This is a genomic window from Brevundimonas fontaquae (assembly GCF_017086445.1).
GTDB classification, from domain to species: Bacteria; Pseudomonadota; Alphaproteobacteria; order Caulobacterales; family Caulobacteraceae; genus Brevundimonas; species Brevundimonas fontaquae.
Genome location: NZ_CP070968.1, coordinates 677,584 through 733,636 on the forward strand (window position 1 = coordinate 677,584; position 56,053 = coordinate 733,636).

Below are 56,053 nucleotides of genomic sequence, written 5' to 3' on the forward strand. Positions count from 1 at the left end.
GTCGTCGAACTCAGCTTGAAGGGTTCTACCGCCGCTACTCGCCTTGGCTTGTGGCAAGACTTCGTCGTCGGTTTGGGGCGGACACCGAAGATCTCGTCCAGGAAATCTGGCTCCGGATGGAAGCCATCGAGGCGGATCTGGATATCCGCCATCCGCGGGCCTTCCTCCTGAAGATCGCCTTCAACATCGGTCTCAGCGGGGATCGCCAGACGCGGCGACGGCGGCAGATTCTAGACAGCGCCGTTCCATTGGGGGCCGTGACCTGTGAGCCGGCCCAGGACGCAGTCGTGCAGATCCAGGAGATCGTGCTCGCCTTGCCACAACCTCTTCGGGATGTCTTTGTGTTATCCAGATTTGGCGGTCTGACGACCAACCAGATCGCCGAACGACTGGGCATCAGCCCGAAGACCGTCGAGTGGCGCATGACCAAGGCCTTGGCTCAATGCGCCGCCGAGCTTCGGCGCTAGGAATGGGGCGCATCATGGCCAACCCGAAGGCACGGGTTGAAACGGCGGACCGGGAAGCGGCCGAGTGGCACGAGCGCCTCGGCGCGCGCAGTGTCACGACCGAGACAATCCGGGCATTTTTTGACTGGCGGGCATCTCCGGCCAATGCGGACGCCTATCGGCGGGTCGAGATGATCTGGACCGAATCCCGCAAGCTCTCGGGGCAGCCGGAAATTGCGGAGGCGCTCACCGACGCCATGTCACGTCGCCTGCGCAAGACACCCGAGGATCGAACGAGCAGACCCCTGATGGGACTGGTCGCCATCAGCGCGACTGCGGCCCTTGTGATCGGCGGATGGACCTGGTGGCAGGCGCGATCCACCTTCGCGACCGGCGTCGGCGAGCAGTGGGTCGTGCAACTGGCGGACGGGTCTTCGGTTCGCCTCGACACCGATTCCCGACTGAAGGTCCGGTTCAGCGACGGGCAACGCCTTGTCGATCTTGAACGTGGACAGGCAATGTTCACCGTAGCCCACGATGCTCGACGCCCGTTCGTCGTCACGGCTGGAGACGCCCGGGTCACAGCTGTCGGGACCGTGTTCGATGTCCAGCGGCAAGGCGCCGGCGTCAGCGTCACCCTTGTGAACGGTGCCGTGGATGTGACCCGGGCATCTGCAGCCGACAAGCCGTTGCGCCTGGCGGCAGGACAGGAGGCGCGGGTGACGGCGGCCGGGACCGTCCGCCGCCCTGTCGACGTGCCCACAGCGATCAGCTGGACGGAGGGACGGATCGTGTTCCGGGACACGCCGATGAGGGAAGCCGTGGCCGAGGTGAACCGCTATCTCACCGACAAGATCGTTCTGGAGGCGCCGAGATTGTCGACGGTGCCGGTCAACGGCGTGTTCAAGACGGGGGATCGCGACGCCTTCGTCTCTGCGGCCTCGGGCGCTTTCGGTCTGGAGGCGTCCGCAGGGCCCGGCGGCTCGATCCGATTGTCGGAACGCGGAAAATAAATCCTTCGAGGCTCCGGGGTCGCCCGGGGCCTCGATCACCTCCTCTTCGACGCCGCGTGGCGTGAGGGGAGCCTGAATATGAATCGCTTGAGTCTATTGTCCGGCAGCGCGATCGTCGCCTGCGCCGTCGCCATCAGCGCGACGGCCTGTGCTCAGGATGCGCGTGAGTTCAACATACCCGCAGGCTCGCTGCGCGATGCGTTAAACCTGTTCGCCACACAGTCCGACCAGCAGATCCTTTTCTCCGGCGATCTCGTGGCTGGCCGCACGACGCCGGGTCTGACGGGACGCTTTGCGCCTCGTGACGCTCTCGATCGACTCCTCGCTGGCTCTGGGATTTCCTGGTCGCAAGGTCGGCCGGGCGTCATATTCCTGCGGCGTTCGACCGAAACCCTGGCGAACACAGAGACCGTAACCGCGCTTGAGGACATCATCGTCACGGGCACGCTGTTGAAGCGCTCCGGCGACCTCGCTTCGCCGGTCGTCGTGTTCGACCGCGACGCCCTTGACCGCCGGGGATTCGGCACCGTGGCGGAGGTTTTGACCGACCTCCCGCAAAACTATGCGGGGTCCGGCACACCGATCGTGCAGATGACCGCTTCGGATCGCCAGGGATCGAATGCCGTCAATGCGACGGGCGTCAATCTCCGCGGCCTGGGACCGGCCTCCACCCTGACCCTCGTCAATGGCCGACGGGTGGCGGGGACGGGCTTCCGGGGCGAGTTCGGTGATGTATCCGCGCTTCCGTCCGCCGCCGTAGAGCGTGTCGACGTCCTGCTCGACGGCGCTTCCGCCCTCTACGGCGCGGACGCCGTCGCTGGGGTCGTGAACGTCGTCATGCGACAGGTTTTCGACGGCCAGGAAAGCCGGGCGAGAGTCAGCCTCGCCGAAGGCGGTGGCGAGGACGTCATTGTCTCGCACCTTGCGGGCCGGTCATGGTCCACCGGTTCGGCCTATCTGTCGTATGAATACCAGACCTCGAACCCGCTGAGCTCGCTGGATCGCAGCTATACGGCTACGGGAGACTTGCGGCCGTTCGGTGGAACGGACCATCGCGCGCTTTACAGTGCGCCAGGGAACATCCTGTCCTTCAATCCGGCGGCGGGCGCCTATGTGGCCCAATACGCCATCCGGCCGAACGCCTCGGGCACGGCGCAGACGGCCGCGGACTTTGTTGCCGGAGGGGCCAACCTCCAGGCGATCAGTCGCGGGGTCGATCTGACACCCAGCCTCGAACGCCACAGCGCTTACGGTCGAATTCACCAATCGGTCGGGGATCGCCTCGAGCTGACGGCCGATGTGCGTTATAACCGCCGGACCTACGAGTTCGCGGGCGCGGCCAGTATCGGGGTTTTCAACGTCACGCGTTCAAACCCCTATTTCGTCTCGCCGACAGGGGCGGCGTCCCACATCCTCGGCTATTCGTTCGCTGCCGATCTGGGCAATACGCGTCAGAGCGGCGCTTCGGAAAGCCTTGGCGCGCAGGTTGGCAGAGCCCTGCTCGAGCCAGTCCTGAGCCGGATCGGTACCACGCAGCGCCTCCGCCAGGTCTTCGAACATCCGGACGATGGCGGTGATGAGGGTCCGGCTGTCGAGGCGGCGGATATTCTCGCCCAGAAGGTGATCGAACTGCTCCAGCCCGATGGTGTAGATGGAGCCCATCTGGTTCTCTGCGCACCGCCTCGCGTGCTCGGGCGATCCGATCGCCACCGCCATCAGAATCGCCTGAGCATCGCTTCGCGTCGCGGCCGCGAAGCGATGGATGTAGTCCAGGTTGAGCCGGGTTTCTCCGGCTTCAAAACGGGCGTATGTCCGGATGGCGATCCGCATGGCTCCGGCCGTTTCCGCCTTGGTCATCCTGCGGTAGCGGCGAACCGACTTCAGGGTCGCCGACAACAGCGCGCCATCATTGCGAAGTTCTGGCTCGTCTCGACTCATCCGCGCTGGCCCCTCCGTGATCAGACGTAGAATCAGTCCGTCGGCTGATCAACGATCAGGTTTGTAGGCGTGTAAGAAAACAGGAGAATCGGCCATAAACCGACCTGTCTGACGGCAGCTTCCGACCGACGGGCGGACGATTTTCGTCACAGACGGATCACCGGCTCCTTCAACCCATTGGCGAGGCGTGAACAGCCGCCATAGTGGGCGTCGTCACTGGAGGCCGCCTTGATCCGCAAGCACGACCCATTCACGCTCGCCCTCGACAGCCTTCGCGCCCGGGCCGAGGAGGGAGCCTTCACGCCGGGGGCTCCCGTCGTGATCATCGACGAAGCGAGACGTCTGAATTTGTCCACGACCCCCGTTCGCGAAGCCTTGGGCTGGCTCTGCGGTTTCGGTCTGATCGAACGGGCACCCCTGGGAGGATTTCTGGCCCCTCGGGTGGACGCCGCCTTCGTGCGTGATCGACTCGCTTTCCGGCTGTTGTGCCTGACGACCAGCCTGAAGCGTGGAGAACGGAATCCGTCCTCGGCTGCAGGCGGCGGCGGGCTTCAGAAATCGTGCCGTAGCCTGTCCGACCACATGCTCAGGACTGTGAAGAAGACCGGCAGTGCGGCTCTGGTGGACGCCTATGAACGGGTGAACAGCCCTCTGCTCCAGCTGGCCAAGGCGGAGCGCCGGGTATTCGACGACATCGAACCAGAGTGCCAGAACTTGGTGAGGCTGTTCAAGCAGCCGTCGGGGGCCGACTTGGTCGATGCCCTGACAACCTACCATCATCGTCGCATGGATGCGGCGCCCTTGCTGATCCTGGAATCCGAGGCTGGCCGCGACATCCAGCCTCCGGAGTTCTGACGTGTGGGCGCGGCTGACAGGATTGGCGCTCGGTCTCCTCGTGGGTGCCCAGGTGGCCACGGAGATCTTCGCCTGGACCTACCAATGGGACCATGTTCTTGGGCCGGCCCTCCGACTGGGTGACGATTTTGCGCTCTATCCTCCCTGGGCCATCTTGAGATGGCGCGCCGCGTTTGGAGCAGAAGCCCAGGCGGCGATTTCCCGCAGCGCACCTTTGATTCTGCTCGGCGGCGTCGCGGGACTGGGGCTGGGGGCGATGATAGGCGACAAACCTCATCGACGTGTCCGGGGCTGGGGCGGTTTCAAGGACGCCAGGGCCGCCGGTCTGACGGCGGCTGGAGGCTGCATTCTCGGCATTCTCGGGCGAAAGGTTCTCGCCACAACCGACCTCCGGCCAAGCCTGGTGACCGGCGGCACCCGGTCGGGCAAGGGGCGTGGCCATGTCATGCCGACGCTGCTTTCCTGGAACGCGAGCGTCCTGGTCCATGATCCCAAGCGCGAGCTCTGGCGGTTGAGCAGCGGCTGGCGTGCCCGGTTCAGCCATGCGCTGTATTTCGATCCCCGTGATCCGGCATCGGCTTGCTGGAACCCCCTCGCCGAGATTCTGCCGGGGCCCGGAGAGCTCGCCCATATCCAGCGCCTGGTCTCGATCCTGTCCGACCCCGGCGGCGCCCGCGACGACGAGGCGATCTGGGACAAGGCGGCGTCGGAGATCCTCGAGGCGTTGATCCTGCACGTTCTCTACACGGCCGAAGATGACGACAAGACCCTGCTCAAGGTCCGTGAGATGCTCGCCGATCTCGACGCTGCCGCCGAGGTCATGGCACGGGCGCTGCACCGGCTCGGGCCCAGCGGAGAGCCGGAGACCCACCCGTTCATCGCCACGGCGGTCAAGGGCTATGCGGCGATGCACGACCGCTTCCGCACCTCGGTTCAGGGGACGGCGCGCTCCTACCTCAAATGGCTCGCGGGCGAAGACATCGAGCGCTCCCTGTCCCGTTCGGATTTCTGCATGGGGGACCTGATGTGCGCCGAGGCGCCCCTGTCCCTCTACGTCCAGGTGGCGCCTGCCGATAGCGCCGCGCTGCGGCCCCTGGTGCGTCTCTTCTTCTACGCGGCCGCACAGTCCCTGACGATCCGCGAGACCGAGGCGGCCGATGGGCGGCCCAAGCGCCATAACCTGCTCATGCTGATGGACGAGTTCCCGCTGCTCGGTCGGGTCAGTTTCTTCGAGAAATCCCTGCGCCTCCTCAGCGGTTACGGCGTCAAGGTGATGTTCGTGGCCCAGTCGCTCAACGACATCGTCGAGACCTATGGCGTCAACAATACGATCCTCGACAACTTGCATGTCTACACGGCCTTCAGCGCGCTCGACCCCCTGACCCAGGACAAGGTCTCGAAGCTGACCGGGTCGGTGCTTGAGACCCGGACCAGCCGCAGTTCTCCGGCAGGTCTGGCGGCCGGCCGGAGCTCGGTGTCCCGCTCGCAGATCGAGCGACCGCTGCTGGAGCCTGGCGAGGTCCGGGCCCTGCCGGACGACATACAGTTGGTCTTCGCAGCCGGCGCTCGACCGCTGAGGACCACCAAGCTCCTCTATGATGTGCGCGAACCCTTTCGCACCCGGGCGCGCGACGTCGCGCCCGATCAGGTCGCCCGTCTGGATGCGCCGCCCGGAGCGCCAAACCCGTGGACGGGTCGCCGCAGTCTGGGCGAGAACGCCGAGGCCTCGCTTCCTCTGTTCAAGGAGGTGGCTGCGGCCATGGACGACAAGAAGGTCGCGGCGCGTGTGGCCGATATCTACGGGCGTGTGGCGCAGGAAATGGCCGCACAGGATGCCGCGCTGGATCATTTGCGAGGACTGACCAATGGCTAGGAAAGAAGCGGCGCGCGCGCGTGTGCAGGTCTATCTGACCGATCCCAAGGTCGTGTCCGGTCTCAATCGCGAAGCGCGCAGCGGCAGGATGCCCCTAAGCCAGGCGGCGGGCCGGGCCATCGCACGCGGTCTGCAGAAAAGCCCCCAGGCCGATCCCGAGGACCGTCTCCTGCAGCTTGAACGGTCCCTTCGCGACCATATGAGGTCCACCGCGCGCGACATGCAGATCGTCCAGGAACTGCTGATCGAGGTGGCCAGAGCCTTCTTCATCCGGCTGCCGGATGCGGTCGTCGATGAGGATCCTACGGTCCAGGCCGCCGTCGATCGGCGGATCGAACGCCTTCTCGACGCCACGGCGGCCCGCATCGTCGCCGGACGGACTGAACGTTCGGTTTCTGATGGAGACCGGTCGATCGGCCAGGCCAACTGATGGCGGGCCATCCGATCATCGCCGAACGCAAGCTCGAGGCCCTGCGTCATGCGCTGGGCGACACCATTCTGGCGGCTCTGGTCGAGCCGGCGGTGGTCGAAATTCTCGCCAATCCGGATGGTCGCCTGGTTCTCGACCGGAGCGGCGAGGGACGACGGGATACCGGAGCGACCCTGTCGGCCGAGTCGCGGGAACGGGTCATTCGGCTGATCGCAGACTATGTCGGCGAGGCTGTCACGCGCGACGACCCCCGGCTGGCGGGGGTTCTGCCCGGGACCGGCGAACGGTTCCAGGGGATGCTGCCGCCGGTAACGCGTGCACCAACATTCTCAATCCGCAAAAGACCCTCGATGATTTGGCGTCTGGACGACTATGTCCGAGACGGCGCCATGACCGAGCCACAGGCCACGGTGCTGCGCGGGGCAGCAAAGGACCGGCTCAACATTTTGATCTCGGGCGGCACCGGATCTGGGAAGACCACCCTGGCCAATGCCGTCCTCGCTGAGCCGGCTTTCGCGCAGGACCGTGTCTTCCTGGTCGAGGATACGCCCGAGCTCCAGTGTTCGGCATGGGACACGGTTTCGGTGCTGACGCGCCGTCAGCCGATCCCGATCGGCGTGGTCGATCTGGTCAGGGACGCGCTTCGAATGCGACCGGACCGCATCGTCGTCGGCGAAATGAGGGACGGGGCGGCGGCTCTCGAGACGCTCAAAAGCTGGAATACGGGCCACCCCGGCGGCCTTTCGACAATCCACGCCAACTCGGCCGACGATGTCCTGCGTCGCGTCGAGGACCTGATCGCCGAGGTTTCGTCGCGCACGCCCCGGCGGGCGATCGCCCAGGCAATCGATCGGATTGTTCATATCCGTCGCACCGCCACCGGGCGACAGGTTCAAGCTGTCCTCGGTGTCGCGCCCTTGGGCGAAGACGGATACGCGATTGCTTCGCTCGCCTGACGTTAGCCGAACCAGAGAACACCGCGTCTGACTCATCTCGGCGGTTGGCAATGTCTGCTTCGTGGCGGCTCGAGCCCGCACTATCCCGGGGTCGGCAGCCTCCCGGCGCGCATCGCGGCGACCACGCCGCCGTCGATCACCGGAAGGTCTCTATCAGTGTTTTGCGCATGGCGAGACCTGAGCGCGCGTCACTTCCGTCCGCATCACACGTGATCCTTTGCAAGGCTAGACTCGGCCATCTCGAGCGGGTTTTCCTTGAGGTCTATCTCGACCAGTTCGACGATTTGGAGCAGTGCGGCTCGCATTACGCTTCGATCAGCGACCGCTCTTGCGTGAGGGTTCTGACTTTGGCGGCCACGCCCCTAAATCCACGCCTGACGGCGAACACGCCTACAGCGGTTAACGGTTTTTGACGTCCGCGACGTTTCCAGATATGACGTCATAGAAATACTATGACCAAATCTCCCGAACCTCTTTCCCCCGAGCAGATCAAGGCCGCCAGGGCGCTCCTGGCTTGGTCCCAGCAGGATCTCGCCACGGCCGCCAAGGTGGCGACCTCGACCTTGGCGGATTTCGAACGTGGCTTTCGCACGCCGGTTGCCAACAACGCCCAGGCGATCCGCGAGGCGCTGGAGGCGCAGGGTCTGTCCTTCATCGCCGGCGGCGTGGTGTCGAAATCCATGCTGCCCGCGCCGCCACCGGGGCCGCACGCAGGCGCGCTGGTGCGCTGGATCAACGCCACCGACCTGTCGCAATGGGGCGAACGGCGCGACGGCCAGGCGAGCATGCCCGAACTGCTGGGCCGGCTGATCTATGCGACGGTCGGCCCAGCCGCCCAGATCCGCTTCCCCTCGGACGACAGCGTGCATCATCCGGGCTGGGACGGCGTCTGCCTCACCGCCGAAGGCACCGGCCCCTTCGTGCCTCAGGGGGCCTCGGTCTGGGAAATCGGCTCCCAACGTAGCGGTGTGCGCGGCAAGGCCGACAAGGATTTCGTCAAGCGATCCGCTCAATCGCTCGGGCGTGATGCGGCCGAGACCGTCTTCGTCTTCGTCACCCCGCAACGCTTCCAGGGCAAGGACGCCTGGGTCGCCGAGAAGCGGGCGCTCGGCCTCTGGCGCGACGTCGTCGCCATCGATGCGGACGACCTGGTCCACTGGCTGGAGACCGCGCCTGCCGTGGCTCAGTGGTTGGCGGTCAGGATCGGCCGACGGCCGGCCGGGCTGCGCAATATGGAGGATGTGTGGGCCGAATGGGTCCGAGCCACCGAGACGCCTCTGACGCCCGATGTCCTGCTTGCCGGCCGGGACGACGAGCAGAAGGCCGTCTTCGCCTGGTTGAACGCGGGACCCGAGGTCTTCGCCCTGCAGGCGGAGGCGCCCGACGAGGCGATGGCCTTCCTCTACGCGGCCGTCGCGGCCTATCCGCCCGCCTACCGGCTGGCCTACTGGAGCCGTTGCGTCGTCGCCGACAGCGCCGAGGTCGCCCGTCAACTGGTCGGCCTGGGGACGCCCCTCATCATCGTCCTGGCCGAGCCCGACCCCGGTCTGGCCCGCAGGCTGGTCGAGGACGGCCATCATGTCTTTGGGGTCTATGGACCGAATGCGACCGCCTTCGGCGATCTTCGCAGCCTGCCGCGCCCGTGGCGCTACGACCTCGAACGCGCGCTGACCCACGCGGGCCTGAGCGAGGAGGAAGCGCACCGGCTCGCCCATCTTTCCGGGCGCAGCATCACCGTCCTGCGGCGCATCATGCCGGCAGCCCCACAGTACCGCGCCGCCTGGGCCACCCGCGCCTCGCCGGAGCTGATCGCAGCCCTGTTCGCGGGTGCCTGGGTGGACCACAACCCACTCGACCGCCAGATCCTCGGCGACCTCGCCGGACAACCCTATGAGGCTGTGGCGGCCAGCCTGGCGCCCCTGGCGGAGCTGGGTGGACCGCTCGTACGCGCCGGTTCGGTCTGGAAGGTGGTCTCACCGCTCGACCTGTGGACCCAGATCGCTGGCCAGATCGCGCCTGACCAGTTCGACCGTCACGAAGCCGCCTTCCAGCGGGTGCTTGGCGCGGTGAACCGCCGCTACGACCGGCGGCCCAAAAGTCCCTATTTCGAGGAGGACGGGGAGTTCGGCCCCGAACCGTCCAACGCCCTGCGCAAGGGCCTGACCGAGGTTCTGCTCGCCATGGCCGTCTATGCTGACCGCGCCAGCGCCTCCGCCGGCGTCGCCGCACGCCCGGCCCAGGCGATCCGCGCCCTGCTCAAGGCGGCCCCCGCAGAGCTGTGGTGGTCCCTTTCGCGCGATTTCCACAACCTCGCAGAGGCCGCGCCGGACGTCTTCCTCGACGCCCTAGAGGACGGGCTGCACGGCACGGCCCCCGCCGTCCTGTCGCTTTTCCGCAGCGACGAGGGGCTGATGCACCCCACCGAATATCTGTCCAACCTACTCTGGGCGCTGGAGATGCTGGCGCGCAGTCCGGACTATTTGACGCGCGTCGCCCTGCTGCTGGCGCGGCTGGACGCACTCGATCCGGGCGAAAGCAAATGGGGGAACCGACCGGGCGCTTCGCTCCGGCGCATTTTCGTGATCTGGTCGCCCCAGACCTACGCCACCCCCGAGCAGCGCCTCAAGGTGATCGACCGGGTCCTTCGCGAGGTGCCGGCGACGGGCTGGAAGCTCCTGCTGAACCTGGCCCCGCGGACGCATGACAGTTCCGAGCCGTCGTCCAAACCGAATTGGCGCGATTTCACGCCGGACGAACCCGAGGTCGTCACCTGGCAGTCGGTCGGCCGCGCGGCCGAAGAGATCGGCGCACGCTTGCTCGACGCGGTTCAGGACGATCCCGACCGCTGGGTCACCCTGATCGATCGCTGGGCCAGTTTCGGCCCGGACTGGCGCGCCCGCGCCGCCCGGCAAGTTCAGGCCCTCGCCGCCGGTCCGCTCGATCCGGCCGGGGCGGAGGCGCTGCGCGACAAGATCCGCGACTTCGTCCAGAGGCACCGGGGCTTCAGCGACGCAGAATGGGCGCTGGCCGAGGCCGATCTCGCGCCCCTCGATGCGGCCCTTGAAGCCCTGGCCCCGGTCAGCGTCCAGGACCGCGTGCGCTGGTTGTTCAAGCCGGGCGCGCGGGCGCGACGTCCGGGCATCGGCTGGCGCGAACAGGAAGACGTCCTCGAGGCCGATCAGACCGAGGCGGCCCAGTCCCTCGTCGAGGCGCTCGATCTGGACGCCCTGATCGTCTTCGCCTCGACCGTGACCCTGCATCGCGCCCTGGGCGTCGCCATCAGCCGGACCTCGGCGCCGGCGGCCTTCAAGGCCGCCCTGCTCAAGAGAGGCCTGCGGAGCCTCGATCCGGTCGAGGCGGACCTCGGTTTCGGCCTTCTCTACGGTCTGCGCCATGACGCAGGGGCGGGGGCCGACGCTTGGGCAGAGACGCTCTGGCGCCAAGCGATCGCAGAAGACTGGGGGGAGACGGCCGAGGCCCGGATCGTCGGTTCCCTGCCGACCACGCCCGCGACTTGGGCGGCGATCGACGCCCGTTCGCCGAGCCTCGCCCTGGCTTACTGGAAGACCGTCTCGACCTACCGGCTGCCCGATGACGTCGATCCGGCGCAGGTCGTCGATCGGCTGAGCGCCGCGGGGCGCAACCGCGACGCGGTCGCCTGGCTGGGCAACATCATCGAGCGCAAGCCGGACAGCGCCCTGCTGATCCGCGCCCTGCACGCGGCCGCGGGGGCCGAGGAGCCCCTGGAAGACAATGACGCCACCATGTTCAGCTACTACGTCGGGCTGATCTTCGGTCGGCTCGACCAGGATCCTGACGTCAGCGAGGCGGCCATCGTCAGCCTGGAATGGACCTATTTTCAAGCCCTGCGCCATTCCGAACGGCCGCCCCGGACCATCCATCGCGCCATGGCCCGGGACCCGGAGCTGTTCTGCTTCTTCATCACCCTGATCTATCTGCCGGCCAAGGACAGCGACGTCGAGGAGCCGGACCCTGAAGATGCAGAGAAGGCCGCGGCGCTCGCGAGCCAGGCCTATTCCGTCCTGCACGAATGGGCCCATGTGCCGGGCGCCGACGATGAGGGCCGCATCGACGGCGTCGCCCTGGAGGCCTGGGTCAAGGCGGTGCGCAAGCAACTCAAGGCGGCGGGCCGGGGCGACATCGGCGACAGCAAGATCGGCGAGATCCTGTCCGCCGCCCGACGGGACCCCGATCAGCCTTGGCCGCCGGAGCCGGTACGCGAGGTGATCGAGACCGCGCGCAGCCGCGTGCTGGAATCCGGTTTCGAAATCGGCGTCTTCAATCGCCGGGGCGTGACCACGCGCATGCCGCAGGACGGTGGCGAGCAGGAGCGAGCGCTGGCGAACCGCTACCGGGCGGATGCCGAAGCCCTGCGGTTCGACTGGCCCCGCACGAGTGCCAGCCTGGAGCGAATCGCCGCCGGGTACGACCACGACGCCAAGCGAGAAGACGACAGTGCCCAGCAGAGGGACTGGCTATGAGGCCTCGTCTTGAAGTGAAGGCCGCTTCATACTATCCTCACAGGATAGGATAACATGGAGACGCCCGCCGAGCACGAGCTCGCCTTCCTTCTGGCCTTCAACGGCGCCCGATATTTCTTCAACGAAGGCTATTGGGTGAAGATCGAGGTCAAGCGTACCGCGCCGACGCCGCAGCGACCGCACGGTCTCTCCTACAGCTTCACCCTCCACGATCCGGGAGGCGCGCGGCTGATGGGATTCGACAACGCCCACGCGGTTCCGCCGAAGGGCGGGCGGTACAAGGCCAAGCCGGTCACGCATGATCACTGGCATCGGACAGGAAAAGACAAGGGCCGGCCGTATGAGTTTCGGTCGGCGTATCAACTGGTTCAGGACTTCCTGGACGAGGTTGAGCGAATCTTGAAGGTGCGCGGCGTGTCGGCGGTGATGATCGATCAAGAGGATCAGGCCGATGACGACAACGAAGCCCCGGATACAGAGCTGGGCGGGGTTCAAGAATGACCTACTCGCCGCCGCCAAGGGCGGAACCGCACCCGCAAACGCGGGGGGGCTCGCCGTGGAAAGCGTAGAAGCCCTGATGCGCCTGTTGACGCCCGAAAACCGGGAACTGCTGCGCGTTATTCGCGATGATCGCCCGGACTCGGTGGCGGCGTTGGCGCGCATCACGCATCGCGCCGGTCCGAACCTGACCCGGACCCTTGGAAAATTGGAAGCAGCGGGCCTCGTGACTTTCCAGCAGAACGGCAAGCGTCGCGTCCCGGTGTCGCTCGCGCGAACCTTCTCGGTCCATGTCGATCCGTTCAGTTCCAATGACCGGATCGAAGTCGCCTAGCCGCGCGCCGCGGGCATGACCGGCGAGGAGCGGGTCTTCAACGTCCTGGTCTATTTCGACGACGGGCTCGCGCGCGACTACGGCATTCGTCACCATCGGTGCAGCGGGGATGACGCGGCCAAACGGACCCTGCTGGCCGCCTCGGTCGATGCCGATCATCCGTTGGCCAAGCGCTTTCCGTTGGGACGCAGCTTCACGCCCGGCGAATGGCTTGCGCTTCAGAGGCTCGGCATGGACACCGGCCTGTTCGAGGCGGGGTTTGCCTTCTACCGAGCCGGGCCGACGCCCCTCTATTGTCTGACGAGCATCGTCGACGGCATCGTGCGCGCCGATTTTCATGGCGAGCTGGCGCCTTTCCAGGGCCACCAGGTCGGACAAGGGCTTCCGGGAACCATGACCGATTGGCTGCAGGCCTATACCGAAGGCGATACGATCCGGATCGATAAGCTGATCAATGACGACTACTTCGTCGCCATCCGCTTGCTTTTCAACGCCCGGCATATCGCCTCGGCGTCCAAGCTCCTGATGTCCTGCATCGATACCCTCGCCTTCATCGAATACGGCGATGCGGACCGGAATTTCATCCGCTGGCTCGACGCCTATGTCGATCTGGATCCGGTGGGCGTCACCGCCCCGGAACTCTGGGAATTCCGCAACTCCATCGTGCACATGACGAATCTGTCGTCTCGCGCCGTCCTGGCCGGACGGGTCTCGCCCCTCGCGCCCTATATCGGATCCGACGACCTGATCCGGACCGCGCCGCCGTCGGAACTCAAGCCGTTCAATCTCCACGGGCTGATCCTGGCGATCGCCGGCGGCATCAAGCGATGGGGCGAGAGCTACAATGTCGACCGCGCGAAATTCGCGAAATTCGTTGAGAGTTACGACACGGTCGTGTCCGACAGCCGGATCGCCACCTTCGGCCTGGCCGAGTAAGCTCACGCTTTGGTGGTCTGTAGGCATCCGTGAATAGGGCGCGAGCGTCGGGCCCTGGTCGTTTCTCAAGAATAGGGCCCGCCAAACCAAGCCAACGTCCGTGCGATGGCGAGTGGGTCGCCGACCCCGGCGCCAGCTGTTCGGCGACGCTGGTTCTGGTCGAGGAATCGCTGCCGACAATCAGTTTCCGCAGAGGTTAGGACCACTCCAGGAGCCAACCGCGACCCCGTTCGGAAGTGAGCAAGGAGAGCAGGATCTGCACGACGCTCTCGTCAGCGTTTCGATCAAACACGCCGTCAGCCAGCAGCAACTCCCCGCCATCCACCAGGATCGGTCCGAACATGGCGCATCTCCCCAGTTACGCCCCACCTACTTTGCCAGGCCGGACGCGGATAATCGCTTGTCGTCGATGACCTACTTAAGCGGCAGGAACAGCTCCGCCGCCGTGCCGCCGGCGGGTTCGTCGAGGAAGAACCGCTGGCAGTAGATGGGGAAGTCGCGCATCTCCTCGCCGCTGGTCGGGAGCCAGTCGCGGTAGAGGTAGAGCGCGGCGGGCTCCAGATTGTGGGTGTCGCCGCTGACGCTCAGCACGGCGACGCGGCCGCCGGGGATCTCGCCTTCCCGGACCGCCGTGTCCGTTGGATCAATTGGCTGGTCGGGGCGGATGCCGACGCACAGGTCCATGCGGTAGTCGGCCGGGTTCGCGGGCCGCCGCTCCGTGTACCAGATGTTGAAGATCGGACTGGTCTTCGGCGTTAGTCCGGCGGCTTTGCGCCAGGCGATGAAGCGCTGGATGGTGACGTCGAGCGTGGCGGGGTCGCCCTGGTGCTCGAACATCGCCACGCGGATTGGGCCGGTATCGCGAAGGGTGACCTGATCGGGGGTGAAGTGGGTCGGCATGAGCTTGCTCCTAGCTGAGTTGAGCGGCCCGAAGGCCTGGAGCCATGGCTCCCATTCGGGAGATTTCCTGAAACTTGACGGCGACTGCCGGAACCTCTGGCGGAAGGCGCGGGCAAAGGCGTCGGGGGTCTCGTAGCCGGCATCCAAGGCGATGTCGGTCACGCTCTCGCCCTGCGCGTCGGCCAGCTGTTTCGAGGCGCGCCTGAGGCGGGCCAGCTGGACGTAGCGATGTAGGGACAGACCGAAGGTCGCCTTGAACTGCCGGTGGAAATGGAATTTGGAAAACGCCGCGACGCCGCTGACCGTCTCCAAGTCCAGATCGCCTTCGAGATGCGCGTCGATATGATCGAGCACCCTCAGCATCCGGACGTTGTAGTGGTCGAGCGCCGTCGTCATCATCCTCATCCGTTGTGGCGATCCTAACGTGGAGAACGGAGGTGGCGCGCGCTCGCCCGATCTTGCGGTTTGGAGGCTCGGTAAGTTGAAGCCGGTCGCCGGTGCTTTTCGCATTGGTTGGGAAGAGGGTTAGTGGTTGGCAGACTCAATGTCTCGTCGCGGGCGTCGAGCCCTTTGATGACGATGGCTACGCGATCAGCGTTCTCGCGTGAGGCTGGATTGTCCTCGACGTTGGGATTGAAGCGGTCTCCCGGTCCGAGATACGCTTCGTAGACACGACTACGCCGTCCGCAGTCCAACAGGCTTTCTGTCTGTTCGAACTTCGGCCCTGTGGTCTGGGAACGATCCTAAATCCCATAAATCCGCATAAAAGACAGCTTAAGTCACAAAAATCCTGTAAAAGGCCTTCGGAGGCCTTCCCCATGCCCAAAAATCCGTTGGCGGATCTGCCAGAAGTCTTCCTTTCGACAACGGCGCTTTCGGACGCCGTAGCCCGAGGCCGCGCTCAGGGACTGGTGCGCCAGCTTGGACCCCGGCTCTATACGCGTAACCTCGTCGATCCGCCGGAAGCCATCATTCGTCGACACCTGTGGCAGGTGGTCGCCGCCTATATGCCGGGGGCGCTGATCGCCGACCGGACGGCGATAGAGAACGCCCCGGCGGCCGACGGATCGGTCTTTGTCGTCTCCGCCCGAAAGCGTGACGTCATTTTGCCGGGACTGACGATACGGCCGCGTCAAGGGCCGTCGCCGCTCGACAGCGACCGACCGTATATCGGCGGCCTCCACCTGTCGTCGCTGGCGCGGGCCTACCTCGACAATATCGCTCCATCCAGACGCCGCACCGGTGAGGTTAGTCGCACCCTGTCGCGGGCCGAGTTGGAAAACCGGCTCGACGACATCGTGCGCCGGACTGGCAAGGCAGCCTTGAACAGCCTGCGCGACGAGGCTCGCCGCATCGCGCCGGCCTTGAACCGTGACGCGGAGATGATCGAACTGGATCGCCTGATCGGAGCCCTGCTCGGCACCCGTGATGCGCCGCTTGAGACCGATCGTGCAAAGGCGCGTGGAGCCGGCGCGCCCTTTGACCCGGACCGGGTCAAACTCTTCGAGGCGCTCTATTCCGAACTGCGGGCTACCGCACCGGTCATGCGCCAGGCACGGGAGCGCTCGGGTGATGGAAGAGCGACTCTGGCCTTCTTCGAGGCCTATTTCTCCAACTTCATCGAAGGCACCGAGTTCGCCGTCAGCGAAGCGGCCGATATCGTGTTCAACAATGTCATCCCCTCCGAACGGCCGGCCGACGCCCACGATGTTCTCGGCACCTGGCGCATCGTCTCCGATCCCGTCGAGATGACGCGCTGTCCCCGCACCCCCGAGGACCTGACGGCCCTGCTGAAATCGCGGCACGCCACCCTGATGAGCGCTCGTCCCGACAAGGGGCCGGGCCAGTTCAAGCGCGAAGCCAATCGCGCCGGGCAGACCTTCTTTGTCCTGCCCGATCAGGTCGAGGGCACATTGGCGCAAGGCTTCGACCTCTACCGTGGCCTGGAGACGCCCTTCGCCCGCGCCGTCTATATGATGTTCCTCATCTCCGAGGTGCATCCGTTCGCCGACGGCAACGGCCGCATCGCCCGCATCATGATGAACGCGGAACTGGTCGCCGAGACCGAAGAGCGACTGGTCATTCCCACGATCTTTCGCAGCAACTATTTGAGCGCCCTCAAGGCGCTGTCGAACGTCGGCAATCCGCGCCCTCTGGTCAGGACGCTCGACTTCGCCCAGCGCTGGGTCGCCGCCCTTCCCTGGACGACGCTTGCCGAAACAGAAAGCGCGCTTCGCGAAACCAACGCCTTCATGGATCCGGGTGTGGCTGACGACGCCGGGATCCGCCTGCAAATCTACGACGGACTGGCCTAGCCTTGGTCGCGATCTGGACGGCGTTCGTCGCTTCATCGGGGATTTGAGCGCAGAGGTTTCGTGCTGCACGCCGCGTTGAGCGATCGCCCCGGCGGTCGATCGGGCTGTCCACATCCTCACAATGCCGCTGGACGGCAGGCTCCGGTCGTCCTCGGCGTCATGCCCTCGACTGACGGCGGTGACGCGACGAGCGCCCTGGCCCTGGGCCAGTTTACCACCCGGAATTAAGACAGCCTCCTTCAGCAAAGAGCGCTGCCGGGCCCAGAACGCAAGTCTCCGCAAGTTGCCATCAAAGTTGAATCGACTAAGGGGTGCGAAGTCATCTCAAGTCATATTATGAGTCATGAAGAGTTGTTATGAAGTCGTAAGCAAGTCGCGCAAAATAATCGATACACAGAGTTGACAACCTGTGGATATATTTGCTTGCAATGTGATGCATCGCGCAGAGACGCGCTGAACACAGGAAGCAAGATATGCGAGGAAGACTTGGGCGCCGCCTGTTCGGCGCGATGATGATGTGCGGCCTGATGACGGCTGGGCCGGCGTTGGCCGGAGGGTCGGGAATGCCCTGGGAAGGGCCGCTCCAGCAGGTGGTCCAGTCCATCACGGGACCCGTGGTTCAGGCCGCTGCGGTCGTTGCGGTCGTCATCTTCGGGGCCGGGATCGCGATGAGCGAGAACGGATCCTCGATGCGACGCGGCCTGGGCATCATGTTCGGCCTCTGCATCGCCTTCGCCGCCTCGACCTTTTTCCTCGACTTCTTCGGCTTCGCCGGCGGGGCGGAGATCGGATGATGGCCGGCTCCCTTCAGGACGGCCGTCCGGAGGGCTGGGACCTTCCGGTCGCCCAGGCCCTGACCGAGCCTGTTCTCATGGCCGGCATGCCCCGGGACTACGCCATCGCCATGGGGACCATCGCGGTGGTGCTCGGCCTGGCCTTGCGGATCTGGTGGCTCGGCCTCCTGTGGTGGGCCGCGGCCCATGCGATCGGCCTGTGGGCGGCCAGAGCGGACCGTCGGTTCTTCGATGTGCTGCGGCGCCACCTCGCCCTGCCTGGCCACCTGGACGCGTGAGGTATCCATGCGTTTTCTCGAAGAACATCGCAGACGGCCGGCAGCCCTGGCCGACCATCTGCCCTGGGCCGCTCTCGTCGCGCCGGGCGTGGTCCTCAACAAGGATGGCTCCTTCACCACGGGCTTCCGGTTCCGGGGACCGGACCTGGAATCCTCGACCGAGGATGAACTGATGGCGGTGCGGGCGCGCCTCAACAACGCGCTCAAGCGGCTCGGGACGGGCTGGTGCCTGCATATGGAGGCGCGTCGGCGCGAGGCCACCCCCTATCCGGAAAGCGCGTTCGACATCGACGTCGCTTGGCTTCTCGATGAGGAGCGCCGGAGCCGGTTCGAGGCGGGCGACCCCGCTTTCGAGACCGATTTTCGCCTGGCCCTGACCTGGCTCCCGCCGGCCGACGACACGCGGCGCATGGAGCGCTGGCTGTTCGATGGCCTGGCCAAGGGCGGCGCGGATTGGCGCCAGGCCCTGGCGCTCTTCACCCGGGAGGCAGCGACCACGCTCGACCTGCTGTCCGACGCGCTTCCCGAGATCGAACCGCTCGACGACACGAATCTGCTGACCTGGTTTCACGATTGTGTCTCGCCGAGGAACTTCCTGGTCGCCGTCCCGGAGTCTCCGATGTATCTGGACGCATGGCTGGCGGACGCCGACCTCTCGGGCGGGATCGCCCCGCGTCTCGGAGATCGCTGGCTCAAGGTCGTCTCCGTGCGCGGTTTGCCTTCGGTGACCCGGCCCGGCTTGCTCGATGCGCTCGGCGCCCTTCCGTTTCCCTATCGCTGGACGGCCCGCTGGATCGGTCTCGACAAACCCGAAGCTGAGCGCGAGATCGTCAAGCTGAGGAAGCGCTGGTTCGCCAAGCGCAAGGGCGTGGGCGTTCTCCTGCGCGAGGCCATCACCAAGGAGGAGGTGCCGCTCCTCGACACCGATGCGGCCTCCAAGACCGAGGAGTGCGACGGGGCGCTGGCAACCCTCGGCGCGGAGGCCTGCGCCTTCGGCTATCTGACCCTCACCGTCACCGTGCTCGATGCGACGGAAGAGGGCGCTGCTGCCAAGGCGCGAGCCGTCGAGGCGGTCCTGAACGCTCAGGGCCTTGTGGCCCGGATCGAGGACCTCAATGCGGTGGAGGCCTGGCTCGGCTCCCTGCCGGGCGAGCCCTATGCCGACGTTCGCCGACCGCTCGTCTCGACCCTGAATCTGGCCGATCTGCTGCCGGTGTCCGCCGTCTGGGCTGGTCCGTCCATGGACCTGAACCTTAACGGCCCGCCCTTGGCGACGGCCCGCACGACAGGGTCCACCCCGTTCCGTCTGGTGCTCCATGTCGGCGATGTCGGCCATGCCATGGTCGTGGGACCGACCGGCTCGGGCAAGAGCGCCCTTCTTTCCTTCCTGTCCCTGCAGTGGTTCCGCTACCCGGAGGCCCGCGTGGTGTTCTTCGACAAGGGCCGATCGGCGCGGGCCGCGACGCTCGCCGCCGGCGGCTGCTGGCGCGCGTTGGAACCGGGCGCGCGGTTCTCGCTGCAGCCTCTGGCGGGCATCGACCAGGAGATCGAACGGGCCTGGGCGTCGGAATGGATCGCAGAGACCGTCCGGCTCGCGGGCCTGGAGCCTGTGCCAAGGATCCGCGAAGAAATTTGGGCGGCGCTCGCAGCCTTGGCCGACGCCCCCGTGGCGCAGCGCACTCTGACAGTCTTCAGCGCCCTGGTGCAGGACAAGGCCGTCGCCGCGGCTCTTGAGCCTCTGACCCTCAAGGGTCCGCACGGCGCCCTGCTGGACGGCGAGGGCGAGGCAATGGTTCCGAGTCGGTTCGACACCTTCGAACTCGAAAGCCTGATGGCCACGCCCTCGGCCGTGGCCCCGGTGCTGTCGGCGCTTTTTCATCATCTGGAGCGCAGCTTCGACGGTCGGCCCACACTGCTCGTCCTCGACGAGGCCTGGCTGTTTCTTGGCGAGACCGCCTTTGCGGCTAAGATCCGGGAATGGCTCAAGACGCTCCGAAAGAAGCGGGTCGCCGTCGTGTTCGCGACCCAGAGCCTGGATGACGTCGCCGCCTCGCCGATCGCGACCAGTCTGATCGAGAGCTGCCCGACCCAGGTGTTCCTTCCGAACCCCCGCGCGTTGGAGCCGTCTTCGGCGCGCCTCTACCAGGGGTTCGGCCTGAACCGACGCCAGCTGGAACTGATCGCCTTCGCCACGCCCAAGCGGGCCTACTATTGGCGCCAGCCCCGCGGCCGACGCCTGTTCGACCTGCGCCTGACCGGCGTGGCTCTCGCCCTGTGCGGCGCCAGCGCGCCGGAAGACCAGACCCTCATCGACGACATTCTCGCCACCTCCGGAGAGGCCGGATTCGCGCGGGAATTCCTAACAGCCAAGGGAGTGCACCATGTTGACGCCGTTTTCGACGCCTTCGCCCGACCGCTCGCGGCCGAATAGGCCGGTCCAGATCCTGGTCGCCGGCCTCGTCGCCGTCAGCCTGCTGGCGACTGCGACTCCCGTCCCCGCGCAACAGGTCGTCTTCGATCCACGCAACCATATTGAAAACGCGCTTCAGGCCGCGCGACAGTTGGAGAGCCTGGCCAATGAGGCCAGAAGCCTCGCGGCCTCGCCCTATAGCCATCTGACCGGCAACAGCCAGTCGTTGCGCGACATGGCGGAACTGGCCCGCACCGCGCGAGGAATCGCTAGCTCGGTCAGCGGCCTGGAGCAGCAGTTCCAGAGCCTGTATCCCGAAGATCTGTCCGGTTCTGACATGCTGCGGCTCCTGGAGCAGGGTCAGGCCCGGACTGCCAACGCCCGGCGCACGGCCGAAGACGTCGCACGCACCGCCGCCGAGCTCGAACGTCTCGGACAGGGACGCAATCAGCGACTGAGCGGAGCCTTGTCGGCCAGCGAGGCCGCTGCAGGCCAGACCGCCGCGATCCAGTCCTCCAATCAGATGCTGGCCGTTCTGGCCGAAGATCTCGCGGCGCTGCGAACCATCATGCTGGCCCAGTCCCGCCTTCTGGCCGAGGCGACGGCGCGCGACGCCGCGACCCAGGCCTCGGGGGACGAGGCCCGTCGCCGCCGCTGGGCGGGCTCGGCCGGCACGCCCGCCGCACCGACCTTCGATCCCCTGTCGCACGCGCGGGACTGAGGAGCGGCAGCATGTCGGTCGGAGTGGAAACCCCCAATGAGCTGATGGTGGTGTTCTCGAACACCGTCTCGGCCGGGTTCGACGCCCTGCAGGGCGCGGTCAACGGCGTCTTCGGGCTCCTGATCGTCCTGGTCGTCGCCCTGACCGGGATCCAGTGGGCGATGTCTTCCAATCGCGAAGTCCTGGCCTCCGGCTTTGGAAAGGTGCTGCTGATCGGCGCCTTCGCCTGGTTGATCAACGACTGGCAACAGCTGTCCGAGACCATCTACGCCGGCTTCATCGAACTGGGTCTGACGGCCGGCGGCGGATCGCTCAGCCGCGCCGACTTCCTCAATCCTGGCGCCATCCTGGCCCAGGGCTGGGAGATCGTGAAAGCGCTCGGCGAAACCCCGGCGCCTGTCGACAACCCGCTCGACGTGGTCGGCAACATCGCGGACGCCCTGATCCTGGGCCTGGCCATGATCGGCATCATGCTGGCCTTCGCCGTGCTCGCCCTGCAGATCATCGTGGCGCTGCTGGAGTTCAAGATCGTCACCCTGGGCGGCTTCATCCTCCTGCCCTTCGGCATCTGGAACAAGTCCGCCTTCCTAGCCGAGCGGCCCTTGGGATACGTCGTGTCGTCGGGCCTCAAGGTGCTGGCCCTGGCCATCGTCATCTCCGGGGCCCGGACGGTTTTCGACCAGCTCCAGCCCTCGGCCAATCCCGACATCTACGAGGCGTTGAGCATCCTCGTCGCCTCGATCCTTCTGGCCATGCTGGCCATGTTCATCCCCAATCTGGCCTCGGCCCTGGTGACGGGCGGGCCGGCCCTCGGCGCCGGCGCCGCCATCACGGCCGGCATCGCCGTCGGCGGCAGCGCCGCGCTGGCCGGTGCTGGAGTCGCGGGAGCCGGCACGGCGGCTGGGGGCAGCGCGGCGAGGATGTCTGGCCCGGCCCGGGCGGCGGCCGGCGCGGGTGGCGGCCGGTCTCCGACCCCGCCGATGTCGCCTCCGCCCTCCACGCCGCCCGGACCCGCCAACGACAATCCGTCGCCCTCCGGTCCGCGTCGGCCGTCGGGCGGGGCGAGGTCGGGCGCGCCGTCGTCCCCCTCGGGGGGGATGTCCGAGCCGGCAGTGGCGTGGCGGCCTCGCCAAACGTCGGGATCGGCCTCGGGTGAAGCGTCGGGATCCGGTGGCGCGGCCAACGACGGCGCGGGCGACGGGGCGCGCCCCGGTCGAGCGGCTGAAAAGATCGCGGCGGAGGCCCGGTCCGCCCGGTCCGATTTCCATCGAGCCGCTGCGCAGTCGACCGCGTCCGGCGGGGCGAGAGCGCCCGCGCGCGCGCGGGCCCTGCAAGCCTTCTTCGTCGCCAACGCCGGGCGCGGGCTCATGCCTGCCGGTGAGACCAGCGGCGTCCTGTCTCCCAACCTGAGAACCGAGGAGTCCTGACCATGCACCCCTTCTTTCGTCCCAAACGCGCCCTGGCCTCGGCACCCGAGATGACCCCATACCAGCGCGCGGGCCAGATCTGGGACGACCGTATGGGCCTGTCTCTGGCGCATGCCCGGAACTGGCGACGCATCGCCGTGGCCAATCTCGTCCTCGCCGGCTTCCTCGGCGCAGGCTGGTGGGTCCAGGCCGACCGGGCCGTCGTCAAGCCCTTCGTGGTCGAGGTCTCCGACTGGGGCGAGACCCAGCGGATCACCGCAATCGGCGGGCGCTACGAACCGAGCGAAGCCCAGATCGGCCATGCCCTCGCCGGCTGGGTGCGCGATGTTCGCTCAAAGTCCATCGACCCGATCGTCATCCGCCAGAACTGGCTTCGTGCCTACGACCTGATGACCCCCAAGGCGGCGAGCTTCCTCAATGCCTGGGCCCAGACTCACGACCCTTTCGCCGAGGTCGGGCGCGAAGCCGTCAACGTCGAGGTGCTCAACGTCGTGCGGCGCACCGAGCGAACCTACGACCTGCAATGGCGCGAGACCCGTTTCGTCAACGGCCAGCAGGCCGGCGTCGAGCGCTGGCGCGCCCTGATCACCACAACGACCCAGCCGCCCCGCACCGAGGCCGAGCTGATGAAAAACCCCCTTGGATTGAAAATCGAGGATGTATCATGGACCCCCGACGCTTCCTGATCCTGGCCGGCCTGGGCCTCAGCCTGTCCGGCTGCGCCGTGCTCAGTCGAACGGCCACGCCGCCGACGGCGGCGCCACGACCTCTCGTCGCGGCCGAGGCTGCAGCCATCATCGGGGATCAGCCTTTGCCCCAGGTGACAGTGCCGGTCGTGGAGCCGGCCTCCGATCCGACACCGTTGGCTACCGATACCGTCGGCGTTGCGTACGAGGCGCAGCCGGAGCCCGCGGCGACTGCGACGGCGTTGACCGGCCGACGCGCGATCGTCGCCGCCAACCTGGACGCCCGGGCCCCTTCCCGTTCGGATGCCTTCGTCGGTGGGGTCCAGGTGTTCGCCTGGTCTCCGGGTCGGGTGTTCGAGGTCTGGACGGCGCCTCTGCGGGTCACCACCTTGACCCTGGGGGCCGGCGAGACCCTGGTCTCCAAGGCGGCCGGCGACACCGTCCGCTGGCAGATCGGCGAGACCAGCTCAGGCGACGGCGCTGGTCAGCGAACCCACGTCCTCCTCAAGCCGCTGCAACGAGGGTTGGAGACCAACCTGGTCCTGACCACCAACCGACGGGTCTATTTCATCGACCTGAGGAGCGGTGATGCCTCGGGGTTCAATGCCGCGATCGCCTGGGATGCGGGGGCAATGGATCCCCCGGCCATGGAGCCGATCGCCGAGGCCGCAGAGATGCGCGTGTCGGACCCTGTGGCGATGCCGGAGGGGCCGATCGACGCGCGCTACCGGATCGAGCCCCAGGGTCGCCGGGCGCGCTGGACACCGGCCTCGGTCTTCAATGACGGGCAGCGCACCTTCATCGCCTTCGATCCCGATCTGCAGATCGACGAGGCCCCGGCCCTCTTTGTGATCGCCGCTGACGGCGAGACCCAGATGGTCAACTACCGCCAGGCCGGGGGTCTGTTCATCGTCGATCGGGTCTTCGACCGCGCCGAGCTACGGCTCGGCGATCGTCGCCCCCAGATCGTCCGCATCCGCCGCCTCCAGGGAGCCGCCCGATGACCGCGTTCAAGGATAGTCCCCACGATCCCGACGACGTTTCTCCATCGACGGAGCCTGACTCTGGACCGGAGGTCGGCCCCGACCTGGCCGGCGCGGCCAAGGTGCCGCCCCCGGGCCTGTCGATGCGGGCGCCGCGTCCGCCGGTGACCCGGCTGCGCAAGTCTGTCGTCCAGACCCTCGTCATCGGCGGCGTGATCCTCGTCTCCGGCTCCCTGGCCTGGGCCTTTGTCGTCCAGCCGGAACTGCGTGACAGCGCCAGGCTCCGCGCCGTCGAGGGCCGGGAGGACCAGGCGCGGGGCTCCGTTCGGCCCTCCGAAGCGGTCACCGATCAGCCTGCGACCTATGACCGGCTGCCCGAGCCCCGCAATGGGGGCGAGCCCGAGACGGCTGTGCCCGATGCTCTGACGCCGCCGCCCGCGCCGGTCCGGTACGGGGCCGGGTATGCGCCATCGCGGACGACCCGGGCGACCGGGCCAAGTCCGGGCGAACAGGCGGCGCGATCGGGGCTGTTCTTCGAGGGACAGTCATCCGGGAGCGGTCAAGACGCGCGTGCCGTGGCGCGTCCAGTCAACACCGACGCTCGTCCGGACGCTTCGGATGTCGGCGCCACCTACAACGGCCACACGCTGACGGCGCCCCTGTCACCCTATGAGCTGAAGGCCGGTGCGATCATCCCCGCAGTCCTTTTGACTGGAGTGGACACCTCCCGCGCCGGTCCGGTCGTGGCGACGGTCTCGCAGAATGTCTATGACACGGTCAGCGGACGCCATCTCGTCCTGCCGCAGGGGACCCGCCTCATCGGCCGCCATGAGGGCGAAAGCGCCTACGGCGACCGGCGCGCCTTCCTGACCTGGGACCGGCTGATCCTCCCTAATGGCAAGAGCCTGGTCCTGACCGGTGAGCCCGGCGTGGATGCACAAGGCGCGGTCGGGCTGCGCGGCGAGGTCGATCGGCGGCTGTTCCCGCTGCTGGTCGGGACCCTGTTCGCCGGCGCCATCACCACACTGGGCCAGATTGCCCGGGATGGAGACGGCGACGGATCGGGCGGTCTGCTGGGTGACGCCGGGGACGCCGCCGCCATCGAGGGCTCCCAGGTCGGGGGCCGGCTGGTGGACCGCGAGCTGGAGGTCCGGCCGTCGATCCGTCTGCGCGCCGGGGCCCCAGTCCGCGTGATGATCACCCGCGACCTGATCCTGGAGCCGTACCGCCCATGACCTCGCCCTTGGACAATGGAAACCGCTGGGCCGTGCTGGGGGTCACCCTCTTCTTCCTCACCCTGGGCGCCCTGATCGTCGACCGGACGCCGGCCCTGGCCCTGGTCAACGAGAGCCCCAGCGTGCCGCGCGGCCTGTATCTGCGACGGCCCGGCGCGCCGCCGGAGAGGGGGGCGATGGTCGCTCTGCCCCAGCCCCCGCTCGCCCGCCGCTATCTGGGCACGCTCGGGATGCCTGAGGATGTCCTGCTGATCAAAAGGGTGGTGGCCGTCGGCGGCGACCCTGTTTGCCGGCAAGGGCAGGCGATCCGCACGCCGGGCCGGGTGGTCCCGGTTCTCGACCGTGATGGACGCGGCGCGGCTCTGCCCGCTTGGACCGGATGCCGTCGGCTGGCGCCCGACGAGCTCTTCCTGCTCGGCGACACGCCGGGAAGTTTCGACAGTCGCTATTTTGGCCCCGTCCGGACCCGGGATCTGGAGGGGGTGTTTCGGGAGACTCTGACATGGTGAGACCCTTTTTGGCCGCTCTGGCCCTGGCGCTTGCGACCTGCGACGCCTCCGCTCAATCGGTCGATTGGCGCATTGCCGGCGGCGATCTGTTTGGACGTCCCGCCTCGCAGCCGGTGTCGGACCTGGCCGGCGTCGAAGACGCCACGCCCCGACTGCCGCCCCTGTCCCAGCCGTTCATGGACGCCATCGCCGCAGCGGCTGAGCGCCACGGGTTGGATCCGAAGATGCTCCACGCCCTGGTGATTGTGGAATCCGCATACCGGGTCGATGCCGTGTCTCCGGTCGGGGCCGGCGGCCTGACGCAGTTGATGCCGGGAACGGCGGCAGATCTCGGCGTTCGGGACCGGTTTGATCCGATCGAGAACCTCAATGGCGGGGCAGACTATCTGGCCCGGCAGTTGCTCCGCTTCGGGGACGTTAAGCTTGCATTCGCGGCGTATAATTCGGGACCGGATCGTGTCGCCCGGCTCGGGCGCATTCCGAACATAGCGGAGACGCAGGCCTACGTCGCCGCCGCGATTGACTGCTACCTCGCGCTCTCGGCCGGGAGGGGCGCCCGCAATTCCCGGGAGTGCCAGGCGCGGGAGCCCGGTCGATGATCCCCGCGACAGAACCGGTGGCGGCTGTGGCTGGCGACGCCGACGAAGATCTGCTGACCCGCAAGGAAGCGTCCGCCTTCCTGATCCAGTTTGGCATCCGCATGAAGCCCGAGACCCTTGCGCGACTGTGGTCCACCGGCGGCAATGGCCCCCCTTGTCTCCACGTTCGGCACAGGCCCTACTATCCGCGTGGCGTGCTTCGCGCCTGGGCTATGAATCAGGTCAGCGACCTTCGCGCGTCTGCGCCGCCCGCGGCTAGGGGTCGGCGTCATGGGTGAGGCGGGATTGGATGGCTTCAGAACCGAGTGGTCGCCCACCGTGGCGGACCTGTTGATCGACCCGGCGGTCAGCTTCGCCCTGAAGGATATTCTTCGCACCTGGGAAATCCGCGATCCGGTCGATGCGGCGCGAGACGCCCGGTTGTTGGCTGAGGTGCTGGAGCGCCGGGCGGACGAGGCGGTGTCATGGATACGGTAAAGGAGCCGTCGCCGTTCGACGATCTGGAGGACCGGATCCTGCCCTGGTCGCAGGTGAAGGTGATCTGCGGTCTGAGCCGGACGACGGTCTGGCGTATGCAGAAGACTGGAGATTTCCCGGCCTGTGTTCAAGTCTCGCAGAACAGGGTCGGATGGTGGCAGAGCGAACTGCTGGCCTGGCGACGGGCGAGGACGCCGCGGCGTCTGCCGGAGCCCCGGGTGATGGTGGCGGCGGCGAAGCCGGTCGAATCGCCGACGGTCGGGCGAAAAATGGCAGAGCCGCAGCGAGCCTTGCGGCCAGAGAGACCTCGCCAGAAACGGAAATCCGGTGTTCCGGAGAACCAGACAGCGTTCGACTTCGGAGGCTAGGCGTTCGAACCTGGAGATCGAACTCGCTTGAAACGCACGCGGTCGGCGCCGGCGATCAGGAAGGCGTCGAAGCCGGCGTCGCCCCAGGCCTTGCGTTGAACATGGGTCGTCGCCGGGTCGGTCGTGTTAGCCCACCACTGCGGCAGGCCTGCACTCTTGGGCAGCATATAGCCGATCTTGCGCTCCATCTCGACGAAGGAGAGCTCGAGTTCATCGGTCTTCTGTTTGCGGAGATAGTCTCGAAGCGGATCGTATTTGGCCATAGACCTACAAAGCCGGACAGCGACGTCATTGCCAAGGGACAGGCGCGAATGAAAACCTACGCGGAGGCCCTGGAGCCCGACTCCCGATATCGGATCGTGATGACGGACGACCCGATCGACGGCCTGCGCCCGTCGAGCTTCCGCGACCACTACGACATGGTTGCGGATCTGGAGTTGCCTGCGGGTGTGCCTGAGGTCGTGGTCCGGATTTACGCGCGCGCCCTGAACGCCTTGATCTACGGCTGGCTCGACTATGAACTGATGGTGGTCGCCGCCGGTCAGGCCTTGGCCAGTCTCGAGTTCGCCCTGAAGACCCGACTGGGCGCTGACGCCAATAAGATGCCCGGCCTCGCAAGGCGCCTGGGCTATGCGGTTGAACGGAACATTCTGTCGGCCCCGCAGACAAGTCAGTGGGGCGACGATCATGCGTTGCTGGTCCACATTCGCAACGAGATCGCCCACGGGAGCGAGCACATCTATCCGCCGAACCTCGCGGCAATCATATTCGATCGCTGTCGGGCTCTGATTTGCGAACTCAACGCCCTTCCGGCGCCGAGCCTTCGACAACGATGACAGCGTCGCCCTTCCGCGCCTGGCGAGACTGATATGAACAAGTTCGAGCTTTGAGAACCATCTGCAAAATCGCGCTCTCGCGGCCAGAAGAAAGCGGGCCGGTCGCCGTCCCCTGGGCCGACCAGTCTCGGCTCCTCTCGCCGGAGGCGCAGTATTTCGCTCCGTGGAGCGATGTCGCCTATGCCTCGGCATCAGAATTCGCTGCAGATGACGCGATTCAGGATCCCGTCCGCCTCACGCGCTGGAAGCGGGTCTAGCTAGAAGCTGGGTGCCCGGCTTCTCTGACGATCAACTCAGGCAACGGCTCGACTGGCTGCTCCTGGAGGGGCGTCGGCTCAGGGCGTGAAGGCCTCGAACGCGATTTGGACCTTCTTCCAATCGAAGCCCGAGCCTGACGTTGGCGGATTGCAAACGCGGGTCGGTGACTAGGAGGCGCGCCGCCGCGACATCGATAATAACATTAGATTGAATGGTAACATTGTCAGTGTTATCGTCCAATCCAATGTTACCGAACGCGACATCTTTTGGGAGTCTGGGTCGTCTGTTCGACGATGCGGCGGCCTACGTCGCCCAGCTGTTCGACATCCGATTGACGTTCGAGACCGCCGACGTCGGTCTCTTGCCGTTCTTCCTGACGGATCGCTATCGTCTCGCTGAAACGAGCCTGTTCGGGCGAAAGCTGCTCATTCTCGCCACGCCCGGCCAGGACGTGGAAACGCCGGCGACGATCGCCAAACACATCGAGACCGCCCGCTCGACATCGGACGCGTTCGTGGTTGTCTTCCTGACCGACGCCCTGAGCTCGGCCAATCGCCAGCGTCTTATCCAGCAGGGTGTCAACTTCATCGTCCCCGGTAATCAGCTGTTCCTGCCCGAGCTCGGCGCCGATCTACGCGAGTATTTCCGGTCAGAGGTCCGACCGGCCGTGGAACAGTTGACGCCGGCCGCCCAGGTCGTGGTCCTGGCTTCGTTGCTTCGCGAGGACCTCGACGGTCAGACGCCCAAATCACTCGCCGAGCGGTTTCAGTATTCCGCCATGAGCACCGGGCGGGTGGTTGATGAACTGCAGCGGCACGGCATTCTCAGCATCGATGTTCGCGGCCGGGAGCGTCGCATCGCTTTCAAGCAGGAAGGCGAAGACCTCTGGCGGGCTGTCCGTGATTTGCTCCAGTCGCCGGTCCGCGCCCGCCGCCGGGTCAGGCCGTTTCCCGAGGTCCGGGCGCTGCCGCTGGCCGGGGAATCCGCTTTGGCGGATTACACCCTCCTCGGTCCTCCCGTTCATGAAACCCGGGCGGTCTCGGCCCGTCAGTGGAAGGGGCTGGTCTACCAACACGACCTTCGACCGGCCGACGATCATGACCCGGAGGCCATCCGCATCGAAACGTGGTCGTACGATCCCCGTCTGCTCTGCCATCACGGCCCGGTCGTGGATCGCCTCTCCCTGTATCTGAGCCTGGAGGATCGTCATGACGAACGCCTCGATCAGGCTGTCGACACTCTCATGGAGCCCTTTGGATGGTCGTAGGCATTGATGTGTTCAAGGCGGCCTTCGCGGGCTTCGAGGACCAGTACACCCTGATCGGCGGGGCGGCGGCAGAGATTCACATGACCGGGGCCGGATTGCCGTTCCGGGCTACGAAGGATCTCGACCTGGTCCTCTGTCTCGAAGCTCTAAAGCCGGAGTTCGTCCAAGCCTTCTGGGCTTTCATCGATGCCGGCGGCTATCAGACCCGTGAACGCAGCGACGGCGAGAGGGATTTCTTCCGGTTCACCCATCCCTCCGACAAGACCTATCCGGCGATGATCGAGCTGTTCTCGCGCCTGCCCGATGTCATCACCGTGCCGGAGGGCGCGCGCCTCACGCCCATACCGGTGGAGGGAACGGTCGAGAGCCTGTCGGCCATGTTGCTCGACGATGCCTATTACGCCTTGCTCAAGGACGGAACGACGGAGGTGGATGGCGTCCCTGTCATCGACGTCCAGACTCTCATTCCGTTCAAGGCGTTCGCCTACAACAACCTGGCGCGCGACCGGGCCGACGGCCAGCAGGTCGATAGCCGCAATGTCACCAAGCATCGCAACGATGTGTTCAAGCTGCTCCAGCTGTTGGGGCCCGCGGCGACCATGGCACTGCCGGAGGGCATCGCCGCCGATCTGCGGACCTTTGTCGATGCGGTCGAGGCGGACAAAACCTTCGATCCCAAGGCGTTGAAACTCATGCCGGCCGACACGGGGCAACTCGTCGCGCGGCTCAAGGCCGTCTACAACCTCTAGCGAGATCGCGGTGGCGGCGCGGGCGGGGATCAACAGACAGCGCGGTGGAACGAAACAGGAAGACTCTCTGAAATCGCGCTATGGTTCCTGGGTGATTCCATCATCCGTGACCTCGCCAGCGTCTCAACCGCCAGCAGGACCAGGCCGTCGCCTCGTCTTCATCAGCCATGCCAACCCGGAGGAGAACGACTTCGTAAAATGGCTCGGTGTTCAACTCGCCAGCGCCGGCTATGAAGTCTGGTCGGATGTCACCAAGCTGATCGGCGGAGAGCTGTTCTGGGATGACATCGAAGACGCCATTCGCCATCACACGGCGAAATTCATCCTCGTCGTTTCCGCCGCAGCCCTGAACAAGGAGGGTGTGAAAGACGAAATCCACCTCGCCGTCACCGTGGAGCGCGGCGACAAGATCGCCAATTTCCTGTTGCCGGTCCGGGTCGACGATGTGCCCTTTTCGGACTTCAAAGCCAATATAGCCCGCAAGAACGTCATCGACTTCAAAACCGGGTGGGCGCCCGCCCTGGCAAGGGTCTTTCAGGTTCTGGAGCGGGACGGTGTCCCGAAGGGCTCGGTCGCCCCGGCGGATGTCGCAGCCTGGTGCCTCCGACAGTCCGACGCCGATCAGATGCCCCGGATTGAGCCCGAGCAGCTCTATTCGAACTGGCTCCCAATCGTCTCCCTGCCTCCTGAAGTGTCCCTCTTCTCGCTCGGCGTCGCCGAAACGGCGGTCCCGAGCGTCATGGCCGGGACCCGTCTGCCCTGGTTCAAATACTTCAGGCTGGTGGGGACATTCGGCACGGAGGTGGATCTGAAGCTGGCGCTGCCAGAACAGGTCATCGAGCGTCGCTACACCTTGCCTCTGGAAGACCTGTTGGCCGGGATGCCGGCGGCGATGCCCGGCGTCAAACGCGCGGACGCCCGGCGCATGGTCGTCAATCTCCTGCGGCAATCCTGGAACAACGCTATGGCGGCCAAGGGCTTGTCCGCATTCGAGATGGCCGACAACTCGGTCGCATGGTTCTTCACCAAGGACCTGATCGAGAAGGACACTGCGTATTTTGTCGATCACACCGGCAAACGCAGGCGCAAGGCTATGGTGGGCCGGAGCGAGAAACGGGGTGTCTATTGGCACCTCGGCTTCATCGCCAAGCCCGTCATGACGGGCACGCCCCATTTCGTCATGAAGGCGGCCATCATCTTCTCGCACGACGGCAAGACGCCGCTCGACAGCGTGGAGAAGATGCACAAGCTCCGGCGCGGCTTCTGCCGGAACTGGTGGAACGGGCAGTGGCGCGACCTGATGCTGGCCTACGTCGCGTGGATCGGTGACGAGGACGGCCGTCTGAAGCTGCCGATGGGGGATTTCGCGGAGGTCGTCGTGGATGCGCGGCCGGTGATGTTTGAATCGCCCGTCTCCTGCGCCGACCCTGCCGTGAAATCCCGGGCCGTGGTCCTGGACGATGAGGACGAAACGCCTCCCGAAGCGCCGGTGGAACCGGACGAGGCGCTCGAGATCGCGGACCTGGCGGAGCCCGCAGATGACTGATCTGATCCTGGGCCTGCAGATCCTGACGGAGCCGCTACTCCAGTTCGGACACGGCCAGATGCTGCCCGACCCAAAGGATGGTCTGTTCCTTTTCGGCCCCATGATCGACCAGGCCACACCCGCTGAAATGAGGGTCGGCGTCATCGGCACGGACGAAGGGATCGCACGCTACAAGACGTGGGTGTCCCAGATCACGGGATATATCCCGGCCGCCAAGGCGGAGCAGCACCACCTGGCCTATCCGGGCTTCGAGGCAGCCTTCAAGACCAAATGGCCCGCCAACCCCGTCGCGACCATCACGATTTCAGCGGCGGCCTTGTCGAGCACGGTCCGGATTCCGGACGGCCACGAGCGCGTGTACAAGACCGTCGATCTCTTCGACCAGGCCATCCGTAAATTCCTCCGTGAGGAGGATAGTGTTCCGGCGGTCTGGTTTGTCGTTATTCCGGACGACGTACACCGGTTCTGTCGGCCCAAGTCGATCGTCCCCTTGCCCGAACGGACCAGGACCAGCCAGCGGTTCTCCGCCCGAACGGCGCGGAACTTCGTACAGGCGCCGTCGATGTTCGCGGAGGACAACGCCGCCGCCGAACCCTACCGGTACGACGTCGATTTCCATAACCAGCTCAAGGCTCGGCTGCTCGATCAGAAGGTGGTTCTTCAGATCGTCCGGGAATCAACGATCGATCCGGAGGGCGTCAATGCGCTGGGCGGAAAGCCGCGACTGCTCCAGGATCCCGCCAACATCGCCTGGAATCTGTCGACGACCGCCTTCTTCAAGGCCGGGGGGCGTCCCTGGGCGTTGGCGGGTGTCAGAGAGGACGTCTGCTACATCGGTCTCGTCTTCAAGAAGACCGATACCGCCGGATCGCCAGGCAACGCCTGCTGCGGCGCCCAGATGTTTCTCGGATCCGGAGACGGCGTCGTATTCAAGGGCGCTGTGGGTCCCTGGTATTCGCTGACGACGTCCGAGTTCCACCTCGATGAGGCAAAGGCCAAGGAGATCGCCGGCCTGGTGGTCGAGGCCTACATCGCCAAGCACGGTCGGCCGCCCAAGGAACTTTTCATCCACGCCAAGCAGCATTTCAACGAGGCGGAATGGCGAGGCTTCTCCAGCGCCGTGGGACCTGACACACGGCTCGTCGGGGTGCGGATCCAGACGACGCGCGAGATCAAACTCTTCCGCCAGGGCCGTAGCCCTGTCCTGCGCGGAACGGCCCTGACCATCAGCCCGCGTAAGGGCTACCTGTGGACGGTCGGATTCGTGCCCGATCTCCAGACCTATCCGGGGCGCGAAGCGCCCAACCCGCTGTCCATCGAGGTGACCAAGGGTGACGCAGATCTGACCCAGGTCATGCAGGACGTCCTGGGTCTCACCAAGTTGAACTTCAATGCCTGCATCTACGGAGATGGCACGCCGGTGACCTTGAGGTTTGCAGACGACGTCGGCGAAATCCTGACCGCCGCGCCAATCGCCAACCTGCCGCCCTTGCCCTTCAAGCACTACATCTGAACGCCAAGGACAGGCGCGGCTCCGGCCTCACACCGAGTGCTTGAGCAAGGCCTTGACGAAACACCCACTTCGTGGAAGTTAAACTTCCAGAGAGTGAGAGTTTCGAATGGGCCGGCCGTCAAGATCGACACAGGATGTCCTGACCTCGCGCGAAGTCGCGCTGGCCGCAGACATCTCCCCTCGAAATTTCGCGCTGCTCCACGATCACGGGCTTGCTCCAAAGGCCCGCGACGGCGTTTCGGGTAAGGCGGGTCACCGGGTTTACGATGGCGCCGCACTCGCGCATGCCGCGCTGATTGGAGCGCTCCACCTCAGCGGTCTCGAGCTCCTGGTCGCCGGCCGGCTGGCCGCCGCGTTCGCGGACCAGTTCGACGCGAGCTACGGGAAACTGCCGTCGAACCTCGGGGCCTATATCCACGCGCCGCTCAATCCGCGATCCGGCTACAGGCCGTGGAACGATGAGCCGGGCGAAATGCCGATCGATATGGACCAGGACTACTGGCTCCATCAACGCCTCAGGAACCGGTCGGGCCTGTATCAGCCCGCGACGGCGCTGACCGGCGACTTCATCATCGACATCGCGGACCACAGTTTCGTCACCACGGAGAACAAGGGGCGCGAATCGATCAAGGTCTTCTCGCCCGTCTCGGGCGGACTGCCTGCGAGCCCCGACTTCCGCATCGTTGGTCGGGGCTCGACCGCGCGGGTGGTGGCTGTTCATGAGGAACTCAATAGTCTCGACGTCTTCAGCGATGCGCGGGCCGCCGACCAGTTACGCCGCCTTGAACGAGACTATCTTGACGGCCGCGACAATGCGGTGACGCGCCTGCGCATCAATCTCTCCCTGGCGATCCGCAACGCGTTCGATCGCCTCCAGGATCAGCGGGCTGGCGTCGCGGGGTGACCGCGTCAGACACCTGAATGCCTTTCGCTAACACCAACGGACCTTGCATCACGGCATTCGGCCGTCTGGGGGAGACCGGGAGCTTCTCTAAGAATCACCAGCTTGGCGCAGTTGCGTACGGGCGTCATGCAGGGCGTGACCCATGACCTGCCAGCGCGCCTTGGGGCCACGCAGGTGAATGCCGTCCTTGCCGAGGTCGAGCATGATCCCGATCGAGAGCAACATCTCCCTTCGCCCTGTTGTGGTTTCGAAGGTGAGCATCGTTTGTGCTCGAGCGCTGCTGGGGGTCGTGTCCTCGAACCGTTGGATACGAAAATCCGCCAGCTTAAGTCCGCGCGCGTCGCGACGGGCTTCGTAGGCGAGCTTTCCGGCGCTCTTGCCGACGAGGTTGATCGATCGGCTCCCCATCAGCATGAAGTTGCCGCTGCACCAGCCGACCAGGTAGTCGTGAAGCGCTTCCTCCGGCGAGCCGGGTTCCAGGCTATCGGGCAGGCCGGGGAGGTTTCGGGGCGCCCAGGCATCGAGCGCCCTTCTCTCCCCGTCTCGACGCGCCGCGCTGGTGACGGCCTCGTCGATGATATCGCCAAAAGACTGTGAGGCCTTCTGCTTCTGGACCGCGATCCGTTCAGGTTCTTCGGCCTTCTCCTGCGCCCAGTCGACCAGGGCCTGGAACAGGTGCCAGGCCTTGGCGCAGGCGATCCTGTTCCCGTAGCCGCTATCGCGACCATGCAGGATGCCGTGCCGGTAGGGGATCGAGATCGGATCCCCCGTCGTTCTGGTACGCGGCGCCCTGATGAGACCGATCAGGGCGGGCAGGCCGGTCGTGTGGCCGACGATGGAATCGAATGCGGTGAGATCGGCGTGCTCGGAAAAGACGCTGAAGCCGCCGACATCGTAGGCCAGTCCGTCCGAGGCCATGAGCACGAGAGGCGTGGCGGCGAGATAGCGGCCCTCAAGGAACAGCGCCTTGGCCTCTTCAAGCTGGGGCTTGCGCTCGTACACCTTGTGGAAGCGATGGGACCGCATGATCAGGAACCTCAGCGTGGGCTCGTCGAAGATGTCGGCCAACAACCGCTCCGCATCGTCCGCCTTGCCTGCGGTCTTCAGAGCGATCGCGGATTCCATCGCCTCGGTAGGCATGCTCCCGCAAGTGACCCAACCCAGGCCTGAGAAGGCGGTGTTGAAACGGTCGGGGAGGGTCAGGACGCCGGCCTTGTCGACGACGTCCGCCAGGGCCTTTGCGGCGTCGGCCAAAGGGCCGTCCGGCGGAACGATCCCAAGGCTCGCGATGAGACGCGCCGCCTCAGCCGCCTGCATCATCTCGGCCGCTGTCGGGTTGTCTGAGATCTTCTTGCCCATAACGGATCGTAGCAGCCGATTCGCTTCTACACCGTCGTTTCAGGAAGCCGAGCGGCCGTTAGCGGTCCTGAGACTTGGTCTCGGCGTCGGCGTTTCCGAGATCAGCGAGCCTTGTCCGAAACCCCGAAATGATGTCGCTCGCGTCGCTCGCCTTCACCAGCGCTGCAAAATACCGCGTCGTGCGCGCCATGGCGTCGATCGCGAAAAAGAGCGCCTTGGGAATCTCGGTTTCAAACGGCCCCAGTATCGGCCGCACGCCCTTGTCTCCCGTCTGTAGCTTCAGGGCGTCGAGACTATTGTGCGAGAGATGCCCGTAGAAGCCGCTTGCGAGACGATACTGAAGGTAGCCGGGGTCTCCGGGCAGGCTGGCCGCCAGCGCCTTCATGGAGATCGGCCGACGTTTGCCCAGCAGCGCGGCATGCGCGGCTTCTCGTTCCACCGATGCGGAATGCAGTTCCTCGTTTCCTGGGTAGGCCGCCCGGAGGAGCTGTTCCCGATCGACCGCGTGCTTGTGGTGATCGATATCCAGTTCCTCGAGCGCCTTCTCCGGATTGGTCGCCAGAAGACTGAGCCAGAACCCCGCTTCATGGATGGGGCGCACCGCTCCCACGGCCTCGATCGTCATGGCGCGCTCGGCAAGCATGATGCTCGCCGTGTAGGCGTTAAGTGCGCGACCGAAGATGCGGACTGCAGTCGGCGCCGCTGCATTTGCAGGCCCGCCTTCGCCGGCGTCCTGATGATCCTGGAATAGGCTGACAGCGTACCGGTTCAGCTCGCGCGAGAGCTTGAACCAGTCACGGTAGTTGTCGACGTAGATCTGCCTCCACGTCTCGATCTCTGGCGACAGCAGGCCCTCATCGGCCAGTGCCTCGCGAGGATCTGCATCTTTCCGCTCGATCATGATTGCAGCCTGTTCTTTCCAGCTTCGCGAACCGAACCCAAGGCCCCGGCGATCCGCACAGACAGCACGACCGCGATCCTGCGGCAGGCGCTTTTCGAGATGGCCGAGGACTGCCCAACGGCGCTGACACTATGGATCGGCGGCGGTAATCGCCGCGTGGCCCAGGTGAGCGGCCAGGAAGTCCGTGAACGGGCCGATGTCGCCAAAGGTGCTCGCGGCTTCCAGAGCGGCCATGTAGTCGGCCCTCGATTGTTTCGGAATGACCGTCCAGGGGTAGCCCCCAGCCGCCATCATCACATTCATCAGGAAGCGACCGGTCCGGCCATTACCGTCGAAATACGGGTGGATGTAGACATAGATGAAATGGCCCAGGACGATGCGCACTGCCGGGTCCGGCTCTTCCGTCAACAGGGTGAAGAATGCTGGCATGGCGTCACGCACCGCGTCAGCGTTCAGGGGGACGTGTCGAGAGCCCTTGAGATAGACGGGTCCGTTTCGATAACCGGCCAGATTCTCGGGCCGCAATAATCCCGCGACGATCTTCGGGGCGAACATTTCCCGGTACCAGCGTTGATGGTCCCTGTCCGCGACAGCCCCGGGATTGGCGCCGCCAACGACCTCGCGCACGCTTTCGCGGACCGCTTGGAACGCTTGCCAATACCCTCGGGCCGCCAGGGCATCCTCCATCCGGCGGTCGTCCGGATCGGCCTGCGGCGTCCACTGACCCGAGCGTACCCGTTCGATAAGTTCCGGGCTGACGGTGTAGCCCTCGATCGAAAGCGAGTGATAGGCGTCCGTCACATAGAGACCGTCGACCTCGGCGAGATACGCGTCGATGTCATTGACCTGCGAGGCCGGCTGCGGAAACCGTCCGATGACGGCTTCGCGCATCTGGGCCCACATCGTGCGAATACGATGCACATAGGGCGACCGGTCCCGTTGATAGGGGATGCGGGCGCGCTCCCGGAAAGGATCCGTCTCGCGGACCTCATAGCCGGCGGTTCGCATCGTCTCCAGAATGTCCTGCGCCTCGCGATCGCGGCCGATGTTGCGAAAGGCCCCGGCCAGGCGTCCGGCGACGACGCTGTGGCCTCCCGCCAGGAGTCGGGTCAGAAGTTCAGAGGCGTCGCCCAGAGTGGAAAGAACGGTGCGTGCTTCAAGGGGATTCTGCTCGAAGAAGACGGCTTGAGCGAGGATCAGGGCGGCCGCGGGTCGGTATATTCGGAGACCTTGCCATTCGACCATGTCGGCGGCGTCGGGGAGAACGGCCTTGGTCTCGAACAGGGACGTCCCGTGCAGGAAGGTGGTGGGTTGATTGTTCGCAGCAGGCGATCGCACCAGGAGTTGGGTCGGAGCCACGGTATCGCCGGCCTGGAGCCTGAGGGATTGCTCCGCGCTGAGGATCCAGTCCGAACCGAAGCGGCCCTCGAGATAGTCCCGGCAGAAACCCCAGAAGGCGGCGTACCAGCTCGTGGTGTCGCCCGGACGTTCGCCGGGATGGCTCGCGACGTACCAGCCCTTGATGACGGGTTGCAGGAACTGGTTCTTCAGCAGTACCTCCCGTGTCGATCGCGTCAGGTCTGCGGACGGAATAGCGACCTGACCGCGCTCCTGTAGCGTTCTCAGGGTTTCTAGGGCCGCGGCCAGCTTTTCGTTCGGCGTCATACAGGACTCTTTTCAGCCGCTTGGATCTCGTCCTGCGCTGTACGTGAGCGAGTTTATCGGGACGTACTTACGCTAGTTTATCGTGACGAACGTATCATAGTTTTTCGTGCCGTGCGTTATTTAGTATTTTGCGCCAATCGGATATCAATCTCGTATGGCGGTCGTTGTATGCATTACAAAAACCAACTCAACCTGCCGTCACATCCCAGGTACTTCGCATGACGACTCTGACAGGCCTCGAGACGAAGATGGCGCTCGAACTGTTCGAGTCCGGCGGGCACGTACTCGACTTCACCAACGCCACATACGCCGCGTTCTTCCGCTCGGAAGTCGGGATCGACATCTACGACGACGCTTATGCGATCTATGGAACATCGAAGGGGAAGCGCCTGAGAGCCTTCCTGGAAAAGGCCCAGCCTGAAGGCATACGGAAGATACTGGTGTCGCTGTGGGGCTATCGACAGATGACGTTGCGGATCAGCGGTGAGGCTGATCCGTTGATGGATTTTGGGACGGACCTGTCGGCCTTGATCGTGCGGCTCGGCGGTGAGCCGTTGACCCTGTCCCCAGTGCCGACACGCTCGGCATCGGAGGCAGAGGATGCCGTTGATCATGCCGCGCTGATGACGAGCCTCCGTGAGATAATGACTTTGGCCCCCCATCCCCGTGGCTTCGCTATCGAAAAATTCCTGAAAGGCATGTTCAACGCCTGGCGGCTCGATGCGCGCAAGGCGTTCAAGATCGTCGGTGAACAGATCGACGGCAGCTTTCAACTTGGCGACGCCACCGTGCTGCTCGAAGCCAAATGGCAGAACCACCCTGTCGAACTAATCAGTCTGCAAGGCTTTCAGGGCCGGTTGGAGGACCGACCCATATGGACGCGGGGCCTTTTCATCAGCTACGGCGGGTTTTCCGTCGAGGCGCTTCAGCGTTTCCAGACTAGGCGAGTCGTCCTGATGGACGGCCTCGACCTTCATGACCTTCTCGACAGGAAGCTTTCGCTGAAGGACGTGATCACCGCCAAGAGCCGCCGGGCGTCCGAGACGGGCCAGGGTTATGTCCCGGTTCGAGACCTGTTCCCAGGCTGAGCGGGCAGGTCGGCGATCTGCCTCAGCCCGAGTGATAACTGCCGAGGACCAGTTGGTTTGGTATTTAGCGTATTGGAACACCCTGGGTGCCCTAAAAGCACCCTCGATCAAACTGGCTCAGCTTCACTTTGGACTGATGTCGCAGTCAGGTGGTCGTCCCCGACATCAAATTTTGGGACTGAATCGCTCCCCGATCCGCTCCGCCAGCGCCCGAACCGGATCGTCGCTCAGATGGGCATACCGTTCCGTGGCGCGACTGTTGGCGTGTCCCAGCGCCTTGCCGATCATCGGGAGACTGGCCCCGTCTGCCAAGGCGAAGCTTGCGAAACTGTGGCGTAGGTCGTGGATGCGGACGCCCTCGAGTCCCGCCTTTGGCAGCACCTTGTCGCGCCAGATCTTCGGCTCCGACGTCGCATAGCCACTGTCGCCTTTCGATGCAGGGAAGACGAATTGGCTTCGATCGCGATTCCTGTGCAGGCGTTCGAGAATGCGAAACGCCACATCATTGAGTGAGATGCGGCGGTCGCCCGTACGGCCTCCAGCTTTCGTCCGACTGGGCGGCAGGACGAGGCGGCGGCGGTCGAAATCCACCTCCGTCCACCGCAGTCCGGCGATCTCGTTGCGCCTGGCTCCGGTGAGCAAGAGGAGCCGAAACACGGCGCCTTGCCGTTCGGAGAGGGTCTTTTCCGCCTCTAGAGCATCGAGCGCGGTGATCAGGGCCTGGGCCTGGGACTCAGAGAGAAAGCGCTCGACGGCAGGCCGTATCTCGCGCTTGACCTTGGCGCACGGATTTGGACCCGCGAAATGACCCTTGTCGATCGCCCAGTTGAAGGTCGCTCGCAGGGTAGAATAGGTCCGGTCGGCGATCCCGGCTCCACCCTTGACGATGGATCGACCCCGGCGGACCGTCCTGACGTCGCGGGCAGTCTTTCCGGCTGTGATCGACCGGATCATGCCGGTGATGTGGTCCCGCGTGACGGTCTCGAGCACCATCTTTCCCAGAAGGGGAACGACGTGGCGCTCGAGATTGGTGCGATCTACCGCCCAGGTCGCCTCGCGCTTGGTCGGCTTATCGTTCGGCCCCTTCTCGAGATAGAGCTCAACCATGCCTTTGACCGTGAGGCCAACGATCCTGCGGCGCGCTTCGCCGGGGTCGATGCCGCGGCGCGCATCGACAACGACGGACGCTGCCTCCCTGCGCGCACGTTCGGCAGTCAGTTTGTCCGGCCCATCACCGAACTCGCCAAGTGTCAGCCAGCGCTGGATGCCGCGAACTCGATATTTGATGGCGAAGATTCTGCGGACGGCCCGAGCGGCATGTCCCTGCTTGGTCTCGGTGCCGGGATAGATTCGAACACAGAACCCTGCGATCTCGCTATCCCAAATTCGACCTTCACCCGTCTCTGGAACGGGCGCGCTCTCAACCACGCGTTTGGTGAGTTTTTGCTTTGTCATGGCGATGGAAATCTACCCCGATTTCCGAGCCACCGCTACCACTCCGCTACCAACTCAAACGAAACCGGACGAAACCCTCCGTAACCGGACGAACAATAAAACCTATAACAATCAAACGCTAAACCGATTTCTGAAACTTCCTGAAAAGCCCGGAAATACGGTTTTAGGACCTTGCCAAGGTTGGGGTCGAGAGTTCGAATCTCTTCGCCCGCTCCAAGTCGAGACGACGAAAATCAGGGGCCTGTCGGTTGCGACAGGCCCCGATTTTTTGCCCGCTGCCTGAGAAGTTTTCAGATCAGTCCGGCGGCGAGCGTCAGCACGCCCAGACCGATCGACAGCGGCGCCCGCAGCGCCAGCCAGCCCTCGGGCGTCAGACCCGCCGCCTTCAGCTTCAGATCGACCAGAACGCTGGCGGCGATGAAGACGCCCAGCAAAATCAGAGACGCGGCCGGGTCGGAACCCGCCGCCCAAACGACGCTGGTCGCCAGCGCGAGAAGCGAGGGCGCCACAGACGCGATCCAGACCCATTTGGGCGCCTTCAGGCCCGTCGCGGCCGCCAGTCCCCACCACACGCCGCCCAGGAAGCTGAAGATCAGCGCGGCGTAGGCATAGGCCAGGCCGAGGGCGGCGGTCTGCTGGTCCGCGTCGCCTGCAAGAAGGACGACGACCGCCGCCGCCTGGGGCAGCAGGCCGGCGAAACCCAGAACGCGGGCGAGCGGCGGCAAGCGATGTCGGCCGGTGGGTTCAATCGTCATCGGACACCTGTCGAGGCGGGTTGCGATCCAGACTGTAGAGGACGCCCGTATAGGATGGCGAGCCCGTTCGCCGTCGCCGAGAGCCTTCGACCGTCATGACCCCCTTGCTTGTCTGGTACGATGGCGGCTGTCCCCTGTGCCGACGCGAGATCGCCCTGATGCGGCGGCTGGATCGGCGCGGCGCGATCCGATTCGTCGATGTGTCGGACGGTCAAGCAAGCTGCCCGCTGGATCGCGAGACTCTGCTGGCGCGATTTCACGCGACGGAAAACGGAAGGCTGCTGTCGGGCGCGGCGGCTTTTGCGGCGATGTGGCGGGCCATACCGCTGTTGCGCCCGCTGGGCCTGGCCGCACGCATCCCTTGGGTTCTTGCGGCGTTGGAGAGAGCGTACCGGGTGTTTCTGCGCCTGCGTCCCGACTTCAGTCTCTCGCTCGCAAATGGGCCCGGTGATGGGAATAACGCATGTCCGTGCTTAGGCTGGTGCTGGGCGATCAGCTGTCGGACGACCTGTCGGCGCTGAAGGATCTGAACCCGGACGTCGATACGGTTCTGATGGCCGAGGTTCGCGACGAGGCGACCTATGTTCGGCATCACCAGCAGAAGCTGGCCCTGGTCTTCGCCGCCATGCGCAATCATGCCGAGCGGCTGAAGGGGCGGGGCGTCAATGTGCGCTATGTGCGGATCGACGATGCGGACAACAGCGGCTCGATCACCGGCGAACTGGCCCGGGCGCTGGACGACGGCGCCCATGAGGCGGTGGTGATGACCGAATGCGGCGAATGGCGGCTGGCCGAGCATCTGGCCGCCTTTGCGGAAGGGGCGGGGCTGCCGGTCGAGATTCGCGAGGATCGCCGCTTCATCAGCAGCCACGACCGTTTCCGTCGCTGGGCCTCGGGCAAGTCGCAGCTGCGCATGGAGTTCTTCTATCGCGAGATGCGCCGCGAGACCGGCATCCTGATGGACGGCGATCAGCCGGAGGGCGGGCGCTGGAACTATGACGCCGAGAACCGCAAGAAGCTGGCCAAGGGCGTGACCCCGCCCGATCGCCTGCTCATCCCGCCCAACGCCGTGGCGCGCGAGGCGATGGGGGATGTGGAGCGGCTGTTCGGCGACCATTTCGGATCGCTGGACGGGTTCGGCTGGGCCACGACGGCGGAGGAGGCGGAAGCTTCGCTGAAGCACTTCCTGAAGGATGTCCTGCCCTCATTCGGGGACTGGCAGGATGCGATGGCGGAGGGTCAGCCGTGGATGTGGCACGGGCTGATCTCGACCTCCATCAACCTGGGCCTGCTGGACCCGCTGGATGTCTGCAAGCGCGCCGAGGCGGTCTATCGGGCGGGCAAGGCGCCGCTGAATGCGGTCGAAGGCTTCATCCGGCAAATTCTGGGATGGCGCGAGTTCGTGCGCGGCATCTACTGGTTGAAGGCGCCGGAGTATCGGGCGCGCAACTTCCTGGATGCGGACCGCAAGCTGCCCTGGTTCTACTGGTCCGGCGAGACCGACATGGCCTGTGTCGCCGACGTGGTGAAGACCACGCGCGACAACGCTTACGCTCACCATATCCAGCGGCTGATGGTGACCGGCAATCTGGCCTTGCTGCTGGGCGTACACCCCGATCAGGTCGATGACTGGTACATGTGCGTCTATGCCGACGCCTATGAATGGGTGGAGATGCCCAATACGCGGGGCATGGCCCTGTTTGCCGACGGGGGCATCGTGGGGTCCAAACCCTATGCGGCCTCGGGGGCCTACATCGACCGGATGAGCGACTATTGCGGGGCGTGTCGCTATGACGTGAAGAGCAAGAGCGGCGACGCGGCCTGCCCGTTCAACCGCCTGTACTGGGGCTTTCTGGAGCGCAATCGCGGCCGGCTGCGGGACAATGTGCGGCTGGCCATGCCCTACCGCACGCTGGAGAAGTTCGGAGAGGCCAAGCGCAAAGCCCTGGCGGCCGAGGCGGAGGCCTGCCGCACCCTTCTTGGGGCAGCGCCTATGGAGTGACTGTGGAACCTTGGCCGACCATCTGGATTTGATGGCCAATCTGTTTCACCATTCATGAGGTCCGCCGTGAGTCTTCGCCACCGTTCCGCCCTTCTTCTCGCCGCCGCCGCCGCTGCGGCCTCCACGCTGTCCGCCTGCGCCTACAACGAGGCCCTGGGTCGCAATCAGCTGTTGCTGGTTGACAACGCCGCCCTGTCCCAGCAGTCCGCAGCCGCCTGGCGCGAGGCGGTGGCGAAGCCCGGCGTCAAGACGACCGGCGCACAGGTGGACCGCATTCGCCGCGTCGGCGATCGGCTGGTGCAGGCGGCGGGCCTGGGTAATCGAACATGGGATTATGCGGTCTTCCCCGCGACCAGCCCCAACGCCTTCGTCCTGCCGTCGGGGCAGATCGGCGTGACCGACAGCCTGTTGGCCCTGGTCCAGAATGACGATCAGCTGGCCTCGGTGATCGGTCACGAAATCGCGCACGTCGTCGCCAACCACGCCGCCGAGCGCGCGTCGAGCAAGGCGGCGGCCGGTCTGGGCTTGGCGGCCGTCGGCGGCGCGGCCGGGCGCTATGGGGACGCGGTCAACGCCTACGGCGGTCTGGCGGCCCAGTACGGGCTGCTGCTGCCCTATTCGCGTCGTGACGAGCTGGAGGCCGACCGTCTGGGCGTCGATTATATGGCGCGCGCCGGCTTCAAGCCGTCGGAGGCCGTGGCGCTATGGCGACTGATGGCGTCGCAACGTCAGGGCAACATCCCGCAGTTCGCCTCGACACACCCTTCCGATGCGGCGCGGATCGAAGCGCTGCAGCAGTACATCGCCAGCCGCGGCTGGAACTGATCAGACCCGGATGTCGAGGTAGGAGCCGGGCCGCAGGATACGCGGCTCCTCCCTCTGTGGCGGAGCCGCCGGCGCCTCGACGGGGCGGGCCGGGTTGGCGGTGCGGATCGTGGACATGACGGCGGCGGCCGGGACCGGCGGCTTCGGCGCCGCCGTCTGATCCATGGCTGCGCGGAAGAAGGCGGCCTGAGCGCTGCGGGCGCTCGGCAGATCAAGGCCCTGGGCGGGCGTGTTCAGCGGCAGGCCGGGACGAATCGCGCTCATACCGACATGGTTAACGGAAACCCTCGAAAAAGGGTTAACGCGGCCTCACCGCTTGGTCGGTGCGGGACGAGGCGGGGCCTGCATGGAGGCGACCAGTCGGTCGATGTCGGCGTCGTCCAGCAGGGGGCCGGACTGTTTGGCGGTGATGCGGCCCATGGCGTCGACGGCGAAGGTCTCGGGCACGCCGGAGATGCCGAGGTCGAGGCCCGCACGACCTTCGCGGTCCACCAGCACCATGGAATAGGGATCGCCCAGTTCGTCGAGGAAGGCGCGAGTGGCGACCGGTTCATCCTTGTAGGCGATGCCGACCACGGCGATGCCGCGCGCCTTCAGCGCCAGCAGCTTGGGGTGTTCGATCCGGCACGGCGCGCACCAGGAGGCGAACACATTGACCAGCATGGGCCGACCGACGCCGGCGGTCTTCAGGTCCAGATTGCCCGGTCCGGCCTGGTCGCCCGACAGCAGGGGCAGCACGGTCTCGGGGATCGTCTGGCCGACCAGGGCGTCGGGCTTGAACGCCGGGTCGCGCTTCAGCGACCAGCCGACGAACAGGGCCGCCAGAGCCGCGAGGACCGCCAGCGGGATCAGGGCCAGCCAGCGGTTCACGGGTGAAGCCCTGTTTCTTTTGGCCCTATCGCGCTTCGCGCTGCTTGAGGGCGGTTGGTGTCCGCTGCTTCTGGGTGTGCGCCTTGGTCTGCCTCAAGTCGGGCCAGTTCGCGCTTCCATTTGCGGGAGGCAACGACGGCGCGGACGGTCAGGACGATCAGCACCAGGGCGCTGACGCCCCAGGCGGGCCAGACGAAGGCGGCATAGGGGGTCATATCGAGGTCGAGCATGGCTTCAGGCCTCCTGAGCCAGACGGGCGCGCAGGGTCATGACGCGGCGGCGGCGTATTTCGGTGCGGATGGCTGTCAGCCACAGGGCCGCAAACAGCATCCCGTAGGCCGCCATCATGGTCAGGAAGGGCGGCAGATAGACGGGGTCCAGCCCCGACGATCCGGGCGTCAGGAAACTGGCGGGCTGGTGCAGGGTGTTCCACCAGTCGACCGAGAATTTCACGATCGGCAGGTTGATCAGGCCGACCAGACCCAGGACGGCGGCGGCGCGCCCGGCTTTCTGCTCGTCGTCGATCGAGGCTCTCAGCGCCATATAGCCAAGGTAGAAGAGAAACAGCACCAGCACGCTGGTTAGGCGCGCGTCCCACACCCACCAGGTCCCCCACATCGGCTGGCCCCACAGCGAGCCGGTGAACAGGGCCAGGGCCGTGAAGGCCGCGCCCGGCAGGGCGGCGGCGCGGGCGGCGGCGTCGGCCAGGGCGTGGCGGAAGACCAGCGCAAAGAAACTGGACACGCCCAGCGCCGCATAGGCGCCCAGGCCCAAGGTGGCGGCGGGGACATGGACAAACATGATCCGCACCGTGTCGCCCTGCTGATAATCGGCCGGAACGGTGAAGCTGAGCCAGGCGCCGACGCCCAGCAGCACGGCGGCGAGCCCCCACAAAACGGGAGTCAATGGGCCGGTGAAGGCCATGAAGCGCTGCGGATTGGACAGGCCGAACATCGGTTCAGCGCTTACGCAACGAATGGACGGCGGGCAAGCTCACCCTTGCGCGTTGCGAACGGCGGCGGCCCCGGCGAAGGGCGCGACGACGGCGGCGAACAGGACGTAGGCGCAGAGCAGGGCCAGCGCCGGGCCGACCGGCTGGCCCGATCCGGCGCGCTCCAAGGCGCCGGCGCCGAAGACGACGGGGGGAATAAAGAGCGGCAGGACGACGACAGCGATCAGCAGCCCGCCACGCTTTGCGCCCAGCGCAAGGGCGGCGCCCAGCGCCCCGGTGAAGGCGAAGCCTGCGCCGCCGATCAGGGCGGTCAGTGCGACCAGCGGCGTCAGCGACGCGGGCAGGTCAAGCGCCAGGGCGGCGACGGGAGCGGTCAGGGCGAGCGGCAGACCGATGGCGATCCACTGGGCCAGGGCCTTGATCAGGACGACCTGCTCCAGCGCCAGATGGCCGAGGGTGAGCAGATCCAGGGCCCCGTCCTCCATGTCGCGCTCGAACAGCCGCTCCAGCGAAAGCAGGGACGCCAAGGCGAGCGCCAACCACGCGACGCCGCCGGCGACCGGGCCGAGCGTGCGCGGATCGCCGCCGGCCGCCAGCGGCAGTATGGCGGTCAGACAGACGAAGAAGCCGCAGGCCAGCAAGGGGCCGCCGCCCCCGCCCCAGGCCAGATCCAGCTCGCGCTCCAGCAGAACGCGCGTCGCGCCGCGCAGGCCGGGCGGACGCGGTTCCTGATCGACATCGCGGCGGCTCATTTCAGCGCCCCCAGATCGAGAGAGCGGGTCGGCAGCGGCAGGGGGTCGTGGACGGCGGCGACGATCAGGCCGTCGGCGTCCAGATGACGCTGCATCTGCTCGGCGAAGGCTTCGCGCCAACGCGTGTCCAGCGGCGCCATCGGTTCGTCCAGCAGCCACAGGGCGCGCGGCGATCCGACCAGCCGGCCCATAGCCAGGCGACGACGCTGGCCGGCGGACAAACGCCGGACCTCCAGGTCCAGCAGGGGCTTCAGGCCGAAGGCCTCGACGGCGTGGTCGACGCCGTACTGGGTGTGGCCCAACCAGTCGCACTGAAACCCCAGTTCCTCGCGCGCGGTGCGGCCGCCCTTCAGCCCGTCCAGATGGCCGAGAAAATGGGTTTCACGTCCACACGCCTGCCGCTCATCCAGCCGATTGCCGTCGCCATCCTGGAAGGCGACCGTGCCGGCGTCGGGGCGCAACAGGCCCGCGATGGCGCGCAGCAGGCTGGTCTTGCCCGCCCCGTTTGCGCCCGTCAGGGCCAGCACCTCGCCGGCGCGCAAGGTCAGGTCGAGGCCGTCGAACAGTCGCCGCTCGCCGCGTGAGACGGTCAGGCCGGAGAGGGTGAGGGTGTGGATCATTGCGTTTCACCGGACGCGCCAAATCTGCGAACCCTTCTCAATGTCCACGTCAGGGGTGTGGACACATGGACGGTGCGGCGCGGCGGGGCTATAGGCACGGTCGCCGCAGCAGGCTTTCGCCGCGCGCGCAGGGGCCCTGTGAGCCGCTGCGTCTGCCGCGCGAAGGCGCAACCGGATTGTCGGGCGGCGCTGACCAGAGGAACTCTCCATGCCGTCGATCGACAGCTTCAAGACCCGCCAGGACCTTTCCGTCGGGCGTAAGAAATACGCCTATTACAGCCTTCCCGCCGCCGAGGAAGCCGGTCTGACCGGGATTTCCCGCCTGCCGCGCTCGATGAAGGTGCTGCTGGAGAACCTGCTGCGCAACGAGGATGGCGTTTCCGTCACCGAAGACGACCTGAAGGCTGTCGCCGCCTGGGTTGAGAACAAGGGCTCGGTCGAGCACGAGATCGCCTTCCGTCCGGCCCGCGTGCTGATGCAGGACTTCACCGGCGTTCCCGCCGTGGTCGATCTGGCCGCGATGCGCGACGCCATGAGCGCCCTGGGCGCCGACGCCGCCAAGATCAACCCGCTTGTGCCGGTCGATCTGGTCATCGACCACTCGGTGATGGTCGACAACTTCGGCACATCGAAAGCCTTCGGCCAGAACGTCGAGCGCGAATACGAGCGCAACATCGAGCGCTACAACTTCCTGCGCTGGGGTTCGTCGGCCTTCAACAACTTCCGCGTCGTGCCGCCCGGCACCGGCATCTGCCACCAGGTGAACCTGGAGAACCTGGCCCAGACCGTCTGGACCCTGGACGAAGGCAAGAAGACCGTCGCCTATCCCGACACCGTCGTCGGCACCGACAGCCACACCACCATGATCAACGGCCTGGCCGTCCTGGGCTGGGGCGTGGGCGGCATCGAGGCCGAGGCGGCCATGCTGGGCCAGCCGATTCCGATGCTGATCCCCGAGGTCATCGGCTTCAAGCTGACGGGTTCGATGCCCGAAGGCACGACGGCGACCGACCTGGTGCTGACCGTCACCCAGATGCTGCGCAAGAAGGGCGTGGTCGGCAAGTTCGTCGAGTTCTTCGGCGACGCCCTGCCGAACATGACCATCGAAGACCAGGCGACCATCGCCAACATGGCTCCGGAATACGGCGCCACCTGCGGCTTCTTCCCCGTCTCGGCCGCCACCATCGGCTATCTGACCGCCACGGGCCGCGACAAGGCGCGTGTCGCCCTGGTCGAAGCCTACGCCAAGGCGCAAGGCCTGTGGATCGACGAAACCTCGGAAGACCCGGTCTTCACCGACGTGCTGGAACTGGATATCTCGACCGTCGTGCCGTCGCTGGCGGGTCCGAAGCGTCCGCAGGACCGCGTCGAACTGACCACCGCCGCCCCGGCCTTCGAGACCGCCCTGACCGACGTCTTCGCCCGTCCGTCCGACGCCGAGCGCGTCTCGGTCGATGGCCAGAAGTTCACCGTCGGCGACGGCGACGTGGTCATCGCGGCCATCACCTCCTGCACCAACACCTCCAACCCGTCGGTCCTGATCGCCGCCGGTCTGGTGGCGCGCAAGGCCAATGCGCTGGGCCTGAAGGCCAAGCCCTGGGTCAAGACCTCGCTGGCCCCCGGCTCGCAGGTCGTGACCGACTATCTGACCGACGCCGGCCTGCAAAAGGACCTGGACGCCCTGGGCTTCAACCTGGTCGGCTATGGCTGCACCACCTGCATCGGCAACTCTGGTCCGCTGGATCCGGCCATCTCCAAGGCGATCAACGACAACGCCCTGGTCGCCACCTCGGTCCTGTCGGGCAACCGCAACTTCGAAGGCCGCGTGAACCCCGACGTCCAGGCCAACTATCTGGCCTCGCCGCCGCTGGTCGTGGCCTACGCCATCGCCGGCTCGATGCGGATCGACATCACCAAGGATCCGATTGGTCAGGACAAGAAGGGCAACGACGTCTTCCTGAAGGACGTCTGGCCGACCACGCAGGAAATCGCCGACATCCAGCGCAAGTCCGTCACCCCGGCCATGTTCGCCAAACGCTACAAGGACGTGTTCAAGGGCGACAAGCACTGGCAGGCAATCAAGGTCACCGGCGGTCAGACCTATGAGTGGGACGACAGCTCGACCTACGTCGCCAACCCGCCCTATTTCGACGGCCTGTCGATGGACCTGACCCCGGTTCAGGACGTGGTCGAGGCTCGCGTTCTGGCCATCTTCGGCGACTCGATCACCACCGACCACATCAGCCCGGCCGGTTCGATCAAGAAGACCTCGCCCGCCGGCGTCTATCTGACCAACCACGGCGTCGAGGCGGCCGAGTTCAACAGCTACGGTGCGCGTCGCGGCAACCACGAAGTCATGATGCGCGGCACCTTCGCCAACATCCGCATCAAGAACCGCATCACGCCCGAGATCGAAGGCGGCGTGACCAAGCACTTCCCGTCGGGCGACACCATGTCGATCTATGACGCGGCCATGCGGTATCAGTCGGAAGGCCGCCCGCTGGTCGTCTTCGCCGGAAAGGAATACGGCACCGGCTCGTCGCGCGACTGGGCGGCCAAGGGCACGCGTCTGCTGGGCGTTCGCGCGGTCATCGCCGAAAGCTTCGAGCGCATCCACCGCTCCAACCTAGTCGGGATGGGCGTCGTGCCGCTGCAGTTCAAGCAGGACGGCTGGCTGAAGCTGGGCCTGACGGGCGAGGAGATCGTCACGATCCGCGGCCTGTCGGACGCCAACATCGGCAAGCTGAAGCCGCGTCAGGACCTGTGGGTCGAGCTGTTCCGCCCGTCGGACGGCAAGATGGCCCGCTTCCCGGTCCGCTGCCGCATCGATAACCAGACCGAGCTGGACTATCTGCTGGCCGGCGGCGTCATGCCCTATGTGCTGCGCAACCTGGCGCGCGGTCCGGAAACCGAAGCGCCGATCGCCGCCGAATAGGTCGCGGTCCGTCCAGACAAGAAAGAGGGCCGGCGGAGCGATCCGCCGGCCCTTTTCCGTTTGCCGGAAGGCGGTGGTCAGTCGGCGCTGACGACCACCAGCTTGCGGTTCACGAACTCCTTGATGCCGACATCGCCCAGTTCGCGGCCGAAGCCCGAGCGTTTGACGCCGCCGAACGGCAGTTCGGGCATGGAGGTCGTGGTGGTGTTGATGAAGACCATGCCGGTCTCGATGCGAGAGGCCAGTTTGCGGGCGCGGTCGGTGTCGCCCGAGAAGATCGAGCCGCCCAGGCCGAAGTGGGAGTCGTTGGCCAAGGCCACGACCGCGTCGTCGTCCTCGACCACGAAGACCTGGGCCACGGGGCCGAAGAACTCCTGATAGAAGGCCGGGTTGTCGCGCGCGACGTCAGTCAGGACGGTCGGCTCGTAGAAGAAGCCGGTGCGGTCGGCGGGCTTGCCGCCGGTCAGCGTCTTGGCGCCGTGCTGGATCGCCTCTTGCACCTGTTTGGTCAGGGTCTTCAGCGCATCCTCGGACGACAGCGGGCCCAAGTCGGTGGCCTCGTCCAGCGGGTCGCCCATGACGGCCTTCTTCATGCCTTCGACGAAGCCGGTGATGAAGGCGTCGGAGACGGACTTTTGAACGATGAAGCGTTTGGAGCCGGTGCAGACCTGTCCGGCGTTGGACAGGCGGCCTTCGACGCCTGCCGCCACCGCCTTTTCGATGTCGGCGTCGTCCAGCACGACGAAGACGTCGCTGCCGCCCAGTTCCAGCGTGGACTTCTTCAGCATTTCCGAGGCGCGGGCCGAGACCTTGGCGCCGGCGCCCTCCGACCCGGTCAGGGCCACCCCCTGGATGCGGTCGTCGCCGATCAGTTCGGCGACCTTTTCGGAGGAGATGTAGAGATTGGCGACGAAGCCCTCGGGCGCGCCGGCCTCGCGCACCAAATCGGCGAAACGCGCGGCGCAGCGCGGCACGATGCCCGCGTGCTTGTAGAGCACGGGATTGCCGACCGCGATGGCGGGCGCGACCACGCGGATCAGTTGATAGATCGGGAAGTTCCACGGCTCGACCGCCAGCAGCACGCCGATCGGTTGAAATTCGACCCAGGCCTCGCCCAGTTCGCTGTCAATCTTGTCGGGCTTGAGGAAGTCGGCGGCCTTCTCGGCATAGTAGGCGGCGATGCCGGCGCACAGATCGATCTCGCCCTGCCCCTGAGCCAGGGGCTTGCCCATCTCCTCGGCCATGGTGCGGGCCAGGTCGTCGCGGTTGTCGGTCAGCAGGCCTGACAGGGATTTCAGCACGGCGAGACGCGGCTGGATGTCGCCCTTCGACCAATCCGAATGGAACAGGCCGTCGGCCTTGGCCAAGGCGGCCTCGACGGCGTCGTCGGTGTGTTCCGGATAGTCCTCGACCAGTTGTTCGGTGAAGGGATTGAGGGTGCGATAGGCCATAAGGCGTCCTGAAGCTTCGGTCGGACGCCCGGGGCGGCGCCGATCCGTTGTCAGGAAAGCAAACGCGACCTGTCGGGGCGGGTTGCCTGGCCGTCAGTCCGGATCGCTGAACGGCGGCGGCAGCTGGCCGGACTTGAAGAGGATGGTCGGCTCTTCGTCGTAATCGCCCATTTCGGTGTCGGCCGAGACGGCGAAGGCGACGACGCCAAGACGCAACGGCGCCAGCCGTTCGGCCTTACGACGCGCCTCTTCGGCGTCTTTGCAGCCGACCTGGGGTTCTGCGCGCAGGGCCTTGCCCCGGCCCTGGACGTAGGCCTGGACGATATAGACGGTTTCGGTTGCCATCTGCTTCCAAGCGGCCTGTTCGGCGCTCAGGTCAATCGATCAATCGAGCCTCAGTCCGTTTTCGCTCTAGCTTCACTCTAACTTCAAGGCCTCGGCCAGCAGCCGGGCCTCGGCGGCGCGGCTGGAGCCGGCGCGCCAGGCGACGACGATCTCGCGATGGGGCGGGGCGCCGTCGGCCTGGTTCTCGAAGGCGCGAATGGCGACGGAGGGGTTGTCGGCCAGACCGGCCTGCACCGCCATCTTCGGCAGGAAGGAAACGCCGAGGCCCGAGCCGACCATCTGGACCAGGGTGTGCAGGCTGGTGGCCGCAAAGACGTCGTCGCCGCGCGGAGCCTCGATGTCCAGCGCCGCCAGGGCGTGGTCTCGCAGGCAATGGCCATCCTCGAGCAGGATCAGATCCTCGGCCCGCAGCGCGCCGGGACGGATGGGGCCGGGCGCGGCCAGGGCATGGTCGGCGGGGGCGGCGGCCATGATCTCGTCATCGCCGATGCGGGCGTGGGCGATGCCCGGCGCGTCATAGGGCAGGGCGATCACGGCGGCGTCGATCTGACCCGCCTTCAGCGCCGCGATCAGCCGGGGCGTCAGATCCTCGCGGATGAACAGCTTCAGGCTGGGATAGGCGGCCTTCACCGACGGGAGTTTGGCGGGCAGCAGGAAGGGGGCCACGGTCGGGATGACGCCCAGGCGGAATCGGCCGGACAGCAGGCGCCCGGCGTTCTTGGCCGCCTCGACCAGATCCTCGGTGCGGGCCAGGACATCCTCGGCGCGGCGAACGGCCTCCGCTCCGACGGCGGTCATGATCACGGCGCCGCGCGCGCGTTCGACCACCGGCGCGCCCAGGATGCGCTCCAGCTCCTGAACCCCGGCGCTGAGGGCGGGCTGGCTGACGTGGGCGGCCTCGGCGGCGCGCGAGAAGCTGCCGTGTTCGGCCAGGAGCTTGAGATACTGGAGCTGACGCAGGGTGGGGAGCATGGAAGCGAAATAGGCCTGTCCTATGCTGACGCCAAGGATAATCGATTGGCTTTATCCTTTTGACCCGTGTCGTATGACCCCATCATCTACAGGGCGATGGAAAAATCGCTCGCCGTCGTGCGTCAGCAGCAGGGAGACACACCATGACCGACGAAGCCAAATGCCCCTTTTCCGGCCGGACGCCCAAGTCGGTTGCTGGCGGCGGCGTTCAGAACCGCGATTGGTGGCCCAACCAGCTGCGGGTCGATCTGCTGAACCAGCATTCGACCAAGTCCGATCCGCTGGGCGAGTCATTCGACTACCGCGAGGCCTTTTCCAAGCTGGACTATGAGGCCCTGAAGGCCGATCTGCGCGCGCTGATGACGGACTCCAAGGATTGGTGGCCGGCGGACTTCGGCCATTATGGCCCGCAGTTCATCCGCATGGCCTGGCACAGCGCCGGCACCTATCGCGTCGGCGATGGTCGGGGCGGCGGCGGGCGTGGCCAGCAGCGGTTCGCCCCGCTGAACTCCTGGCCCGACAACGTCAATATCGACAAGTCGCGTCGCCTGCTGTGGCCCATCAAGCAGAAGTATGGCCAAGCCATCTCGTGGGCCGACCTGATGATCCTGACCGGAAACGTCGCGCTGGAAACGATGGGCTTCCGCACCTTCGGCTTCTCGGGCGGCCGCGCCGATACGTGGGAGCCGGATCAGGACGTCTATTGGGGTCGCGAGACGACCTGGCTGGGCGGCGACGAACGCTATGCCCACGGCTCGGACGGTGTTGTGAAGCCGGGCGACGAGGCCGTGCTGGTCAGCGATGACAATGCGGACGGCGACAAACATTCGCGCGATCTGGAGAACCCGCTGGCGGCCGTGCAGATGGGCCTGATCTACGTTAATCCAGAGGGGCCAGACGGCAATCCCGATCCGATCGCGGCGGCGCGCGATATCCGCGACACCTTCGCCCGGATGGCGATGAACGACGAGGAGACGGTCGCCCTGATCGCGGGCGGCCACACCTTCGGCAAGACGCACGGCGCGGGCCCTGCCGACCACGTCGGCGCAGAGCCTGAAGGCGACGGCCTGGAGGCGCAAGGCCTGGGCTGGACCTCCAGCTTTGGCACGGGGCACGGCGCCGACGCCATCACCAGCGGCCTGGAAGTCACCTGGACCCAGACGCCGGCCCAGTGGAGCAACTTCTTCTTCGAGAACCTGTTCGGTTTCGAGTGGGAGCTGGAGAAGTCCCCGGCGGGCGCGCACCAGTGGGTGGCCAAGGACGCGAGCGAGATCATCCCCGACGCCCACGATCCGGCCAAGAAGAAGCGGCCGACGATGCTGACGACCGACCTGTCGCTGCGGTTCGACCCGGCCTATGAGGCGATCTCGCGTCGCTTCCTGAATAATCCCCAAGCCTTCGCCGACGCCTTTGCGCGGGCCTGGTTCAAGCTGACGCATCGCGACCTGGGACCGCGTTCGCGCTACGTCGGGCCGGAAGTCCCGAGCGAAGTCCTGCTGTGGCAGGATCCCGTGCCGGCGGTCGATCATCCGCTGATCGATGCGACGGACGCGGCGGGTCTGAAGGCCAAGGTGCTGGAATCGGGCCTGAGCGCCGCCGAACTGGTCGGGACGGCCTGGGCCTCGGCTTCGACCTTCCGGGGCGGGGACAAGCGGGGTGGGGCCAACGGCGCCCGCATCCGCCTGGCGCCGCAGAAGGACTGGGCCGTCAACCAGCCCGAACAGCTGGACCGGGTGCTGAAGACGCTGGAGCGCATCCAGACCGAGTTCAATCAGGCGCAGACGGGCGGCAAGAAGGTTTCTTTGGCCGACCTGATCGTGCTGGCCGGCAATGCCGGCGTCGAGCAGGCGGCCAAGGCGGCAGGCCATGACGCCAGCGTGCCCTTCACGCCCGGCCGGACGGACGCCAGCCAGGCGCACACGGATGTCGAATCCTTCGGCTACCTGGAGCCGGTCGCCGACGGCTTCCGTAACTTCCAGAAGGCGCGCTATGCCGTGCCGGCCGAGTCGCTCCTGGTCGATCAGGCGCAGCGGCTGACCCTGACGGCGCCGGAGATGACGGTGCTGATCGGCGGCCTTAGGGCCATCAACATCAATACGGGCGGAGCGACGCACGGCGTGCTGACCGAGCGGCCCGGCGTGCTGTCCAACGATGTCTTCGTCAACCTGCTGGACATGGACGTGAAGTGGGCTGCGACCTCGGACGTCAAGGACGTGTTCGAAGGCCGCGACCGCAAGACGGGCGAAGCCAAGTGGACCGGCACGCGTGTCGATCTGGTGTTCGGCTCCAACGCCGTGCTGCGCGCGCTGGCCGAGGTCTATGCCGGGGCCGACGCCGGAGGGAAGTTCGTCTCGGACTTCGTGGCGGCCTGGACCAAGGTCATGGAGCTGGACCGGTTCGACCTGCACGGTTGAGCGATATCCAATCGTCATTCCGGGGCTGAGCGAAGCGAGGAATCCGGAATCCAGGTGGACGGCCTATATGGCTGGTGCTGATCCCCTGGGTTCCGGGTTCGTCCTGCGGACGCCCCGGAATGACGGGCCATTGGGA

At 65.9% G+C, this 56,053-nt stretch carries 53 protein-coding genes (1 of these 53 cut by a window edge); 36 read left to right on the forward strand and 17 right to left on the reverse strand.

Going from position 1 to position 56,053, the window contains the following annotated elements; translation table 11 throughout:
* The 11 genes from JX001_RS03220 to JX001_RS03270 all read left to right on the forward strand — a co-directional run.
* A protein-coding gene (locus JX001_RS03220) for an RNA polymerase sigma factor (RefSeq protein ID WP_205682274.1) crosses the window boundary here: on the forward strand, positions 1-467 show its 3' portion. Its footprint begins 46 nt before the window's first position; 467 of the gene's 513 nt are visible here — the last part of the coding sequence; its start codon lies off the left edge, out of view; its stop codon occupies positions 465-467.
* A 2-nt stretch (positions 468-469) separates the two neighbouring features.
* The gene (locus JX001_RS03225) at positions 470-1,459 is read left to right on the forward strand and encodes a FecR family protein (protein ID WP_241004737.1); all 990 of its coding nucleotides are present in this window, start codon (positions 470-472) and stop codon (positions 1,457-1,459) included.
* Between the two features lie 78 nt (positions 1,460-1,537).
* Positions 1,538-3,427: a TonB-dependent receptor gene (locus JX001_RS03230; protein WP_205682275.1), complete on the forward strand. Its 1,890-nt coding sequence runs from the start codon at positions 1,538-1,540 to the stop codon at positions 3,425-3,427.
* Positions 3,428-3,625: 198 nt separating this feature from the next.
* Entirely contained in the window at positions 3,626-4,252 is a 627-nt protein-coding gene (locus JX001_RS03235) for a GntR family transcriptional regulator (RefSeq protein WP_205682276.1), read from the forward strand.
* Between the two features lie 52 nt (positions 4,253-4,304).
* Positions 4,305-6,125 carry a type IV secretory system conjugative DNA transfer family protein gene (locus JX001_RS03240; RefSeq protein ID WP_241004738.1) on the forward strand — a complete coding sequence of 607 codons (1,821 nt, stop codon included), beginning with the start codon at positions 4,305-4,307 and terminating at the stop codon, positions 6,123-6,125.
* Positions 6,118-6,555 (forward strand): hypothetical protein, encoded by a 438-nt coding sequence (locus tag JX001_RS03245; protein WP_205682277.1) that lies wholly within the window; start codon positions 6,118-6,120, stop codon positions 6,553-6,555. Before JX001_RS03240 ends, JX001_RS03245 begins: the two co-directional genes overlap by 8 nt.
* Positions 6,555-7,511 (forward strand): P-type conjugative transfer ATPase TrbB, encoded by a 957-nt coding sequence (gene trbB, locus JX001_RS03250; RefSeq protein ID WP_205682278.1) that lies wholly within the window; start codon positions 6,555-6,557, stop codon positions 7,509-7,511. The genes JX001_RS03245 and trbB overlap by 1 nt, the downstream gene beginning before the upstream one ends.
* 452 nt (positions 7,512-7,963) lie before the next feature.
* Positions 7,964-12,013 (forward strand): helix-turn-helix domain-containing protein, encoded by a 4,050-nt coding sequence (locus JX001_RS03255; protein ID WP_205682279.1) that lies wholly within the window; start codon positions 7,964-7,966, stop codon positions 12,011-12,013.
* A gap of 54 nt (positions 12,014-12,067) precedes the next feature.
* Positions 12,068-12,514, forward strand: coding sequence for a toxin-antitoxin system TumE family protein (locus JX001_RS03260; RefSeq protein WP_205682280.1), 447 nt, complete (start codon positions 12,068-12,070; stop codon positions 12,512-12,514).
* A gap of 76 nt (positions 12,515-12,590) precedes the next feature.
* On the forward strand, positions 12,591-12,845 hold the full coding sequence (locus tag JX001_RS03265; protein WP_205682281.1) for an HVO_A0114 family putative DNA-binding protein: 255 nt from the start codon (positions 12,591-12,593) through the stop codon (positions 12,843-12,845).
* A gap of 15 nt (positions 12,846-12,860) precedes the next feature.
* Positions 12,861-13,781, forward strand: a complete 921-nt coding sequence (locus JX001_RS03270) for a hypothetical protein (protein WP_205682282.1) — start codon at positions 12,861-12,863, stop codon at positions 13,779-13,781.
* A gap of 196 nt (positions 13,782-13,977) precedes the next feature.
* On the opposite strand, the gene JX001_RS03275 is transcribed toward JX001_RS03270, so the two are convergent.
* Together JX001_RS03275 and JX001_RS03280 are read right to left on the reverse strand one after the other, a co-directional pair.
* Positions 13,978-14,124, reverse strand: a complete 147-nt coding sequence (locus tag JX001_RS03275) for a hypothetical protein (RefSeq protein ID WP_205682283.1) — start codon at positions 14,122-14,124, stop codon at positions 13,978-13,980.
* 71 nt (positions 14,125-14,195) lie between these two features.
* Positions 14,196-15,080 (reverse strand): AraC family transcriptional regulator, encoded by an 885-nt coding sequence (locus JX001_RS03280; RefSeq protein ID WP_241004739.1) that lies wholly within the window; start codon positions 15,078-15,080, stop codon positions 14,196-14,198.
* Between the two features lie 419 nt (positions 15,081-15,499).
* Here JX001_RS03280 and JX001_RS03285 point away from each other — a divergent pair, with 419 nt between their 5' ends.
* The 13 genes from JX001_RS03285 (at position 15,500) to JX001_RS03345 (ending at position 27,483) form a co-directional block, all read left to right on the forward strand.
* The gene (locus JX001_RS03285) at positions 15,500-16,996 is read left to right on the forward strand and encodes a Fic family protein (RefSeq protein WP_205682284.1); all 1,497 of its coding nucleotides are present in this window, start codon (positions 15,500-15,502) and stop codon (positions 16,994-16,996) included.
* Positions 16,997-17,469: 473 nt separating this feature from the next.
* Positions 17,470-17,790 carry a TrbC/VirB2 family type IV secretion system protein gene (locus tag JX001_RS03290; protein WP_241004740.1) on the forward strand — a complete coding sequence of 107 codons (321 nt, stop codon included), beginning with the start codon at positions 17,470-17,472 and terminating at the stop codon, positions 17,788-17,790.
* The gene (locus tag JX001_RS03295; RefSeq protein WP_434082625.1) at positions 17,787-18,068 is read left to right on the forward strand and encodes a VirB3 family type IV secretion system protein; all 282 of its coding nucleotides are present in this window, start codon (positions 17,787-17,789) and stop codon (positions 18,066-18,068) included. The genes JX001_RS03290 and JX001_RS03295 overlap by 4 nt, the downstream gene beginning before the upstream one ends.
* 7 nt (positions 18,069-18,075) lie before the next feature.
* Positions 18,076-20,499 (forward strand): conjugal transfer protein TrbE, encoded by a 2,424-nt coding sequence (gene trbE, locus JX001_RS03300; RefSeq protein WP_205682285.1) that lies wholly within the window; start codon positions 18,076-18,078, stop codon positions 20,497-20,499.
* Positions 20,450-21,199, forward strand: a complete 750-nt coding sequence (locus tag JX001_RS03305) for a TrbJ/VirB5 family protein (protein WP_205682286.1) — start codon at positions 20,450-20,452, stop codon at positions 21,197-21,199. Before trbE ends, JX001_RS03305 begins: the two co-directional genes overlap by 50 nt.
* Positions 21,200-21,210: 11 nt before the next feature.
* Positions 21,211-22,626, forward strand: coding sequence for a P-type conjugative transfer protein TrbL (gene trbL, locus JX001_RS03310; protein ID WP_205682287.1), 1,416 nt, complete (start codon positions 21,211-21,213; stop codon positions 22,624-22,626).
* Positions 22,627-22,628: 2 nt separating this feature from the next.
* On the forward strand, positions 22,629-23,312 hold the full coding sequence (gene trbF / locus JX001_RS03315; protein WP_205682288.1) for a conjugal transfer protein TrbF: 684 nt from the start codon (positions 22,629-22,631) through the stop codon (positions 23,310-23,312).
* Positions 23,291-24,316, forward strand: coding sequence for a P-type conjugative transfer protein TrbG (trbG, locus tag JX001_RS03320; protein ID WP_205682289.1), 1,026 nt, complete (start codon positions 23,291-23,293; stop codon positions 24,314-24,316). The genes trbF and trbG overlap by 22 nt, the downstream gene beginning before the upstream one ends.
* Complete coding sequence (locus JX001_RS03325; RefSeq protein WP_205682290.1) at positions 24,313-25,530, forward strand: TraB/TrbI/VirB10 family type IV secretion system protein; 1,218 nt, start codon at positions 24,313-24,315, stop codon at positions 25,528-25,530. Before trbG ends, JX001_RS03325 begins: the two co-directional genes overlap by 4 nt.
* Positions 25,527-26,039, forward strand: coding sequence for a S26 family signal peptidase (locus JX001_RS03330; protein ID WP_205682291.1), 513 nt, complete (start codon positions 25,527-25,529; stop codon positions 26,037-26,039). The genes JX001_RS03325 and JX001_RS03330 overlap by 4 nt, the downstream gene beginning before the upstream one ends.
* Positions 26,033-26,638, forward strand: a complete 606-nt coding sequence (locus JX001_RS03335; protein ID WP_205682292.1) for a lytic transglycosylase domain-containing protein — start codon at positions 26,033-26,035, stop codon at positions 26,636-26,638. Before JX001_RS03330 ends, JX001_RS03335 begins: the two co-directional genes overlap by 7 nt.
* 270 nt (positions 26,639-26,908) lie before the next feature.
* On the forward strand, positions 26,909-27,115 hold the full coding sequence (locus JX001_RS03340) for a hypothetical protein (RefSeq protein ID WP_205682293.1): 207 nt from the start codon (positions 26,909-26,911) through the stop codon (positions 27,113-27,115).
* The gene (locus JX001_RS03345) at positions 27,103-27,483 is read left to right on the forward strand and encodes a helix-turn-helix transcriptional regulator (protein ID WP_205682294.1); all 381 of its coding nucleotides are present in this window, start codon (positions 27,103-27,105) and stop codon (positions 27,481-27,483) included. Before JX001_RS03340 ends, JX001_RS03345 begins: the two co-directional genes overlap by 13 nt.
* Here the strand turns inward: JX001_RS03345 and JX001_RS03350 are convergent.
* Entirely contained in the window at positions 27,480-27,746 is a 267-nt protein-coding gene (locus tag JX001_RS03350; RefSeq protein ID WP_205682295.1) for a DUF7662 domain-containing protein, read from the reverse strand. The genes JX001_RS03345 and JX001_RS03350 overlap by 4 nt on opposite strands.
* 48 nt (positions 27,747-27,794) lie before the next feature.
* Here JX001_RS03350 and JX001_RS03355 point away from each other — a divergent pair, with 48 nt between their 5' ends.
* The 6 genes from JX001_RS03355 (at position 27,795) to JX001_RS03380 (ending at position 34,556) form a co-directional block, all read left to right on the forward strand.
* Positions 27,795-28,319 (forward strand): hypothetical protein, encoded by a 525-nt coding sequence (locus JX001_RS03355; RefSeq protein ID WP_205682296.1) that lies wholly within the window; start codon positions 27,795-27,797, stop codon positions 28,317-28,319.
* A gap of 502 nt (positions 28,320-28,821) precedes the next feature.
* A complete protein-coding gene (locus JX001_RS03360) occupies positions 28,822-29,844 on the forward strand; it encodes a helix-turn-helix domain-containing protein (RefSeq protein ID WP_205682297.1) in 1,023 nt (340 codons plus the stop codon).
* The gene (locus JX001_RS03365; protein WP_205682298.1) at positions 29,835-30,593 is read left to right on the forward strand and encodes a hypothetical protein; all 759 of its coding nucleotides are present in this window, start codon (positions 29,835-29,837) and stop codon (positions 30,591-30,593) included. Before JX001_RS03360 ends, JX001_RS03365 begins: the two co-directional genes overlap by 10 nt.
* A 10-nt stretch (positions 30,594-30,603) precedes the next feature.
* Entirely contained in the window at positions 30,604-32,139 is a 1,536-nt protein-coding gene (locus tag JX001_RS03370) for a toll/interleukin-1 receptor domain-containing protein (RefSeq protein ID WP_205682299.1), read from the forward strand.
* Positions 32,132-33,652, forward strand: coding sequence for an argonaute/piwi family protein (locus tag JX001_RS03375; protein WP_205682300.1), 1,521 nt, complete (start codon positions 32,132-32,134; stop codon positions 33,650-33,652). Before JX001_RS03370 ends, JX001_RS03375 begins: the two co-directional genes overlap by 8 nt.
* 106 nt (positions 33,653-33,758) lie before the next feature.
* Positions 33,759-34,556, forward strand: a complete 798-nt coding sequence (locus JX001_RS03380) for a hypothetical protein (protein WP_205682301.1) — start codon at positions 33,759-33,761, stop codon at positions 34,554-34,556.
* 87 nt (positions 34,557-34,643) lie between these two features.
* Here JX001_RS03380 and JX001_RS03385 read toward each other — a convergent pair whose 3' ends face one another.
* From JX001_RS03385 to JX001_RS03395, 3 genes are all read right to left on the reverse strand, one after another.
* Entirely contained in the window at positions 34,644-35,915 is a 1,272-nt protein-coding gene (locus JX001_RS03385) for a hypothetical protein (RefSeq protein WP_205682302.1), read from the reverse strand.
* Positions 35,916-35,973: 58 nt separating this feature from the next.
* Positions 35,974-36,816 (reverse strand): DUF5677 domain-containing protein, encoded by an 843-nt coding sequence (locus JX001_RS03390; RefSeq protein WP_205682303.1) that lies wholly within the window; start codon positions 36,814-36,816, stop codon positions 35,974-35,976.
* A gap of 129 nt (positions 36,817-36,945) precedes the next feature.
* On the reverse strand, positions 36,946-38,481 hold the full coding sequence (locus tag JX001_RS03395; RefSeq protein WP_205682304.1) for a Fic family protein: 1,536 nt from the start codon (positions 38,479-38,481) through the stop codon (positions 36,946-36,948).
* 248 nt (positions 38,482-38,729) lie between these two features.
* Between JX001_RS03395 and JX001_RS03400 the strand changes: the two genes are divergently transcribed.
* The gene (locus tag JX001_RS03400) at positions 38,730-39,569 is read left to right on the forward strand and encodes a restriction endonuclease (RefSeq protein ID WP_205682305.1); all 840 of its coding nucleotides are present in this window, start codon (positions 38,730-38,732) and stop codon (positions 39,567-39,569) included.
* 165 nt (positions 39,570-39,734) lie between these two features.
* On the opposite strand, the gene JX001_RS03405 is transcribed toward JX001_RS03400, so the two are convergent.
* Positions 39,735-41,024, reverse strand: a complete 1,290-nt coding sequence (locus JX001_RS03405) for a tyrosine-type recombinase/integrase (protein WP_205682306.1) — start codon at positions 41,022-41,024, stop codon at positions 39,735-39,737.
* Between the two features lie 290 nt (positions 41,025-41,314).
* The gene (locus JX001_RS03410) at positions 41,315-41,779 is read right to left on the reverse strand and encodes a DUF3429 domain-containing protein (protein WP_205682307.1); all 465 of its coding nucleotides are present in this window, start codon (positions 41,777-41,779) and stop codon (positions 41,315-41,317) included.
* A 158-nt stretch (positions 41,780-41,937) separates the two neighbouring features.
* Here JX001_RS03410 and JX001_RS03415 point away from each other — a divergent pair, with 158 nt between their 5' ends.
* The 3 genes from JX001_RS03415 to JX001_RS03425 all read left to right on the forward strand — a co-directional run bounded on the left by JX001_RS03415 (position 41,938) and on the right by JX001_RS03425 (position 44,606).
* Positions 41,938-42,300: a DCC1-like thiol-disulfide oxidoreductase family protein gene (locus JX001_RS03415; RefSeq protein WP_241004741.1), complete on the forward strand. Its 363-nt coding sequence runs from the start codon at positions 41,938-41,940 to the stop codon at positions 42,298-42,300.
* On the forward strand, positions 42,243-43,781 hold the full coding sequence (locus JX001_RS03420; RefSeq protein WP_205682309.1) for a cryptochrome/photolyase family protein: 1,539 nt from the start codon (positions 42,243-42,245) through the stop codon (positions 43,779-43,781). Before JX001_RS03415 ends, JX001_RS03420 begins: the two co-directional genes overlap by 58 nt.
* A gap of 66 nt (positions 43,782-43,847) precedes the next feature.
* Positions 43,848-44,606, forward strand: coding sequence for a M48 family metallopeptidase (locus tag JX001_RS03425; protein WP_241004742.1), 759 nt, complete (start codon positions 43,848-43,850; stop codon positions 44,604-44,606).
* Here the strand turns inward: JX001_RS03425 and JX001_RS03430 are convergent, their stop codons facing one another.
* The 6 genes from JX001_RS03430 to ccmA are packed head-to-tail and all read right to left on the reverse strand — an operon-like array spanning position 44,607 to position 47,800.
* Positions 44,607-44,870 carry a hypothetical protein gene (locus JX001_RS03430; RefSeq protein WP_205682311.1) on the reverse strand — a complete coding sequence of 88 codons (264 nt, stop codon included), beginning with the start codon at positions 44,868-44,870 and terminating at the stop codon, positions 44,607-44,609.
* A 45-nt stretch (positions 44,871-44,915) separates the two neighbouring features.
* Positions 44,916-45,476 carry a DsbE family thiol:disulfide interchange protein gene (locus tag JX001_RS03435; RefSeq protein WP_205682312.1) on the reverse strand — a complete coding sequence of 187 codons (561 nt, stop codon included), beginning with the start codon at positions 45,474-45,476 and terminating at the stop codon, positions 44,916-44,918.
* Positions 45,473-45,706 (reverse strand): heme exporter protein CcmD, encoded by a 234-nt coding sequence (gene ccmD / locus JX001_RS03440; RefSeq protein ID WP_205682313.1) that lies wholly within the window; start codon positions 45,704-45,706, stop codon positions 45,473-45,475. The genes JX001_RS03435 and ccmD overlap by 4 nt, the downstream gene beginning before the upstream one ends.
* Positions 45,707-45,710: 4 nt before the next feature.
* Positions 45,711-46,430 carry a heme ABC transporter permease gene (locus JX001_RS03445; RefSeq protein WP_205682314.1) on the reverse strand — a complete coding sequence of 240 codons (720 nt, stop codon included), beginning with the start codon at positions 46,428-46,430 and terminating at the stop codon, positions 45,711-45,713.
* Positions 46,431-46,469: 39 nt separating this feature from the next.
* Positions 46,470-47,180 carry a heme exporter protein CcmB gene (gene ccmB, locus JX001_RS03450; RefSeq protein ID WP_205682315.1) on the reverse strand — a complete coding sequence of 237 codons (711 nt, stop codon included), beginning with the start codon at positions 47,178-47,180 and terminating at the stop codon, positions 46,470-46,472.
* Positions 47,177-47,800 (reverse strand): heme ABC exporter ATP-binding protein CcmA, encoded by a 624-nt coding sequence (gene ccmA, locus JX001_RS03455; protein WP_205682316.1) that lies wholly within the window; start codon positions 47,798-47,800, stop codon positions 47,177-47,179. The genes ccmB and ccmA overlap by 4 nt, the downstream gene beginning before the upstream one ends.
* Before the next feature lie 208 nt (positions 47,801-48,008).
* On the opposite strand from ccmA, the gene acnA reads away from it, so the two are divergent.
* Positions 48,009-50,735 carry an aconitate hydratase AcnA gene (acnA, locus tag JX001_RS03460; RefSeq protein WP_205682317.1) on the forward strand — a complete coding sequence of 909 codons (2,727 nt, stop codon included), beginning with the start codon at positions 48,009-48,011 and terminating at the stop codon, positions 50,733-50,735.
* Positions 50,736-50,812: 77 nt separating this feature from the next.
* Here the strand turns inward: acnA and JX001_RS03465 are convergent, their stop codons facing one another.
* The 3 genes from JX001_RS03465 to JX001_RS03475 all read right to left on the reverse strand — a co-directional run bounded on the left by JX001_RS03465 (position 50,813) and on the right by JX001_RS03475 (position 53,503).
* Positions 50,813-52,186, reverse strand: a complete 1,374-nt coding sequence (locus JX001_RS03465) for an NAD-dependent succinate-semialdehyde dehydrogenase (RefSeq protein ID WP_205682318.1) — start codon at positions 52,184-52,186, stop codon at positions 50,813-50,815.
* A 93-nt stretch (positions 52,187-52,279) separates the two neighbouring features.
* Positions 52,280-52,531: a hypothetical protein gene (locus JX001_RS03470; protein WP_055807296.1), complete on the reverse strand. Its 252-nt coding sequence runs from the start codon at positions 52,529-52,531 to the stop codon at positions 52,280-52,282.
* A gap of 72 nt (positions 52,532-52,603) precedes the next feature.
* On the reverse strand, positions 52,604-53,503 hold the full coding sequence (locus JX001_RS03475) for a hydrogen peroxide-inducible genes activator (protein ID WP_205682319.1): 900 nt from the start codon (positions 53,501-53,503) through the stop codon (positions 52,604-52,606).
* A 143-nt stretch (positions 53,504-53,646) separates the two neighbouring features.
* Here JX001_RS03475 and katG point away from each other — a divergent pair, with 143 nt between their 5' ends.
* On the forward strand, positions 53,647-55,917 hold the full coding sequence (gene katG / locus JX001_RS03480) for a catalase/peroxidase HPI (RefSeq protein ID WP_205682320.1): 2,271 nt from the start codon (positions 53,647-53,649) through the stop codon (positions 55,915-55,917).
* Positions 55,918-56,053 lie beyond the last annotated feature (136 nt).

Coding starts and splice junctions, on each gene's coding strand:
- JX001_RS03225 (WP_241004737.1), top strand. CDS start 470: ATGGGGCGCATCATGGCCAACCCGAAGGCACGGGTTGAAACGGCGGAC.
- JX001_RS03230 (WP_205682275.1), top strand. CDS start 1,538: ATGAATCGCTTGAGTCTATTGTCCGGCAGCGCGATCGTCGCCTGCGCC.
- JX001_RS03245 (WP_205682277.1), top strand. CDS start 6,118: ATGGCTAGGAAAGAAGCGGCGCGCGCGCGTGTGCAGGTCTATCTGACC.
- trbB (WP_205682278.1), top strand. CDS start 6,555: ATGGCGGGCCATCCGATCATCGCCGAACGCAAGCTCGAGGCCCTGCGT.
- JX001_RS03255 (WP_205682279.1), top strand. CDS start 7,964: ATGACCAAATCTCCCGAACCTCTTTCCCCCGAGCAGATCAAGGCCGCC.
- JX001_RS03260 (WP_205682280.1), top strand. CDS start 12,068: ATGGAGACGCCCGCCGAGCACGAGCTCGCCTTCCTTCTGGCCTTCAAC.
- JX001_RS03265 (WP_205682281.1), top strand. CDS start 12,591: ATGCGCCTGTTGACGCCCGAAAACCGGGAACTGCTGCGCGTTATTCGC.
- JX001_RS03270 (WP_205682282.1), top strand. CDS start 12,861: ATGACCGGCGAGGAGCGGGTCTTCAACGTCCTGGTCTATTTCGACGAC.
- JX001_RS03275 (WP_205682283.1), bottom strand. CDS start 14,124: ATGTTCGGACCGATCCTGGTGGATGGCGGGGAGTTGCTGCTGGCTGAC.
- JX001_RS03280 (WP_241004739.1), bottom strand. CDS start 15,080: ATGATGACGACGGCGCTCGACCACTACAACGTCCGGATGCTGAGGGTG.
- JX001_RS03285 (WP_205682284.1), top strand. CDS start 15,500: ATGCCCAAAAATCCGTTGGCGGATCTGCCAGAAGTCTTCCTTTCGACA.
- JX001_RS03290 (WP_241004740.1), top strand. CDS start 17,470: ATGCGAGGAAGACTTGGGCGCCGCCTGTTCGGCGCGATGATGATGTGC.
- JX001_RS03295 (WP_434082625.1), top strand. CDS start 17,787: ATGATGGCCGGCTCCCTTCAGGACGGCCGTCCGGAGGGCTGGGACCTT.
- trbE (WP_205682285.1), top strand. CDS start 18,076: ATGCGTTTTCTCGAAGAACATCGCAGACGGCCGGCAGCCCTGGCCGAC.
- JX001_RS03305 (WP_205682286.1), top strand. CDS start 20,450: ATGTTGACGCCGTTTTCGACGCCTTCGCCCGACCGCTCGCGGCCGAAT.
- trbL (WP_205682287.1), top strand. CDS start 21,211: ATGTCGGTCGGAGTGGAAACCCCCAATGAGCTGATGGTGGTGTTCTCG.
- trbF (WP_205682288.1), top strand. CDS start 22,629: ATGCACCCCTTCTTTCGTCCCAAACGCGCCCTGGCCTCGGCACCCGAG.
- trbG (WP_205682289.1), top strand. CDS start 23,291: ATGGACCCCCGACGCTTCCTGATCCTGGCCGGCCTGGGCCTCAGCCTG.
- JX001_RS03325 (WP_205682290.1), top strand. CDS start 24,313: ATGACCGCGTTCAAGGATAGTCCCCACGATCCCGACGACGTTTCTCCA.
- JX001_RS03330 (WP_205682291.1), top strand. CDS start 25,527: ATGACCTCGCCCTTGGACAATGGAAACCGCTGGGCCGTGCTGGGGGTC.
- JX001_RS03335 (WP_205682292.1), top strand. CDS start 26,033: ATGGTGAGACCCTTTTTGGCCGCTCTGGCCCTGGCGCTTGCGACCTGC.
- JX001_RS03340 (WP_205682293.1), top strand. CDS start 26,909: ATGGGTGAGGCGGGATTGGATGGCTTCAGAACCGAGTGGTCGCCCACC.
- JX001_RS03345 (WP_205682294.1), top strand. CDS start 27,103: ATGGATACGGTAAAGGAGCCGTCGCCGTTCGACGATCTGGAGGACCGG.
- JX001_RS03350 (WP_205682295.1), bottom strand. CDS start 27,746: ATGGCCAAATACGATCCGCTTCGAGACTATCTCCGCAAACAGAAGACC.
- JX001_RS03355 (WP_205682296.1), top strand. CDS start 27,795: ATGAAAACCTACGCGGAGGCCCTGGAGCCCGACTCCCGATATCGGATC.
- JX001_RS03360 (WP_205682297.1), top strand. CDS start 28,822: ATGTTACCGAACGCGACATCTTTTGGGAGTCTGGGTCGTCTGTTCGAC.
- JX001_RS03365 (WP_205682298.1), top strand. CDS start 29,835: ATGGTCGTAGGCATTGATGTGTTCAAGGCGGCCTTCGCGGGCTTCGAG.
- JX001_RS03375 (WP_205682300.1), top strand. CDS start 32,132: ATGACTGATCTGATCCTGGGCCTGCAGATCCTGACGGAGCCGCTACTC.
- JX001_RS03380 (WP_205682301.1), top strand. CDS start 33,759: ATGGGCCGGCCGTCAAGATCGACACAGGATGTCCTGACCTCGCGCGAA.
- JX001_RS03385 (WP_205682302.1), bottom strand. CDS start 35,915: ATGGGCAAGAAGATCTCAGACAACCCGACAGCGGCCGAGATGATGCAG.
- JX001_RS03390 (WP_205682303.1), bottom strand. CDS start 36,816: ATGATCGAGCGGAAAGATGCAGATCCTCGCGAGGCACTGGCCGATGAG.
- JX001_RS03395 (WP_205682304.1), bottom strand. CDS start 38,481: ATGACGCCGAACGAAAAGCTGGCCGCGGCCCTAGAAACCCTGAGAACG.
- JX001_RS03400 (WP_205682305.1), top strand. CDS start 38,730: ATGGCGCTCGAACTGTTCGAGTCCGGCGGGCACGTACTCGACTTCACC.
- JX001_RS03405 (WP_205682306.1), bottom strand. CDS start 41,024: ATGACAAAGCAAAAACTCACCAAACGCGTGGTTGAGAGCGCGCCCGTT.
- JX001_RS03410 (WP_205682307.1), bottom strand. CDS start 41,779: ATGACGATTGAACCCACCGGCCGACATCGCTTGCCGCCGCTCGCCCGC.
- JX001_RS03415 (WP_241004741.1), top strand. CDS start 41,938: ATGCGGCGGCTGGATCGGCGCGGCGCGATCCGATTCGTCGATGTGTCG.
- JX001_RS03420 (WP_205682309.1), top strand. CDS start 42,243: ATGTCCGTGCTTAGGCTGGTGCTGGGCGATCAGCTGTCGGACGACCTG.
- JX001_RS03430 (WP_205682311.1), bottom strand. CDS start 44,870: ATGAGCGCGATTCGTCCCGGCCTGCCGCTGAACACGCCCGCCCAGGGC.
- ccmD (WP_205682313.1), bottom strand. CDS start 45,706: ATGCTCGACCTCGATATGACCCCCTATGCCGCCTTCGTCTGGCCCGCC.
- JX001_RS03445 (WP_205682314.1), bottom strand. CDS start 46,430: ATGTTCGGCCTGTCCAATCCGCAGCGCTTCATGGCCTTCACCGGCCCA.
- ccmB (WP_205682315.1), bottom strand. CDS start 47,180: ATGAGCCGCCGCGATGTCGATCAGGAACCGCGTCCGCCCGGCCTGCGC.
- ccmA (WP_205682316.1), bottom strand. CDS start 47,800: ATGATCCACACCCTCACCCTCTCCGGCCTGACCGTCTCACGCGGCGAG.
- acnA (WP_205682317.1), top strand. CDS start 48,009: ATGCCGTCGATCGACAGCTTCAAGACCCGCCAGGACCTTTCCGTCGGG.
- JX001_RS03465 (WP_205682318.1), bottom strand. CDS start 52,186: ATGGCCTATCGCACCCTCAATCCCTTCACCGAACAACTGGTCGAGGAC.
- JX001_RS03470 (WP_055807296.1), bottom strand. CDS start 52,531: ATGGCAACCGAAACCGTCTATATCGTCCAGGCCTACGTCCAGGGCCGG.
- JX001_RS03475 (WP_205682319.1), bottom strand. CDS start 53,503: ATGCTCCCCACCCTGCGTCAGCTCCAGTATCTCAAGCTCCTGGCCGAA.
- katG (WP_205682320.1), top strand. CDS start 53,647: ATGACCGACGAAGCCAAATGCCCCTTTTCCGGCCGGACGCCCAAGTCG.